This is a genomic window from Kitasatospora sp. NPDC127116 (assembly GCF_042677365.1).
Classification (GTDB): Bacteria; Actinomycetota; Actinomycetes; order Streptomycetales; family Streptomycetaceae; genus Kitasatospora; species Kitasatospora lactacystinica.
Map to the genome: position 1 here is coordinate 1 of NZ_JBHXTL010000011.1, position 54,934 is coordinate 54,934.

The 54,934-nt window shown below is 73.5% G+C and carries 53 protein-coding genes and 1 pseudogene (1 of these 54 cut by a window edge); 27 read left to right on the forward strand and 27 right to left on the reverse strand.

Annotated elements, in window-relative coordinates; genetic code table 11:
* On the reverse strand, window positions 1-431 hold a 431-nt coding region (locus tag ACFVHV_RS06990; RefSeq protein ID WP_380349375.1), incomplete at its 3' end, for an electron transfer flavoprotein subunit beta/FixA family protein.
* Between the two features lie 370 nt (window positions 432-801).
* Between ACFVHV_RS06990 and ACFVHV_RS06995 the strand changes: the two genes are divergently transcribed.
* Together ACFVHV_RS06995 and ACFVHV_RS07000 are read left to right on the forward strand one after the other, a co-directional pair.
* On the forward strand, window positions 802-2,073 hold the full coding sequence (locus ACFVHV_RS06995) for a hypothetical protein (protein ID WP_359912434.1): 1,272 nt from the start codon (window positions 802-804) through the stop codon (window positions 2,071-2,073).
* Window positions 2,070-2,639, forward strand: a complete 570-nt coding sequence (locus ACFVHV_RS07000) for a hypothetical protein (RefSeq protein WP_380349379.1) — start codon at window positions 2,070-2,072, stop codon at window positions 2,637-2,639. Before ACFVHV_RS06995 ends, ACFVHV_RS07000 begins: the two co-directional genes overlap by 4 nt.
* On the opposite strand, the gene ACFVHV_RS07005 is transcribed toward ACFVHV_RS07000, so the two are convergent.
* Entirely contained in the window at window positions 2,608-4,773 is a 2,166-nt protein-coding gene (locus ACFVHV_RS07005; protein ID WP_380349382.1) for a tetratricopeptide repeat protein, read from the reverse strand. The genes ACFVHV_RS07000 and ACFVHV_RS07005 overlap by 32 nt on opposite strands.
* A 214-nt stretch (window positions 4,774-4,987) precedes the next feature.
* Here ACFVHV_RS07005 and ACFVHV_RS07010 point away from each other — a divergent pair, with 214 nt between their 5' ends.
* Window positions 4,988-8,086 (forward strand): BTAD domain-containing putative transcriptional regulator, encoded by a 3,099-nt coding sequence (locus ACFVHV_RS07010; protein ID WP_380349548.1) that lies wholly within the window; start codon window positions 4,988-4,990, stop codon window positions 8,084-8,086.
* Window positions 8,087-8,494: 408 nt separating this feature from the next.
* On the opposite strand, the gene ACFVHV_RS07015 is transcribed toward ACFVHV_RS07010, so the two are convergent.
* The 9 genes from ACFVHV_RS07015 to ACFVHV_RS07055 all read right to left on the reverse strand — a co-directional run bounded on the left by ACFVHV_RS07015 (window position 8,495) and on the right by ACFVHV_RS07055 (window position 21,884).
* Window positions 8,495-9,301: a family 1 encapsulin nanocompartment shell protein gene (locus tag ACFVHV_RS07015; protein ID WP_359912422.1), complete on the reverse strand. Its 807-nt coding sequence runs from the start codon at window positions 9,299-9,301 to the stop codon at window positions 8,495-8,497.
* Between the two features lie 46 nt (window positions 9,302-9,347).
* Window positions 9,348-10,421, reverse strand: a complete 1,074-nt coding sequence (locus tag ACFVHV_RS07020; RefSeq protein ID WP_380349385.1) for a Dyp-type peroxidase — start codon at window positions 10,419-10,421, stop codon at window positions 9,348-9,350.
* Between the two features lie 14 nt (window positions 10,422-10,435).
* The gene (locus ACFVHV_RS07025) at window positions 10,436-12,091 is read right to left on the reverse strand and encodes a bifunctional aspartate transaminase/aspartate 4-decarboxylase (protein WP_359912416.1); all 1,656 of its coding nucleotides are present in this window, start codon (window positions 12,089-12,091) and stop codon (window positions 10,436-10,438) included.
* Between the two features lie 114 nt (window positions 12,092-12,205).
* Entirely contained in the window at window positions 12,206-13,879 is a 1,674-nt protein-coding gene (gene aspT / locus ACFVHV_RS07030) for an aspartate-alanine antiporter (protein ID WP_380349388.1), read from the reverse strand.
* A 282-nt stretch (window positions 13,880-14,161) separates the two neighbouring features.
* Complete coding sequence (locus tag ACFVHV_RS07035; RefSeq protein ID WP_359912410.1) at window positions 14,162-14,785, reverse strand: FMN reductase; 624 nt, start codon at window positions 14,783-14,785, stop codon at window positions 14,162-14,164.
* Window positions 14,782-15,888 carry an LLM class flavin-dependent oxidoreductase gene (locus tag ACFVHV_RS07040; protein WP_380349392.1) on the reverse strand — a complete coding sequence of 369 codons (1,107 nt, stop codon included), beginning with the start codon at window positions 15,886-15,888 and terminating at the stop codon, window positions 14,782-14,784. Before ACFVHV_RS07040 ends, ACFVHV_RS07035 begins: the two co-directional genes overlap by 4 nt.
* A 193-nt stretch (window positions 15,889-16,081) precedes the next feature.
* Window positions 16,082-18,385 carry a M9 family metallopeptidase gene (locus ACFVHV_RS07045; RefSeq protein ID WP_380349395.1) on the reverse strand — a complete coding sequence of 768 codons (2,304 nt, stop codon included), beginning with the start codon at window positions 18,383-18,385 and terminating at the stop codon, window positions 16,082-16,084.
* Between the two features lie 286 nt (window positions 18,386-18,671).
* On the reverse strand, window positions 18,672-20,975 hold the full coding sequence (locus ACFVHV_RS07050; RefSeq protein ID WP_380349398.1) for a M9 family metallopeptidase: 2,304 nt from the start codon (window positions 20,973-20,975) through the stop codon (window positions 18,672-18,674).
* 339 nt (window positions 20,976-21,314) lie between these two features.
* On the reverse strand, window positions 21,315-21,884 hold the full coding sequence (locus ACFVHV_RS07055; protein WP_359912401.1) for a DoxX family protein: 570 nt from the start codon (window positions 21,882-21,884) through the stop codon (window positions 21,315-21,317).
* Window positions 21,885-22,093: 209 nt separating this feature from the next.
* Between ACFVHV_RS07055 and ACFVHV_RS07060 the strand changes: the two genes are divergently transcribed.
* Complete coding sequence (locus tag ACFVHV_RS07060; protein ID WP_359912398.1) at window positions 22,094-22,705, forward strand: TIGR03086 family metal-binding protein; 612 nt, start codon at window positions 22,094-22,096, stop codon at window positions 22,703-22,705.
* A 213-nt stretch (window positions 22,706-22,918) separates the two neighbouring features.
* A complete protein-coding gene (locus ACFVHV_RS07065) occupies window positions 22,919-23,377 on the forward strand; it encodes a hemerythrin domain-containing protein (RefSeq protein WP_380349401.1) in 459 nt (152 codons plus the stop codon).
* A 51-nt stretch (window positions 23,378-23,428) separates the two neighbouring features.
* Here ACFVHV_RS07065 and ACFVHV_RS07070 read toward each other — a convergent pair whose 3' ends face one another.
* The gene (locus tag ACFVHV_RS07070) at window positions 23,429-24,217 is read right to left on the reverse strand and encodes a VOC family protein (protein ID WP_359912392.1); all 789 of its coding nucleotides are present in this window, start codon (window positions 24,215-24,217) and stop codon (window positions 23,429-23,431) included.
* A 122-nt stretch (window positions 24,218-24,339) separates the two neighbouring features.
* A complete protein-coding gene (locus ACFVHV_RS07075) occupies window positions 24,340-24,921 on the reverse strand; it encodes a Uma2 family endonuclease (RefSeq protein ID WP_380349404.1) in 582 nt (193 codons plus the stop codon).
* Window positions 24,922-25,135: 214 nt separating this feature from the next.
* Here ACFVHV_RS07075 and ACFVHV_RS07080 point away from each other — a divergent pair, with 214 nt between their 5' ends.
* The 4 genes from ACFVHV_RS07080 (at window position 25,136) to ACFVHV_RS07095 (ending at window position 29,846) form a co-directional block, all read left to right on the forward strand.
* Window positions 25,136-25,813, forward strand: coding sequence for a TetR/AcrR family transcriptional regulator (locus ACFVHV_RS07080; RefSeq protein ID WP_359912386.1), 678 nt, complete (start codon window positions 25,136-25,138; stop codon window positions 25,811-25,813).
* A gap of 147 nt (window positions 25,814-25,960) precedes the next feature.
* Window positions 25,961-27,487: an MFS transporter gene (locus tag ACFVHV_RS07085; RefSeq protein ID WP_359912383.1), complete on the forward strand. Its 1,527-nt coding sequence runs from the start codon at window positions 25,961-25,963 to the stop codon at window positions 27,485-27,487.
* A gap of 277 nt (window positions 27,488-27,764) precedes the next feature.
* Window positions 27,765-29,375: a cytochrome bc complex cytochrome b subunit gene (locus ACFVHV_RS07090; RefSeq protein ID WP_380349407.1), complete on the forward strand. Its 1,611-nt coding sequence runs from the start codon at window positions 27,765-27,767 to the stop codon at window positions 29,373-29,375.
* A 30-nt stretch (window positions 29,376-29,405) separates the two neighbouring features.
* Entirely contained in the window at window positions 29,406-29,846 is a 441-nt protein-coding gene (locus ACFVHV_RS07095) for a PPOX class F420-dependent oxidoreductase (RefSeq protein ID WP_359900187.1), read from the forward strand.
* Window positions 29,847-30,033: 187 nt separating this feature from the next.
* Here the strand turns inward: ACFVHV_RS07095 and ACFVHV_RS07100 are convergent, their stop codons facing one another.
* Window positions 30,034-30,303 carry a DUF1876 domain-containing protein gene (locus ACFVHV_RS07100; RefSeq protein ID WP_359900185.1) on the reverse strand — a complete coding sequence of 90 codons (270 nt, stop codon included), beginning with the start codon at window positions 30,301-30,303 and terminating at the stop codon, window positions 30,034-30,036.
* 167 nt (window positions 30,304-30,470) lie between these two features.
* Between ACFVHV_RS07100 and ACFVHV_RS07105 the strand changes: the two genes are divergently transcribed.
* From ACFVHV_RS07105 to ACFVHV_RS07120, 4 genes are all read left to right on the forward strand, one after another.
* Window positions 30,471-31,403: a YndJ family protein gene (locus tag ACFVHV_RS07105; RefSeq protein WP_359900183.1), complete on the forward strand. Its 933-nt coding sequence runs from the start codon at window positions 30,471-30,473 to the stop codon at window positions 31,401-31,403.
* Window positions 31,400-31,912, forward strand: a complete 513-nt coding sequence (locus tag ACFVHV_RS07110) for a DUF1990 domain-containing protein (RefSeq protein ID WP_359900181.1) — start codon at window positions 31,400-31,402, stop codon at window positions 31,910-31,912. The genes ACFVHV_RS07105 and ACFVHV_RS07110 overlap by 4 nt, the downstream gene beginning before the upstream one ends.
* Before the next feature lie 149 nt (window positions 31,913-32,061).
* Window positions 32,062-32,730 (forward strand): hypothetical protein, encoded by a 669-nt coding sequence (locus ACFVHV_RS07115; RefSeq protein WP_380349412.1) that lies wholly within the window; start codon window positions 32,062-32,064, stop codon window positions 32,728-32,730.
* Window positions 32,727-33,458, forward strand: a complete 732-nt coding sequence (locus ACFVHV_RS07120) for a hypothetical protein (RefSeq protein ID WP_380349415.1) — start codon at window positions 32,727-32,729, stop codon at window positions 33,456-33,458. Before ACFVHV_RS07115 ends, ACFVHV_RS07120 begins: the two co-directional genes overlap by 4 nt.
* Here the strand turns inward: ACFVHV_RS07120 and ACFVHV_RS07125 are convergent.
* From ACFVHV_RS07125 to ACFVHV_RS07135, 3 genes are read right to left on the reverse strand one after another with little or no spacing between them, the layout of a single operon-like run.
* Window positions 33,426-34,166, reverse strand: coding sequence for an anti-sigma factor family protein (locus ACFVHV_RS07125; protein ID WP_380349418.1), 741 nt, complete (start codon window positions 34,164-34,166; stop codon window positions 33,426-33,428). The genes ACFVHV_RS07120 and ACFVHV_RS07125 overlap by 33 nt on opposite strands.
* On the reverse strand, window positions 34,163-34,735 hold the full coding sequence (locus ACFVHV_RS07130; protein ID WP_380349420.1) for a sigma-70 family RNA polymerase sigma factor: 573 nt from the start codon (window positions 34,733-34,735) through the stop codon (window positions 34,163-34,165). Before ACFVHV_RS07130 ends, ACFVHV_RS07125 begins: the two co-directional genes overlap by 4 nt.
* 33 nt (window positions 34,736-34,768) lie before the next feature.
* Window positions 34,769-35,341 carry a hypothetical protein gene (locus tag ACFVHV_RS07135; RefSeq protein WP_380349423.1) on the reverse strand — a complete coding sequence of 191 codons (573 nt, stop codon included), beginning with the start codon at window positions 35,339-35,341 and terminating at the stop codon, window positions 34,769-34,771.
* A 194-nt stretch (window positions 35,342-35,535) separates the two neighbouring features.
* Between ACFVHV_RS07135 and ACFVHV_RS07140 the strand changes: the two genes are divergently transcribed.
* Window positions 35,536-35,925: a thioredoxin domain-containing protein gene (locus ACFVHV_RS07140; protein ID WP_359900171.1), complete on the forward strand. Its 390-nt coding sequence runs from the start codon at window positions 35,536-35,538 to the stop codon at window positions 35,923-35,925.
* An 87-nt stretch (window positions 35,926-36,012) separates the two neighbouring features.
* Here the strand turns inward: ACFVHV_RS07140 and ACFVHV_RS07145 are convergent, their stop codons facing one another.
* The gene (locus ACFVHV_RS07145; RefSeq protein WP_380349425.1) at window positions 36,013-36,975 is read right to left on the reverse strand and encodes a helix-turn-helix transcriptional regulator; all 963 of its coding nucleotides are present in this window, start codon (window positions 36,973-36,975) and stop codon (window positions 36,013-36,015) included.
* Between the two features lie 294 nt (window positions 36,976-37,269).
* Here ACFVHV_RS07145 and ACFVHV_RS07150 point away from each other — a divergent pair, with 294 nt between their 5' ends.
* From ACFVHV_RS07150 to ACFVHV_RS07165, 4 genes are all read left to right on the forward strand, one after another.
* Complete coding sequence (locus ACFVHV_RS07150; protein ID WP_380349426.1) at window positions 37,270-38,004, forward strand: alpha/beta fold hydrolase; 735 nt, start codon at window positions 37,270-37,272, stop codon at window positions 38,002-38,004.
* 221 nt (window positions 38,005-38,225) lie between these two features.
* On the forward strand, window positions 38,226-39,668 hold the full coding sequence (locus ACFVHV_RS07155; protein ID WP_380349429.1) for a dihydrolipoyl dehydrogenase family protein: 1,443 nt from the start codon (window positions 38,226-38,228) through the stop codon (window positions 39,666-39,668).
* Window positions 39,669-39,908: 240 nt separating this feature from the next.
* Window positions 39,909-41,003, forward strand: a complete 1,095-nt coding sequence (locus tag ACFVHV_RS07160; RefSeq protein WP_359900164.1) for an exo-alpha-sialidase — start codon at window positions 39,909-39,911, stop codon at window positions 41,001-41,003.
* 77 nt (window positions 41,004-41,080) lie between these two features.
* Window positions 41,081-41,833 carry a GNAT family N-acetyltransferase gene (locus ACFVHV_RS07165; protein ID WP_380349432.1) on the forward strand — a complete coding sequence of 251 codons (753 nt, stop codon included), beginning with the start codon at window positions 41,081-41,083 and terminating at the stop codon, window positions 41,831-41,833.
* Here the strand turns inward: ACFVHV_RS07165 and ACFVHV_RS07170 are convergent, their stop codons facing one another.
* Entirely contained in the window at window positions 41,834-42,097 is a 264-nt protein-coding gene (locus ACFVHV_RS07170) for a DUF4436 family protein (protein WP_380349435.1), read from the reverse strand.
* A gap of 80 nt (window positions 42,098-42,177) precedes the next feature.
* Between ACFVHV_RS07170 and ACFVHV_RS07175 the strand changes: the two genes are divergently transcribed.
* A complete protein-coding gene (locus ACFVHV_RS07175) occupies window positions 42,178-43,200 on the forward strand; it encodes a LacI family DNA-binding transcriptional regulator (protein ID WP_359900158.1) in 1,023 nt (340 codons plus the stop codon).
* 46 nt (window positions 43,201-43,246) lie between these two features.
* Here ACFVHV_RS07175 and ACFVHV_RS07180 read toward each other — a convergent pair whose 3' ends face one another.
* Together ACFVHV_RS07180 and ACFVHV_RS07185 are read right to left on the reverse strand one after the other, a co-directional pair.
* Window positions 43,247-43,765, reverse strand: coding sequence for a GNAT family protein (locus tag ACFVHV_RS07180; RefSeq protein WP_359900156.1), 519 nt, complete (start codon window positions 43,763-43,765; stop codon window positions 43,247-43,249).
* Window positions 43,766-43,884: 119 nt separating this feature from the next.
* The gene (locus tag ACFVHV_RS07185) at window positions 43,885-44,346 is read right to left on the reverse strand and encodes a molybdopterin-dependent oxidoreductase (RefSeq protein WP_359900154.1); all 462 of its coding nucleotides are present in this window, start codon (window positions 44,344-44,346) and stop codon (window positions 43,885-43,887) included.
* 308 nt (window positions 44,347-44,654) lie between these two features.
* Between ACFVHV_RS07185 and ACFVHV_RS07190 the strand changes: the two genes are divergently transcribed.
* A complete protein-coding gene (locus ACFVHV_RS07190) occupies window positions 44,655-45,026 on the forward strand; it encodes a YciI family protein (RefSeq protein ID WP_359900152.1) in 372 nt (123 codons plus the stop codon).
* Window positions 45,027-45,077: 51 nt separating this feature from the next.
* Window positions 45,078-46,394, forward strand: a complete 1,317-nt coding sequence (locus ACFVHV_RS07195; protein WP_380349440.1) for an RNA polymerase sigma factor — start codon at window positions 45,078-45,080, stop codon at window positions 46,392-46,394.
* Here the strand turns inward: ACFVHV_RS07195 and ACFVHV_RS07200 are convergent.
* Window positions 46,391-46,855 carry a MarR family transcriptional regulator gene (locus tag ACFVHV_RS07200; RefSeq protein WP_359900199.1) on the reverse strand — a complete coding sequence of 155 codons (465 nt, stop codon included), beginning with the start codon at window positions 46,853-46,855 and terminating at the stop codon, window positions 46,391-46,393. The genes ACFVHV_RS07195 and ACFVHV_RS07200 overlap by 4 nt on opposite strands.
* Before the next feature lie 117 nt (window positions 46,856-46,972).
* Here ACFVHV_RS07200 and ACFVHV_RS07205 point away from each other — a divergent pair.
* Together ACFVHV_RS07205 and ACFVHV_RS07210 are read left to right on the forward strand one after the other, a co-directional pair.
* Window positions 46,973-47,754 (forward strand): annotated as a pseudogene (locus ACFVHV_RS07205) (dioxygenase).
* 126 nt (window positions 47,755-47,880) lie between these two features.
* A complete protein-coding gene (locus ACFVHV_RS07210) occupies window positions 47,881-48,474 on the forward strand; it encodes a maleylpyruvate isomerase N-terminal domain-containing protein (RefSeq protein WP_359900147.1) in 594 nt (197 codons plus the stop codon).
* Window positions 48,475-48,489: 15 nt separating this feature from the next.
* Here the strand turns inward: ACFVHV_RS07210 and ACFVHV_RS07215 are convergent, their stop codons facing one another.
* Genes ACFVHV_RS07215 through ACFVHV_RS07225 form a run of 3 tightly spaced genes read right to left on the reverse strand, consistent with a single transcriptional unit; the run spans window position 48,490 to window position 49,887 of the window.
* On the reverse strand, window positions 48,490-48,876 hold the full coding sequence (locus ACFVHV_RS07215; protein ID WP_359900145.1) for a VOC family protein: 387 nt from the start codon (window positions 48,874-48,876) through the stop codon (window positions 48,490-48,492).
* Window positions 48,877-48,886: 10 nt separating this feature from the next.
* A complete protein-coding gene (locus tag ACFVHV_RS07220) occupies window positions 48,887-49,411 on the reverse strand; it encodes a GNAT family N-acetyltransferase (protein ID WP_359900197.1) in 525 nt (174 codons plus the stop codon).
* A gap of 17 nt (window positions 49,412-49,428) precedes the next feature.
* Complete coding sequence (locus ACFVHV_RS07225; protein WP_380349443.1) at window positions 49,429-49,887, reverse strand: group II truncated hemoglobin; 459 nt, start codon at window positions 49,885-49,887, stop codon at window positions 49,429-49,431.
* Window positions 49,888-50,102: 215 nt separating this feature from the next.
* On the opposite strand from ACFVHV_RS07225, the gene ACFVHV_RS07230 reads away from it, so the two are divergent.
* Genes ACFVHV_RS07230 through ACFVHV_RS07240 form a run of 3 tightly spaced genes read left to right on the forward strand, consistent with a single transcriptional unit; the run spans window position 50,103 to window position 52,891 of the window.
* Window positions 50,103-50,867, forward strand: coding sequence for an SDR family NAD(P)-dependent oxidoreductase (locus tag ACFVHV_RS07230; protein WP_380349446.1), 765 nt, complete (start codon window positions 50,103-50,105; stop codon window positions 50,865-50,867).
* Between the two features lie 20 nt (window positions 50,868-50,887).
* On the forward strand, window positions 50,888-51,304 hold the full coding sequence (locus ACFVHV_RS07235) for a MerR family transcriptional regulator (protein ID WP_380349552.1): 417 nt from the start codon (window positions 50,888-50,890) through the stop codon (window positions 51,302-51,304).
* A gap of 51 nt (window positions 51,305-51,355) precedes the next feature.
* Window positions 51,356-52,891: an AMP-binding protein gene (locus ACFVHV_RS07240; RefSeq protein WP_359900140.1), complete on the forward strand. Its 1,536-nt coding sequence runs from the start codon at window positions 51,356-51,358 to the stop codon at window positions 52,889-52,891.
* Here the strand turns inward: ACFVHV_RS07240 and ACFVHV_RS07245 are convergent.
* The gene (locus tag ACFVHV_RS07245; RefSeq protein WP_359900138.1) at window positions 52,884-53,660 is read right to left on the reverse strand and encodes a LuxR C-terminal-related transcriptional regulator; all 777 of its coding nucleotides are present in this window, start codon (window positions 53,658-53,660) and stop codon (window positions 52,884-52,886) included. The genes ACFVHV_RS07240 and ACFVHV_RS07245 overlap by 8 nt on opposite strands.
* A 161-nt stretch (window positions 53,661-53,821) precedes the next feature.
* On the opposite strand from ACFVHV_RS07245, the gene ACFVHV_RS07250 reads away from it, so the two are divergent.
* Window positions 53,822-54,646, forward strand: coding sequence for a TIGR03084 family metal-binding protein (locus ACFVHV_RS07250; protein ID WP_380349450.1), 825 nt, complete (start codon window positions 53,822-53,824; stop codon window positions 54,644-54,646).
* 12 nt (window positions 54,647-54,658) lie between these two features.
* Here the strand turns inward: ACFVHV_RS07250 and ACFVHV_RS07255 are convergent, their stop codons facing one another.
* Window positions 54,659-54,934, reverse strand: partial view of an error-prone DNA polymerase gene (locus tag ACFVHV_RS07255; RefSeq protein WP_359900134.1) — the 3' end only. It continues 2,994 nt past the right edge of the window; only the last 276 of its 3,270 coding nucleotides appear in the window; its start codon lies off the right edge, out of view; its stop codon occupies window positions 54,659-54,661.

Consider the following 54,934-nt stretch of genomic DNA (forward strand, 5'->3'; position numbering starts at 1 on the left):
GTCACCTGCGGCACACCCAGACGCTCCGCCAGCAGCGCCGGCAGCACACCCATCGTGCCGTCCGTCGACGCCATACCACCGATCACCAGATCGAAGCCGGTCTTCTCCAGCGCCTTCGCCAGGACCGCCGACGTCCCGATCACGTCCGTACCGTGAATGTCGTCGTCGTTCACGTGCACGGCCTTGTCCGCACCCATCGACAGCGCCTTGCGCAGCGCGTCCTTCGCGTCGTCCGGCCCCACCGTCAGCACCGTCACCTCGGCGCCCTCGTTCGCCTCCGCGATCCGCAGCGCCTGCTCCACGCCGTACTCGTCCAGCTCCGACAGCAGGCCGTCCACACCCTCCCGGTCGGTGGTGTGGTCGTCCGCGAAACGACGGTCACCCGTCGCGTCCGGGACGTGCTTCACACAGACGACGATCCTCAAGCTCATGAGCGGTTCTCCTGTCACGGGTGCACGGGTGCACTGGATCCATGGCCTCAGGCATGCCGAGGGTACTGAGTGCCAAGTCCGGCCCGGCGCGGCCCGCGCACCGCAAGCACCACCTGGACCGGCATACCGTGTCGGCTCTCTTCGACTGGCGTCAGAGGCTCCACGGAGAGAATACGGCACTCAGTACCCCTGGTAAAGGAACTCAGTACCCTTCCCGGCTCCGGGGGCCGGCCGGCGGCGCGGGAAGCGGACACAAGGTTTCCGCAAGCACCGACCAGATCGCGTCATGGAATCCGCCAGACACCCCGGGGACCATCGACCCCGGGGCCCGCGAACGGCCCCGAACCTGGGATCAAGGAGGGGGAGAAGGATGACCTTGGTGCACGGGGAACAGGACATCACCACGACGGACGGAACGCGCCGGACGCCGGCGCCCTGGAGCAACAACGGGCCATGGGAAACCCTGCGGGACCGCAAGGAGGTGCTCGTGGTCGCACAGACCATGGTGTACGCCAAGCGGCTGCACGACTTCTACTCGCTGCTCGCCCCGGACCTGCGGGTCCACGTGCAGTTCACGGTGGCACCGCACATGTTCAACGGGGGCGCCGCGGAGATCCTCCGGGCGCTGGGCGGCACCGTACTGCCGTGGGAGCAGGCGGTCCGGCGCGAGTTCGACCTGATCCTGGCCGCCGGCTCCCAGGGGATCGAGCAGCTGCACGGCCCGGTCGTCCGGCTGCCGCACGGGGCCGGCAACATCAAGCTGGCACGGCGCAGCGCCCCGGACGGCGAGCGGGCGGCCATCGGGCTCGGACGGGACTACCTCTACTGGGAGGGACGGCTCGTCCCCACCTCGTTCGCCCTGGCCCACGAGGAGGAACTGCTCGAACTCCGGCGCGGCTGCCCGGACGCCCTGCCGATCGCCGAAGTGGTCGGCGACCCGTGCTACGACCGCATCTCCGCGGCACTGCCGCACCGGGAGGACCACCGGAGCGCCCTGGGGCTGCGGCCGGACGAGAAGCTGGTGCTGGTCTCCTCCACCTGGGGCGACGGCTCGCTCTTCACCCGCCTCGACGCCGTGCTGCCCAGACTGACCTCGGAACTGCCCCGGCACGGCTACCGGGCCGTCCTGCTGCCCCACCCCAACATCGCGGCCCAGCACTCGGCCTACGCGGTGCGCTCCTGGGCGAAGGCCACCACCCGGGGAGCCGTCACGGTGATCCCGCCCGAGACGGACTGGCGGCCGCTGCTGGTCGCCGCCGACTTCGTCATCGGGGACCACGGCTCGGTCACCCTGTACGGCGCGATGACCGGCGTCCCCGTCCTGCTCGCCGAGTACCCGCACCGGCACGTCAACCCGCGCTCGCCGGCCGCGCAGCTCGCCCGGACCGCCCCCGCGCTCGCCCCCGGACACCCGCTCACCGATCAACTCGCCTACGCCGCCGAGCAGTACCGCCCGGAGGACTACGCGGCCATCGCCGACCGGATCAGCTCCGAACCGGGCCGATTCGACCGCAACGCCCGCCGGCTGCTGTACCGCGTCCTCGGGCTCGGCCAGCCGGCGCACACCCCGGATCCGGAACCGCTCCCGCTGCCCGAACCGCTGGACGCGATCGCGGCGGCCGACGCGCGGCGGGCCGGATGACCGCCGCGCTGCACACGGTGCGCCTGGCGCCGGTCCGCCCCGGCGCGCACGACGGCTCCGCGACCACGCTGTTCGAGGCCCGGGTGACGTCCACCGCCGGTGTCCGCCACGGACTGCTGGCCGCCGACCCGGCGGCCACGGCGGCGGCGGAGCGGCCGGGGCCCGGGTTCGTGGACGAGCACCTCGTGCTCGACCTCACCGAGCCCGGCGGCCTGCGCTGGCGCCGGCACGCCGACGTGCTGCACCTCGGTCCCGTTCCGGCGGCGGACGCCCACGCACGGCTCGCGGGACTGCTCTCCGCGCACCCCGGGTGTGCGGTGGCCACGGCCGAACACCGTCCGGGAGCGGTGCTGGTGCTCGCCCGGACCGGGGAACGGCTCGTCCTGCGGGCCTCCGGTCCGGGCGGCGGGCCCGTCCCGCCGCCGGCCCTCGGCTCGCTGGCGCACGCCTGGCTGGCGGCCGGACAGACGCTGGACGAACTCGACCGGGTCAGCGCCGCCGGGTGCCGCACCCCGGGCTCCGGGTGGAACCGGCTCACGCCTCCGGTTCGCCCGGACAGGGAGTGACGGCGCCGTCCACACCGTACGCGGCGAGGCGGCCGGCCAGTCTGGCCGCCTCGGCCGCGGCACCGACCTCCTGGTACCGGGCCCTGGACTGCTCGAACCGGGCCCGCGCCGCGTCCGGCCGGCCGCGCAGCTCCTCGACCTGCCCGGCGAACTCCAGCGTCCGCGCCTCCCAGTGCGCGGACAGCCGGGCCCGGAACCCCGCCAGAGCCTCCTCCAGATGGGCCTCGGCACGCTCGTACGCACCCAGCCGGCCGTGCGCCAGGCCCAGGAAGGCCGTCGCGCGGGCCGCCTCGTAGTCGTCCTCGATCGAGGCCAGCTCGCGGCCCGCCCGCTCGACCGGCTCCACCGCCTCGGCCGCCCGGCCGGCCAGCAGCAGCACCTCGCCGTACGCCAGCCGGGCCAGCGCCGAACCGCGCAGGTAGTCCTCGGCCTCGCGGAGCCGGACCACCTCGTGCAGGCACTCGGCGGCCGCGTCCAGCCGGCCGGCCATCCGGTGGGTCTGGCTGAGCCCGTACAGCGCGTCCGCCTGCACCAGCGGACGGCCCAGCTCCCGGGCGAGGACGAGGGCTTCGCTGAACCAGCGCGCCGCCTCCTCCCCCTCCCCCGCGTTCCGCAGTCCGTTCCCGCCGTCCGTCAGCATCCGCAGCTCGCCGCTGCGGGAACCGGCCGCCCGGGCCGCGTCCAGGCCGATCCGGGTCGCCTCGACCCACAGCCGGGCCGGGCGCAGCCGCAGGAACAACGGCCACATGGCGTCCGCGAGTTGCCACGCCGCCGCGGGGCGGTCCAGCTCCCCGCACCAGCGCAGGACGCCCGCCAGCCGGTCGCGTTCCGCGTCGTACCACTCCAGGGCCGGGACGTCGCCCCCGAACTCCCGCGCCGGATGGACCGGGCGGCTGCGGTAGTCGCGGGCGAGGGTGCGGTGGGTCGGCGAGACGACCGCCTCGGCGGCCGTGGCCGAGGCGAGGTACCAGTCGACGAGCCGGTCCAGCGCGGCCCCGGTGGACCCGGCCGCCCGGACCCGCGCCCCGTGCGCCCGGGCGTGCAGCCGCACCAGGTCGTGGAAGCGGAACCGCTCCGGCCCGGTCTCCTCCAGCAGGTGCACATCGATCAGACCGTCCAGCAGCCGATCGGCCCCGGCCACGTCCACGTCCGCCAGCACGGCGGCGTTCTCCAGGGTGAACTCGGCGAAGGGCAGCAGGCCCAGCAGCCCGTAGAGCCGGGCGGCCTCCGCTTCCAGCACGCCGTAGGACGCGTCCAGCAGGTCCCGCACCGTCTCCCCCTCCACGTTCAGCACCGCCAGCCGGTCGGTGCCGCGGCCGAGCATCTCGGCCGTCGCCGCGAGCGACTGGGCCGGGCGCGCCGCTATGCGGGCCGCCGCCAGGCAGATCGCCAGCGGCAGCCCGGCACAGGCCTCCACCACCTCGGCCGCGGCGGCGCGCTCGTCGACCACCCGGTGCCTGCCGACCCGCGCGGCGAGGATCTCGGTGGAGGCCTCCCGGGCGAGCGGGCCCAACGGCCGGAACACCGCACCGTCGATGCCCAGCCCGGTGAGCCGGCGGCGGCTCGTCACCACGACCACCGTGTGGTCCGAGCCGGGCAGCAGCGGCCGCACCTGGGCGGCCGTCGAGGCGTTGTCCAGCAGCACCGCGATCCGCCGCTCCGCCGCCAGCGAGCGCCAGAGCGCGGCCCCCTCCTCCAGGCTCCCGGGCACCGGGGAGATCCCGAAGGCCCGCAGGAAGCCGCCGAGGGCCTCGGCCGGGTCGGCGGGGCCACCGGGCGCGTAGCCGCGCAGGTCCGCGTACAGCTGGCCGTCCGGGAAGCGGCCGGCCTGGCCGCGCAGCCACTGCGCGGCCAGGGCCGTCTTGCCGACCCCGGCGGGGCCGGTCACCACGAGGGTGACGTCCGCCGCCCCGGCGTCGGGGGCCAGCGAGAGGTCCAGCGCCTCCAGGTCCGCCTCCCGCCCGATCAACCGCCGAGGACAGGGCGGGAGTTGCCTGGGCGTGGGCAGGGCGGACGCGCCGTGCAGGTGCAGCCCGCCATGGATCGTTCCGGCCTGCACCACCGGACCGGCGACCGTCGTGGCACCGGCCAGCGAGTTCCGCACCACTCCGTACGGCAGGTTGGCGTCGTTCACCGGCGCCCGCCGACCACGGTCGATCCTGTCACTGGGCCCCCCGGCCTCGGACGAATTAACCCTGCGGCGCTATCACATGACGCTTCGTCATGTCGAGACAATTCCCAAAAGCATGGGCACCGAACCCTGCGGTGGTATGGCCGATTACCTCACGTGCATGCGATGCTCACCCGCGACACGGCAAGCTGGTAGCCAACCGGCGGGGGGCGTCAAGATGCGGGTTCATCTCCTGGGTTCAGTTGAACTGTCGGTAAACACTGAGCAATTGGCGATCCCATCGGACAAGCGACGACAGTTACTGGCGGCCTTGGCCCTGGAGGTCGGAAGGCCGCTGTCCCACACGTCACTCGCGGACCGGCTGTGGGACGACGAACCGCCTCCCAGCGCGCTGGCCAGCCTGTACAGCCATATCTCCCACCTTCGTGCCCTGTTGAGACGGGCAACCCGGTTCGCCGGGGGGCAAAGCCCGTCGGACGCCCCCGCGATCGACACCCGATCGCACACGTACACCCTCAGGGCCGACCCCCAACTGATTGACTGGCATCAGTATCTGGACCTCACCCGACAGGCCAGACTCCTCGCCGAGAACGGGCAGGATCACCAGGCCAGAACCGTACTGAACCGAACCGAGGAGCTCTGGTGCGGTGAACCGCTCGCCGGGCTTCCGGGCACCTGGGCCCAGACCGCCCGCACCGCCATGGCCGACCAGCACTTCACCACCACGCTGCTGAGGGTCGAGGTCGACCTACGCCTCGGCCGGCACCACGAGTTGATCCCCGAGCTCACCGCGCTGCGCGAGGACCGTCCCACCGACGAACGCCTTGCCGGGCACCTGATGACCGCCCTTCACGCCGCCGGCCGACAAGCGGAGGCGCTGGCCGTCTACCCCGCCGTCGTCCGCCTGCTTCACGCCCACTTCGCCACCGAGCCCGGTGGCCCGCTCACCCGCCTGCATCAGCGCATGCTGCGTGGCGAACCGCTCCCCGGTGAACGGGGGCGAGCCGTGATCACTCCACCCCCCTCACTGGCTCCGGCCCCTCGCGCGACACCTCCGGCGCGGGTGCCCGGACGGCACCGCATGGTCGGCAGGGAGGAGGACCTGCGCCGGGTGCTGCCCCGCCCCCACGACCGGCTCGCCCACGGCGGCGTCGTCACCGTCTCCGCGATCCTCGGCATGCCGGGGGTCGGCAAGACCACCCTGGCCCTGCACGCCGCCGACCTGATGTGCGAGTACTTCCCGGACGGCTACGTCTACCTCAACCTGCGCGCCCACGTCGGCAACCAGCCGCCGCTCACCCCGCAGGCAGCGGGCGCCCTCCTGCTCAGACGCCTGGGTGTTCCGGCCACCACCATCCCGCTCGACGCGGAGGAGGTCTTCGCACTGTGCGTGGAGGCCCTGTCCTCGCGTCGGGCCGTCGTCATCCTCGACGACGCCTCGAATGCCACTCAAGTCCGCCCGCTGCTGCCGCCCGCACCGACCGCCCTGGTCATCATCACCAGCCGTCAGCGCCTCACCGACCTCCCGGACGCCAAGACGGTGTTCCTGGACGTCCTGACGGTGGATGACGCCGTCGCCCTGTTCCTGAACGTGGTCGGCCCGGAGCGCGCGGTGGAGCGGGAACACATCATCGAGATCGTGAAGCTCTGCGGCCTGCTTCCACTCGCCATCGCACTGGCCGCCAGCCGCTTCAAGGCACGCCCGTCCTGGACGCTCCCCCATCTCGCGCGGCGGCTGGCCCGCAAGAACGGACGCCTTGCCGAATTCCGCAATGGGTCGGAGAGCATCGCCCGGGTGTTCGAGCTCTCCTACCGCTATCTCCCGCCGAGCGAGCGCTCGGCCTTCCGGCTGCTCGGGCTCCATCCGGGCCCGGACTTCGGGCTCCACGCGGCAGCCGCGTTGCTCGGGCGGCCGGTCGACGTGACCGACCGCATTCTCGAGGCGCTGTTGAACTGCCATCTGATCCAGGAGATCTCACCGGAGCGCTACCAGTTCCATGACTTGATCAGGGAATTCGCCACCGCTCTGGACCCGGGCGAGGAGCAACGGGCGGCGGCCGTCAACCGGCTGTTCCGCTACGCTCTCCACGCAGCTGACGCCGCGGACCGCATCCTCTATCCGCGGCGTTCGAGACTGCCGGTTCCCGAGCCCGTCGGCGGGCCCGACCTGGCCGACCTGCTGACGGACCTCGCCCTGGACTCCCGCGAGTCGGTGAAGGCCTGGCTGACCGCGGAACGTCCGGGTCTGCTGGCCCTGGTGGCGAACTCCGGGGAGATCGGATTCCCCGAGAGCGGCGCCTGGATCTCCCATGTGCTGGCCGGCCACCTCGAAGCCGAGGCCTACTGGAGCGACGCCCATGACATGCACCGGACGGCCGCAGCCCACTGGCGATCCGTCGAGAACGACCGCTGCGAGGCGCGGGCACTGATCGACCTCGGCGCGACGCTCGCCAACGCGTCCCGCTATCCGTCCGCCGTCGAAGCCCTGTCGCACGGCCTGGACCTGGCCCGGGCGGAGGACGACCGGGATGCCGTCGCCAACGCACTCGGGATCCTCGGCCTCGCCCGATGGCACCAAGGGGCGCTGTCCGAGGCCCTGGCTCATCAGGAGGAGGCACTGGGCATCCGCCGGGAGACCGGCGACCACTGGAACGCCGCCCGCTGCCTCGCGAACGTCGGCATCGTGCACAGCTCTCTGGGCAACGCGGAATCCGCGCTGTCGGCCTACAGCAACGCCCTCCCGCTCGCCCGCGACTTCAACGACCGGCCGTTCGAGTTGCGCATCCTCAACAACATCGGCGACCTCCACCTCGGAGCCCGGAACCTCCTCGCGGCCCGATCGGCCTTCGAGCTGGTCCTCAGCCTCGGGAGTGGCCACCTGCCCCAGTTCGACCTCGCCATCGTGAAGATCAATCTGGCGGCCTCACTCTCGATCCCCGGAGAGCTCGACCGCGCCCTGGAGCTGTACGGGTCGGCCCTCACGACCTTCCGGGAGAGCGGTGGCGTGCGAACCGAGGTGAACGCCCTGATCGCCCTCGCGGACACCCTCCGCGCGGCCGGGCGCCACACGGACGCCCGCGACCAGTACACCACCGCACTGGGCCTCGCACGCTCCGTCGGAACCACCCGCGAGCAGGCCATCGCCCTCCGCGGGCTGGGTCTGTGCTCGGACGCGCTCGGCCTGCCCGACGAGGCTGCCGAGCACCTGGCGACGGCCGCCCACCTCGCCGAGCGGATCCACGCGGTCGAGGAGGCCACCCGAGCCAGGGAGGCACTCGCCGAGATCCGCGACCGCCAGGACCGATGCTCCTCGTGACGGAGTACCCCTCGCCCACAGCTGTCATACATATGACTACCAGTCAAGAGGCCTGCTGCGCAAGCGACTTGATTGACACAGGTGTCTCCTGATGCACTGGTGTTCCGAAGGGGAACGCCCCTTCGAGCACAGCCGAAGGAGAACGACAACCTTGCACCACGCAACATCACCCCGGGTACGTTCGACCTCTCGCACGAGGGCCTCGTTCGACCACAACCACAACCACAACCAGGACGGCTCGTCGTCGTGCGTGGAGTGGTTGCCCATCTGGTGTGCACTGCCCCGGGGCGCCAGCGGCACGCTCCCCAGCTGCTGATGTGAGCGAGCCTCCCGCCCTCGTGCCCGCGCACGAGGGCGGGAGGGCGCGGGAAAACCGGGTCGCGCGTACCGGACCGCACGAACCACCGGTCAGGGCCTGCTGCGGACCAACGTCACGGCCGCCTCTCCCGTGTACACCCGGAACGTCAGCGTCTCCTGAAGGTAGAGCTGAATCGTTTCGGCATCGTGGGAGAGGTAGCCCACAGAGGCGTCCTGGCCAAGGAACAGCTCGAAGTCCCCGCCGCGGGCGGAGAGCAGGTAGGCGCCTTCGATGGCCGGGGCCCAGATGATGTCCCCGTCGAGGAGGCGGGCGATGTGGTTGTGGACGGGGTAGCCGTGGTCGCTGGTCTCGTTGACCGCGGTGAAGGCGTCCGCGCCGAGCAGGAGTGAGTACGGGCCGCCGACGCCGGCGAGGCGGAGGGCGGTGAGCCCGCGACTGACGGCCTCCGGGTACTCCCTGACGTCCAGCGGGAGTTGGACCGCAGGGTTGGTGGAGGCGGCACGGATGCCGTCGATGCCGGCGGCACGGTAGCCCTCGAAGACGGCGCGGTCCTCGGCCAGGGCGAGCTTGCGACCGGCGTCCTTGACGGGCTGCCAGTCGGAGTCCCGGGAGCCGCGTTCGACGTCGTCCACGGCGTCGCGGCGGACGGTGAAGGGGACGCGCAGCTCGACCACCGGCTGGGCGGCGCGGGCGCGGGCCTGGATGCCGTCGGTCGGGGGGTCGATGGCGGTCAGGTGGCCGGTGCCGACGGCCGCGAGGGTGGCGCCCTCGGGGCCGTTGAGGTCGACCACCCGGCGGCCGGCGATGTGGAGCTTGAAGGTCTGGCGGGCCTCCTCCTCGATCTCCTCCCACGCGGCGGCGGAGATCGGGGCGAGGTCCCGGTGGAGGTTGTTCATGTGCGGGGTCCTGTTCAGGTGGTCCGTCAGGGCGTCAGGTGGTCCGTCAGGGGGTCTGCTTGAGGCTTCCGATGCCGAGCGAGCCGTCCCCGGAACCGGCCACGGGAACGGGGGCGGCTGCGGATACAGGGACTGCCACGGGAACGGCCGCAGGGACGGGGACGGACGCGGAAGCAGCCGGCGCCGGCGGCGGGGAGTCGAGGAAGTCGGCGGTCGGGACGAAGAACAGCCCGCCGGTGACGGCGGTGGAGAAGTCGAGCAGCCGGTCGGTGGTGCCGGGCGGGTTGCCGATGAACATGTTGCGCAGCATCTCCTCGGTCACCCCGGGGTCGGCCGCGTAGCCGATGAAGTAGGTGCCGACCTCGCCGGCGCGGCCGGCGGAGCCGAAGGTGCCGTACGGCATGTTGAAGCGGACGATCTGCCGTTCCTCGCCGTCCGGCCCGGTGATCACGGTGAGCGCCACGTGCGAGTCGGCGGGTTTGGCGTCGTCGGACAGCTCGATGTCGTCGAGCTTGGTGCGGCCGACCGCCCCCTCCTGCTGCTCGACGCCCAGCGCGTTCCAGGTGTCCATGTCGTGCACGTAGCGCTGCACGACGACGTAGCTGCCGCCGGTGAACTCCGGGTCCTCGGCGCCGATCAGGGCCGCGCGTTCGGCGGCCCGGCCCTCCGGGTTCTCGGTGCCGTCGACGAAGCCGAGCAGGTCCCGGTCCTCGAAGTACTTGAAGCCCTGGACGGAGTCGACGACGGCGGCCGCCCCGGCGAGCCGTTCGGTGAGTTTCGCGGCCAGTTCGAAGCAGAGGTCCATCCGTTCGGCCCGCAGGTGCAGCAGCAGGTCGCCGGGGGTGGCCGGGGCCCGGTGGCGGGGGCCGGCCACGTCCCGGAAGGGGTGCAGGGCGGACGGGCGGGGGCCGGCGAAGAGGCGGTCCCAGAGTTCGGAGCCGATGCCGGTGACGCAGGTGAGGGCGCCCTCGGGGGCGCGGAAGCCGACGGCGCGGCGCAGTCCGGCGAGCTCGGGCAGCAGGTCGCGGACGGCGTCCTCCCGGCCGGGTTCGACGGTGAGGACCAGGAAGACGGCCGCGCTGGTCAGTGGGGAGAGCACGGCTTGCGGTTCGGTCTGCATGGTCGTGACCTCTCTCAGGACGCCCGGGAGGCGTCCCACTCGGCGCGGTAGTCGGCGAAGATCCGCTGGAGGTGGTGTCCGATCTTCAGGTAGTCGAGGTCGTCCAGGTTCGCGAGCGAGACCCGCACGGACCACTCGGGCCCGTCGAAGCCGCCGCCGTTGAGCAGCACCACACCGGTCTGCTCGGCGAGCCGGAACAGCGGCTCGGTGGGCTCGTAGTTCTTCTCCAGGAAGGTCGCGAAGTCCTTGCCCGCGACCCGCTCGGCCTCGGCCAGCAGGTCGAGTTCGACGTAGTAGCCGGCCCGCCGCGGGTCGTCCGAGATCTTCATCCCGGACCCCTCCAGCAGCAGGCCGAGCCGTCGGCGGACGATGCCCTGCACCCGCGCCTTGTACGCCTTGCCCTCGGGCAGCAGCGCGAACAGCGAGAAGAGCACCATCTGGACCTGCTGCGGCAGGCTGAGACCGGCGGTGTGGTTGAGCGCGACCTGTCGGGAGTCGGCGACCAGCCGGTCGATGAAGCGGATCCGTTCGGGTTCCAGGCTCAGGCTGCCGTACCGCTTGGCGAGGCGCTCCTTCTGTTCCGCCGGGAGGGCGGCGATCATCTCGTCGATCACGTTGTCCCGGTCCAGGCCGATCACCCCGAGGCGGTGGCCGGTGGCGCCGTAGTGCTTGGAGTAGGAGTAGACGAGCAGGGTGTTGCGGGGCAGCTCGGCGGCCAGGCTGCGGAAGCCGTCGACGAAGGTGCCGTAGACGTCGTCGGTGACGATCACCAGGTTGGGGTTGGCGGTGGCCACGATCTCCTTGATCTGGTCGGTGACCTGCCGGGACAGCGCCAGGGAGGGCGGGTTGCTCGGGTTGACCAGGCAGACCAGCCTGATCCCGGGGTCGGCCAGCTTGGCGACCTCCTCGGCCGGGTAGCGCCATGCCCGCACCCCGGTCTCGACCAGCTTGTCGGCCTGGATCTCGACCACCTCGAAGTCGTAGGTGTCCAGCTCGGGGATCTCGATGTACGGGGTGAACACCGGCACCATCAGGGCGACCCTGTCGCCCCGGTGCAGCAGGCCGTTCTTCATCAGCGAGTCGAAGACGTAGCACATCGCGGCGGTGCCGCCCTCGGTGGCGAACAGCTCGGGCTGCAGCGGTGACGCGGGCCGGCGGTCCATCAGCTCCTCCTGGAGGTAGCCGCGGACGATCTGCTCGGCGTGCACCAGCATCCGGTCGGGCACGGGGTAGTTGTCGCCGATGCTCGCGTCGGCGAGCTCGTGGAGGAAGTCCTCGCGCTCGAACCCGAAGCGGTCCACGGCGAGTTCGACGCTGCGCCGGAGCAGTTCGATGCCGGGCAGCTCGGGGTGGCTGCGGACGAAGGCGTCGAAGCGGCCGGCGATGCCGGACCGCTCCGGCATGCCGCCGAGGTCGTCGGCGGTCCAGACCCGGCGGCTCTCCCCCAGCGCGAAGTGGCCGAGCGCGAGGCAGGCCTCGCGGGGGCCGGTGCAGATCCAGTTCGGGTTGCCGCGGCCGGCGTTGAGCATGTGGGCGGTGGACGTGTCCTTCTGCCCGGGCTCGTTGCGCTGGTAGGCCTCGGCGAGCCGGACGAACTCGGCCTTGAGCTCGAAGGGGCTGAGCCGGGCCAGTCGGCGGATCTCCTCGCGGCCGATGCTGGGCTTCGTCATGGCGTTCTCGACTCTCCTCGGGGAGGGCGGGCGGCTGGGGCGCGTCCTGCGGGTCCTGCCGGCACACCCGGCACAAGGTCCCGCAGGGCACACCTTTGCTGACGGATCGTCATGTCAGGCCCCCAGCATGCCGACCAGGATCGGTCCGGTGAGCGGGAGCAGGAAGTTGGAGATGGTGTAGGTGATCGTGTAGCCGAGCATCGGGATGCTGCTCCGGGCGACGTTGGTGACGGTGGTGATCGCCGGGGTGCTGCACTGCTGGCCGGCGATGGCGCCGACCAGGATCGGCGGCTCGATCTTCAGCAGCTTGCGGCCGACGAACAGCGAGAGCACCGCCGGGACGGTGACCATGAGGATGCCGGAGAGCGGCAGCAGCACCGGGTGGTCCTTGAGCAGTGCGGCCGCGTCGGGGCCGGCGGCCAGGCCGGTGACCGCGATGAAGACGGAGAGCCCGAGGTCCTTGGCGGTCTGCGCGGCGACCGGCGGGTAGGCGCCGAAGGTGGGCCGCTGGGCCCGGACCCAGCCGAAGACCAGGCCGGAGACGAGGCAGCCGCCACCGGTGCCGAGCGAGAGCGCGGCGTCCCCGGCGTGCACGGTGATCAGTCCGATCAGCACGCCGACGCAGATGCCGAGGCTGATGTAGATGTAGTCGATGGCGTCCTTGCTGATGCTGACGCCGGCCTTGGCGGCGAACCGGTCGACGGCCGAGCGGGCGCCGGTGACGGTCACGGTGTCGCCGCGGTGCAGTTCGGTGTCGGTGATCGCGGGCAGGTGCTGGTCGACCCGCTGGACGTCGGTCAGGTAGATCCCGGAGGTCGCGGACGGCTGGTCCGCGGCCAGTTCCCCCGCCGTCCGGCCGACGAAGTCCTTGTTGGTGAGGACGATGTCGCGGACCACCAGCGGGCTGTCCAGGCCGGGCACGCCGGGGGTCTCCGGTCCCAGCTCGTGGCCGGTGTCGATGACCGCTTCGCGGCGGCCGACGAGCAGCACCCGGTCGCCGCGGCGCAGCCGGAAGTCCTGCTCGGGGTGGAGGGTGCGGCCGTCCCGCCGGACGCCCTCGACGGTGACCAGGCTCGGCCGGACCTCCTCGACCCGGGCGATGGTGGAGCCCTCGCCCTGGGAGACCAGGTAGGTGCGGCCGACCAGTGGGGGCAGCGCGGGCTGCTCGTCGCCGGCCGGCGCGCCCTTGCCGCCGCGCAGCTTCTGCCACAGCTCGCGGGAGGCGTCGGGCAGCTTGATCCGCATGACCAGCGGGAAGATCTGGCTGGTCAGCAGCACGATGGAGACCAGGCCGAAGAGGTAGCAGACCGAGTAGGCGGCGGCCACGTGGTTCTGCAGTTGGGCGGACTGGTCGGCGCTGATGCCGGAGAGGTTGGAGATCGCCTCCTGCGCGGTGCCGACGACGGCCGACTCGGTGGCCGCTCCGGCGAGGATGCCGGCCGCGGTGCCGACGTCCAGGTCGAAGGCCGTGCCGATGCCGTAGGCCATCCCGACGACCAGCACCGCCTCCAGGACGCAGAGCACCGCGAAGCGCAGGCCCTTGGCGTTGAGGTTGGCGAAGAACTGGGGGCCGGCGATGTAGCCGAGCGAGAAGATGAACAGCGCGAAGGCGACGTTCTTGACGTCGGCGTTGACGCTGACGTGCCGGCTGCCGATCAGCATGGCGACGATCAGCGTGCCGCAGATGCCGCCGAGCCGGATCGGTCCGGCGCGCAGCCTGCCGAGCAGGTAGCCGAGCGCCAGGCAGGTGAACAGCGCGAGGACGGGGTTCTCCCGCAGCAGGCTCATGGCAGCCGCTCCCGGCGTGGCGCGGGGACGCCGGGCGGGGGATGGACCAGCACTGATCCGATCATGGGAATGATTACATCGCAAAGCGGATAATCCGGCACGGCCGGCGCACAGCCGAACGGCCCCACCGGGCGGACCGGACGGACCGGACGGCCCCGCCGGAAGCCGTTCCGACGGGGCCGTTCGATGCGGGCCGTTCAATGCGGGCCGTTCGACGCGGGCCGTTCGATGCGGGCCGTTCGACGCGGACGGGCGGCCCTCCCCCGCGGACGTCGGGCGGGTTCAGACCCGCAGCGCCGCCAGCTGCTCGGCGAACGGCACCACCTGTTCGGGCAGCTCCGGCGCCGCCGGGCCGCGCCCGGCCAGCAGCGCCGCCAGCTCCCCGGCCGCCCGGTCGATCCGGCGCGGCAGGCCGTCGGTGAGCCCGTCCCCCGCCGTGCCCCAGTCGTCGGTGGCCGCGTAGACGGCGGTCGGCAGCACCACCGCGCGCAGGTAGCTGAACAGCGGGCGGACGGCGTGCTCCAGGGCGAGCGAGTGCCGGGGCGTGCCGCCGGTGGCGGCGATCAGCACCGGCTTGCCGGTGAGCGCGTCGTTGTCGATCACGTCGAAGAAGGACTTGAACAGGCCGCTGTACGAGGCCGTGAAGATCGGCGTCACCGCGATCAGGGCGTCCGCCTCCGTCACCGCCTCGATCGCCGCGCGCAGCCCGGCGCCGGGGAAGCCGGTGACGAAGTTGTTGGCGATCTCCACCGCCAGGTCCCGCAGTTCGACCACGGTGACGTCCACCTCGCGGCCCTCCGGGGCGAGCCGGCGCACGGTCGAGTCGGTGAGCCGGTCCGCCAGCAGCCGCGTCGAGGACGGCTTGCTCAGTCCGGCGCTCACCACCACCAGCTTGTACGCGGTCACTTGGCCACCTCCGCCTTCTCGTTCTCCCGCGCGTCCCGGGCCGCGACCAGCGCGGCATGGGTCGGCCCCTGCGGCACTCCGGCCGGGCGGCCCTTGGCGAACTCCTCGCGCAGCACCGGCACGACCTCCTCGCCGAGCAGGTCCAGCTGCTCCAGCACCGTCTTCAGCGGCAGGCCGGCGTGGTCCATCAGGAACAGCTGGCGCTGGTAGTCGCCGAAGGTCTCGCGGAAGGTCAGGGTCTTCTCGATGACCTCCTGGGGGCTGCCCACGGTCAGCGGGGTCTGCTCGGTGAACTCCTCCAGCGAGGGCCCGTGCCCGTAGACCGGCGCGTTGTCGAAGTACGGACGGAACTCGCGCACCGCGTCCTGGGAGTTCTTCCGCATGAACACCTGCCCGCCGAGGCCGACGATCGCCTGCTCGGGCGTGCCGTGGCCGTAGTGGGCGAAGCGCTCGCGGTAGAGGCTGATCAGCTTCTTGAAGTGCTCCTTGGGCCAGAAGATGTTGTTCGCGAAGAAGCCGTCCCCGTAGTAGGCGGCCTGCTCGGCGATCTCCGGGCTGCGGATCGAGCCGTGCCAGACGAACGGCGGGACGTCGTCCAGCGGGCGCGGGGTGGAGGTGAAGCCCTGCAGCGGGGTGCGGAAGCGGCCCTGCCAGTCCACGACCTCCTCGCGCCACAGCTGGTGCAGCAGCGCGTAGTTCTCGACCGCGAGCGGGATGCCCTGGCGGATGTCCTGGCCGAACCAGGGGTAGACCGGGCCGGTGTTGCCGCGGCCCATCATGACGTCCACCCGGCCCTCGGCCAGGTGCTGGAGCATCGCGAAGTCCTCGGCGATCTTCACCGGGTCGTTGGTGGTGATCAGCGAGGTCGAGGTGGAGAGGATGATGCGGTCGGTCTGCGCGGCGATGTAGCCGAGCATGGTCGTCGGCGAGGACGGGACGAACGGCGGGTTGTGGTGCTCGCCGGTCGCGAAGACGTCCAGGCCGACCTCCTCGGCCTTGCGGGCGATGGCCACCATCGCCTTGATCCGCTCGTGCTCGGTGGGGGTGCGACCGGTGGTGGGGTCGGTCGTCACGTCGCCGACGGAGAAGATTCCGAACTGCATGCTGCTCACCCGTCCCAGGTAGTCCAACTTTCAACCACCTTAGCACCCTGGTGCGGCTCGTTGTTCCCGCCGGCCCCGTTCCCGTCGGCCGGCACAGACCGCCGACCCCCGGCCGCGGAACGCGGACCCGCCCCGGGCGGGGCGCCGTAGCGCTCCGCCCGGGGCGGTCACCTGTCCGTTTGCCGTTCTCGGCTCACATTTCGCTCGTGACGCTCACCCCGCTGAAGCCCTGCTGGGCGTAGAGGCTGAAGAAGACGTACCCACCGGCCGGCGGGTCCGTGACGGTCAGCGTCTCGGAGTTGTCCGGGCCGGCCGAGTGCGTGGTGCTGCTCTCGGTGTACGCCCAGCCGGTCGGGTTGTAGTAGAGGTCGCCGTTGCCGGTGCCCCCGCTGGTGGTGATCTTCACCTGCTTGGTGCCGGCCGGCACCAGCAGGTAGAAGTGCGCGTAGTTGCCCGTGGTGGCCGCGACGTTGCTGCGGGTGCAGTTGGCGGCCAGCAGGCGGGTGTCGGTGGCGGTGCACTCGGGCAGCGGGGTGCCCGGCGTGGTGGGCGTGCCGCCCCCGTCGGTGGCGCAGGCGCCCGCGGCGCACCTGGTCAGCCAGCTGTCGAAGTCGGCGTCGTAGCGGGTGCCGATGGTGGTCTTCAGGATGGTGCGGGCACCGTTCCAGTCACCGGCGCGGTACTTGGCGAGGACCGCGTCCATGTCGGAGCGGTGCTGCTCCAGCATGTAGCGCACGGCCAGGTACCCCCAGCGGTACACCCGGTCCTGGTCCCCGTAGGCGGTGTCGAAGAGGTCGCTCAGCCGGTAGGTGTGGCGGCCGGCCGCCGCGATGGCCGCGTCGTTGTTGACCTTGCGGTACGACCAGGAGACGTACTCGGCGAAGCCCTCCACCCACCAGACGGTCGGGGTGGTCATGCCGGCCTCGAAGTCGCCGTACATGTCGAACCGGCCGTCGAGGTAGTGGGTGTACTCGTGGTTGAGGTTCCAGATCTCGAAGGACGGGCGGGCCCACTCGGCCTCGTAGCAGAGGAAGCGCGGCTGGTTGCCGGCCGTCGCCGGCTCGCCCTCCAGGTACATGCCGCCGTTGTTGGTGTCGATGCCGTAGATCGCGGCGGCGAGCACCTGGTAGTCGAGCGAGGAGTGGAAGACCACGACCTCGATCGTGCTGTTGCCGTCGTCCTTGACCGGGCCGCTGTCCTTGGCCACCGTGTGGAAGAACGCGTCCTGGCCGTTCAGGCTGGTGCAGGCGGTGCCGACCTGGGTGCTGTCCAGCGCCTGGGCGAGGATCGTGATGCTCGGGCTGCAGGTGTGCTTCACGGTCAGCACGCCGGCCTTGAGCTGGTCGGCCTTGTTGCAGGTGCCGTAGTACGAGCAGTTGCCGGCGTCGTAGTAGTCGACGCCCTCGGCGACCGCGGCCCACTGGTAGACGGTGCGGCCCTTCGGCTCCGAGGTGCCGACCAGCCCCTTGGCGAGGGGGCGGACCTTGGCCTGGAGGGCCGTGTCCTTCAGGAAGCGGGTGAGCTCCTTGGTCGCGTTGTAGACCAGCACGCCGTAGGTGTCGCCGAGCAGGGCGTTGTTGCGGGTCGCGAAGTCGGACAGCGCGTCCAGCACGCTCGGGTCGGCCTCGACGGCGGCGTCGAAGCCGGGCACCTGGTGGCCGCGGAACAGCACGGTGAAGACCGGGTTGACCGCCCACGCCATGCCGGCCGGGTTCCAGGTGTCGGCCTTGTAGTCGCCCAGCAGCCGCTTGACGACCGGCAGGTAGCGGACGTTCTCCTGGGCGCTGTCGATCAGGGTGACGGCCTCACCCAGGATGGGCCCGTTGCCCGCCGCGACGTCGCGCGAGTGCGCGCTGTTGAAGAAGGCGTCCAGGCCGGACTGGATCGCGGTCTTGAGGCCGGCGCCGTACTCGCCGACGTCCTCCTTGTGGTACCACTGCGCGAAGTAGCCGGCGCGCAGGTAGAGCACCAGCTGCTCGACCGACGTGCTGTTGTCACCGGGGTAGTTGGCCGCCGCGTCGCGCAGCGCGTAGGCCACCGTGCTCATCTGCTCCTCGCGGAACGCGCCGCGCGCGTCGCCGCCGGTGAGCTGGAACAGGCTGTTGATGCACTGGATGTCGGCGTCCTTGATGTGCTGGACCAGGTCGCTGCCGGTCCGGCCGGAGAAGTCGCCGACGGTACAGGGCTTTTCGGCCGCCGCGCCGAGGCGCAGGGCCTTGGCGGTCGGCCGGACCTCGGCCGGCCGGGTGTCGACCGGGAGCGGGGCGCGCTGGTCGGCCGAGGCCAACTGCTGCCCGCTGTCGGCTCGTTCGGGGGCGCCGGTGGCGGGCTGCGGGGCCGGTCCGGTGGGGACGGGCGTGGGCGTGCCGCCGGGGGTGGGGGCGGCGGGAGCGGCCTGGGACTGCGGGGCGAACAGGCCGACCGCCAGGAACAGGGACAGGACGAGCGTCAGCAATCGTGCCAGCTGCGGGAGTCGCAGCAGACGTGAAGGACTCACGTGGGGGCCTCCGGGCCGTCGTCGGCCGCGATGTGGGGCGCGACCGGTGGGGGTGTCGAGGACCGCTGGTGACGGCGCCGCATGGGGGCGGTTCCGTCGGGCACGGTGGGGGATGTGACATGTACCATGGCACATCTCACATGGCCTTGGGAACCCGGGGCGTTGTGCGCAGTTTGCGGGGAATTCAGGTGGGACCGGTGATGACGGTCTGTCAACAGACCCGCCCCGGGCGGGGCGCCGTAGCGCTCCGCCCGGGGCGGTCACCTGTCTGGTTGCCGAGGTCGGCTCACATTTCGCTCGTGACACTCACCCCGCTGAAGCCCTGCTGGGCGTAGAGGCCGAAGAAGACGTAGCCGGCCGGCGGGTTGGTGACGGTCAGCGTCTCCGAGTTGTCCGGGTTGGCCGACCGGAGGACGTGGGAGTTGGTGTACGCCCAGCTGCCCGGGTTGTAGTAGAGGTCGCCGTTGCCGGTGCCCCCACTGGTGGTGATCTTCACCTGCTTGGTGCCGGCCGGCACCGTCAGGTAGAAGTGCGCGTAGTTGCCCGTGGTCGCCGCGACGTTGCTGCGCACGCAGTTGGCGCCCAGCTGCCGGACGTCACCTCCGGCGCACTCCGGCAGCTGCGACTGGCCCGGCGTGTTGGCGGCGCAGGCGCCGGCGGCGCACCTGGTCAGCCAGCTGTCGAAGTCGGCGTCGTAGCGGGTGCCGATGGTGGTCTTCAGGATGGTGCGGGCACCGTTCCAGTCACCGGCCCGGTACTTGGCGAGGACCGCGTCCACGTCGGAGCGGTGCTGCTCCAGCATGTAGCGCACGGCCAGGTACCCCCAGCGGTACACCCGGTCCTGGCTGCTCCTGGCGTAGACCGTGTCGAAGAGCTCGCTCAGCTTGTAGGTGTGCTGCGAAGCCACCGCGACGGCGTCGGTGTTGACGGCCTTGCGGTACGACCAGGAGACGTACTCCGCGAAGCCCTCGACCCACCAGTCGATCGGCTGGACCTGGCCGGCGTCGTAGTCGCCGTAGACGTTGAACCGGCCGTCGAGGTAGTGGGTGTACTCGTGGTTGAGGTTCCAGATCTCGAAGGACGGGCGGGCCCACTCGGCCTCGTAGCAGAGGAAGCGCGGCTGGTTGCCGGCCGTCGCCGGCTCGCCCTCCAGATACATGCCGCCGTTGTTGGTGTTGATGTCGTAGATGACCGCGGCGAGCACCTGGTAGTCGAGCGAGGAGTGGAAGACCACGACCTCGATCGTGCTGTTGCCGTCGTCCTTGACCGGGCCGCTGTCCTTGGCCACCGCGTGGAAGAACGCGTCCTGGCCGTTCAGGCTGGTGCAGGCGGTGCCGAGCTGGGTGCTGTCCAGCGCCTGGGCGAGGATCCTGATGCTCGGGCTGCAGGTGTGGTCGACCGTCAGGTTGGCGGCCTTGAACTTCGCCGGGTCCTCACAGGTGCCGTAGTACGAGCAGTCGGCCTTGTCCCACCAGTTCACCGCGAGCGCCACCGAGCCGCGCTGGTACATCGTGGGTCCGGTCGGGGCGGACTGCTGGGCCAGGGCCCGCGCGTAGGGGCGCACCCTGGGCAGCAGTTCCGGGTACTGCATGAAGCGGGTCAGCTCGTTGGTCGCCTCGTAGACCGTCCGCCCGTAGGTGCCGCCGTGCAGGCCCTGGTTGCGGGAGATGAAGGTGAACAGGGCGTCCAGCACGCTCGGGTCGGCCTTGACGGCGGGGAGGAAGTCGGCCTCCCAGTGTCCGGCGAACAGCACGGTGAGCACCGGGGTCAGCCCGTAGACCATGCCGGTCGGGTTCCAGGTGGCGCTGTCGTAGTCGGACAGCAGTCGCTTGACGACCGGCAGGTAGCGGGCGCTGTCCTTGGCGCTGTCGATCAGCGTGGTCGCCCGGGCCAGCGGGCCCGCGTTGTCCGCCGTGACGTCCCGCGAACGGGAGTTGGCGAAGAACGCGTCCAGCGCGGAACGGGTCGCGGTCTTCAGGCCGGCGCCGTAGGGGCCCACCACGTCGGGGTTGTAGAACTGCACGAAGTAGCCGGCCTGCAGGTAGAGCATCAGCTGCGAGATCGACGCGCTGTTGTTGCCCTGGTAGCCGTTCGCGGCGTCGCGCACCGCGTACGCCACGGTGGTCATCTGCGACTCGCGGAACGCGTTCGCGGCGTCGCCGCGGCCGATCTTGAACAGCGAGTTGACGCACTGGAGGTCGACGGACTTGATCTGCTGGACCAGCGCGCTGCCGGTCCGGCCGGTGAAGTCACCGACGTTGCAGGGCCGGTCGGCGGCCGCGCCCAGCCCGAAGGCCTTGGCCTGCGGCTGGTCGGCCGTCGGCAGGCCGGTGAGCGGAGCCGTCGGCGACTGGGGTACCAGGTCCTCCGGGCTGAGCCGCTTCCGGCCGTCCGGCCGCGCGGGGGCGGTGTCGGTGCGGTCCGCGCCGATCGCGGGCGGCGGCGCCAGGTGGGCGGGCGCCGTGCCGACGGGCGCACCGGTGGGGGTCGTCCCGCCGGGGGTGGGAGTGGCGGGGGTCGCCTGGCTGAGCGGGGCGAACACGCCGACCGCCAGGACGAGGGTCAGCACGAGCGTCAACAGTCTTGCCAACTGCGGGACTCGCAGTAAGCGTCGGCCATTCACGTGGGGGCCTCCGGGCCGTCAAAGGCCGCGAGTTGGGGCGCGGCCTACGGTGGAGCGAGGTCCGTCGACGGCGGCACCGCGTGGGGCGGTTCCGCCGTGGAGACGGTGGGGATGTGCCATGTACCATTGCACACATCACACAATATTGTGAAGGCCTTTACCCAAGGTCCACCCATCCACGACAGCGGAAAGGGCACGGCGACGAGTCGTCACCATGCCCTTTCCGCTTGCGAAGGAGGGATTCCGGGAATTCCCGGCCGCCCCCTCCCGGAGCGGCTCTTTGCGGAGCGGCTACTTGCGGAGCGGCTACTTGCGGAGCAGCAGGATCACGCCCGCCGTCACCAGGCCGACCACGACGGCGGCCACGCCGTACGCCAGGCGGTGCGCCCGCAGCACCGGCAGGAAGCGGTCCACGGCGTAGCGGCCGGGGCCGGTCAGGGCGAGTGCCGCGGCGCCCGCGGTCAGCAGCAGCTCGTACTCGCTGCCCTTCGGGGCGAAGAAGCCGCCGCCCCAGGTGACGGCTATCGCATTGACCATCGTGCCGACGATCGCGGCGCCCGCCAGCGGGGTCAGCAGGCCGACGGCGAGGGCGAGTCCGCCCAGCGTCTCGGTGAGGCCGGCCACCACGGCCATGGCGTCGCCGGCCGGGTAGCCGCTCATGGTGAAGAACTGACCGGTGCCGTCGATCCCGCCGCCGCCGAACCAGCCGAACAGCTTCTGGCTGCCGTGCGCGGCCATGGTCAGGCCGAGGGCCAGGCGCAGGAGCAGGAGTCCGGCGTCGTAGGCGTGCGGGGAGGTCGTCGCGGACCCGGTGGTGGCCCGGGCCGGGCTGACGGTGGTGGTGGCGGCGGTCGTGCTCGGGCTGCTGCTCGGCATGCGCGTCTCCATCGATCGGGGTTCGGTCGTCGTCCGGCGCGGCCGGACGTGGTCACGGGTTGTGGTGGTGCGGCGGGCAGGGGTCGTCACCCCCACCGTTGTTCAAATTTGAACCGCCGCTCTTCGACCGTACCGCGAAGTTCGAATTTGAACAACTGACGGATCGTCGGCGACTCGCGGAGCCCGTCCGGGCCGGAGAGGGTGGAGGCATGGCTCAACACAGGCACCACCGACGGGAGGCGCGGACCGGCACCCCGTACCCCGAGGCGCTGGACGCCTTCGGCGAGCGCGTCCGGCTCATCACCCCCGGCCAGTGGGACTCCCCCACACCGTGCAGCGACTGGTCCGTCCGCGACCTGGTCAACCACCTCACCGGCGAGCAGCTCTGGGTACCCGAACTGCTGATGGGCGCCACCGTCGGCGAGGTCGGCGGACGCTTCGACGGCGACGTGCTCGGCGACGACCCGGTCACCGCCTGGACCGACGCCGCCGAGGCCGCCCGGGAGGCCTGGGCCGTCCCCGGCGCCACCGAGCTGACCGTCCACCTCTCCTTCGGCGACACCTCCGGCCAGTACTACCTGGACCAGCTCACCACCGACCTGGTGATCCACTCCTGGGACCTCGCCGAGGGCATCGGACGGCTCACCCGGCTCCCGGACGGGCTCGTCGGGTTCGCGCTCGGCGAGTTCGCCGGGTACGGGGACCTCTCCGGCAGCGGGCTCTTCGACCCGCCGGTGCCGGTGCCCGAGGACGCCGGACCGCAGACCCGGCTGCTCGCCCTCGCCGGACGGCAGGACGGCGGGTGGCAGGACGCCGGGTGACCGGGCGGCGGCACGGAGGGTGACCGGATCGCGCGACGGAGGGTGACCGGGCTGCGGCGCGCAGGGCGGACGGCGGCATCCCCGGGCGGGCGGGCGCGACGGAGGGTGGCCGGCCGCGCCCGCGCGTGAACGGGCGCGCCTCCGGGTGAACGGGCCGGCGCCGGATACTGGAAGGCGACGGGGGAAGTCTTCCGTGCGAGAGGCGGGCGGGCCATGAGCCGCAGGCCTGACATCCTCGGCGAGTTCACCGCCGACCACCGGGCGGCGATCGAGCTGCTCGACCGGATCGAGGCCGCACCGGCCGACGACCCCGGGCGCGGCGAGCTGCTCGCCCGGCTGACCGACCTGCTGTTCACCCACTGCGCCGCCGAGGAGGAGCACCTCTTCCCCGTGGTGCAGCACGACGTGCCCGACGGCGGGGCGCTGGTGTTCCGCAGCATCCACGACCACCTGGCGATCGGGCAGTACCTCGCCGACCTCCAGGGGCTCGGACCCGCCGACCCGGCCCTCGGCACCCTGCTGCGCGGCCTCGCCGAAACCCTGCGCCGGCATCTGCGCGACGAGGAGGAGCAACTCTTCCCGGCCGCCCGCAAGGCCCTGCCGGCGGCGGCCCGCACCGCCCTGGGCGACCGGCTGCGGGCGGACCGGGCCGAGCTGGACGCCCCCGGCTGATCGGGCCCCGGGCCGATCAGTCCTTCGGGACGATCGGCTCCCCGGCTCCGGTCAGTCCTTCGGGCCGATCACCGCGAACCGGGCGCCCTCGCGGTCCCGCAGCCGGGCCACCCGCCCGTACGGGGAGTCGAAGACCGGCCCGAGCGCGCCGCCGCCCAGCTCCACGGCCCGGGCCAGCGCCCGGTCGGTGTCCGGGACGGCGAAGGACACCTCCCAGTGCGGCGGCATCCCGGCCGGGCCGCCCGCCTGCTCCTTGGCCAGCGCCGCGACGCTGTGGCCCTCGGCGCGCAGCACCACCCGGTCGTGCTCCCAGCGGACGTCGAAGCGCTCCGGGTCCCGGCCGTCCCAGCGGAACACCTCGCCGTAGAACAGTGCCGCCGCGAACGGGTCCGGGGTGCGCAGCTCGATCCAGACCGGCGCGCCGGGCACGTCCAGCTTCCGGGCCCGGCCCGGCGGGCCCTCCCAGATGCCGAACACCGCGCCCGCCGGGTCCGCCGCGAAGGCCACCCGTCCGGCGTCGAAGGTCAGCGGGCCGACCGCCAGCGTCGCGCCGCGCTCGCGCACCGCGTCGGCGGCGGCGTCGGCGCTCTCCGTCCCGAAGTAGCTGGTCCACGCGACCGGGATCGCCCCGAAGCCGGCGACGCCCAGCCCTGCCACCGCCTCCCCGCCGGTCACCGCGTGCACGTACGGACCGAAGCGGTCCGGCCCGGGCTCGAACTCCCAGCCGAGCAGGGGCCCGTAGAACTCCTCGGCGTCGTCCAGGTCCCGGGCCATCAGGCTCACCCAGCACGGTACGGCCGCCACACAGCGCACCCTGGCGGCCGTCTCACCGCTGCCCATCGCGAACCTCCTCTGCCCACCCGACCGCCGGGCCCCTCCCGGCTCCGACGACCCACCGGCCGCCCGGGACGCCCACAGCCTAGGCCGCCACCCGCACCGCCCCGGGGACGCCATGCCCGGGATCAGCGCACCCAGTTCTTGAGGGGCTCGGTGTCCAGGGAGATGCCCACCGGGTCGGGCAGCTGGACGGCCTTGCCGAAGGGGAGGGTGTGGACCGTCTCGTAGCGGACGCCGTCGGACCGGCTGTGGACGACGACCTCGGCGGAGTCCCGGTCGATCAGGAGGTAGACCGGAATGCCGGCCTCGGCATAGGCCCGGGGCTTCTCCACGCGAGCACGACGGTCGGCGTCGGAGTCGTAGGAGGTGACCTCCGCGACCATCAGGACTGCGCCGGTCGGCGCCCAGTCCCCGTACCCGACGAATGCGTCGGCGTCGGCGAGCGTGCCGTCGGGGCGAGCACGCCCGTCCCGGTAGCCGTCGAGCCTCAGGCCTTGATCATGCAGATAGAGCTCCGGCCGGGCCTGGATGCAGATCCGCAGAAGCCACTGGATGATGCGGCCGCGGTCGCCGTCCGGCGCGGGTTTGATCCCCAACTTCCCGTTGATGAGCTCCAACTGGATGCCCTCGACCGTCCGACCCAGGTGACGGGCGAACTCCTCGAACTGCTCGGGCAGAATCTGCGGGCGCTCGGAGATCGCAGCCACGGGCCCCTCCTCCTGGACACCATCCGGGGCAACGAGGTCCCCGGCGGGTGGTTACGGGCCGCTCGGCTCCGATCACGGCCCAGCCGGCCGAGGCGCCCCTCGTATGACGCAGGTCACATGGGGGGCGGAAATTCCGGGGACGGATTCCCCGTTTGCGAGTACGTTGGAAGAAGCGGGGAGAATTTCCCCGGTATCCTGATGAGGAGCAGTCGTCGTGACCACCACCGCCGAGTCGGTCCGTCCCGCCGGGAGCGCGCGTACGCCGAAGTTGCGTGCGGACGCGAGCCGGAACCGGGAGCGGATCGTGCTGGCGGCCCGGGACGCGTTCGTCGAGCACGGTGCGGACGCACCGCTGGACGAGATCGCGAAGCGGGCGGGGGTCGGCAATGCCACGCTGTACCGGAACTTCCCGGACCGGGTGGCGCTGATCCACGAGGTGGCGGTGCTCGTCAAGAACCGCATCCTGGCCCTCGCCGAGACGGCGACGGCCGAGGCGGACGCTCCTGACGGCGGCGGCCCGTTCGACGCCCTCCAGCGGTTCGCGCACGCGTCCGTCGGGGAGAAGGTCGGCGGTCTCTGCACCCTGTTCAGCAACCATGTCGACCCGTTCGACCCGGAGTTGACCGAGATCCGGGAGCGCCTGCAGGCCGCCGTGGGCGGGCTGATGGAGCGCGCCCGGGCCGCGGGCGAGCTACGGTCGGACGTCGACCACGGTGACCTGTTCATCGCGATGAGCCAGCTGACCCGGCCACTGCCGAACACCGCCTGCCGACTGCTCGACGACTTCGTCCACCGGCACCTGCAGATCTTCCTGGACGGTCTGCGCGCGCCGGCCGCTTCGGTGCTGCCCGGCCGGGCCGCGACCTTCGAGGACTTCCAGCCCCAGAACTGACCCGACCACCAGTACCGACCGCCCGACGGCGCCCTGTCGCGCCCCGGCACACCCTTTCACCGCACCTTCCCCGTGCGGCAACCCGCCGTTCCCGTACGGCATTCGACCGTTCACGCACACCACACGCACCGTGAAGTGAGTACCCCCATGCCTCAAACCGACGCCCGACCGGCGACGCTGCCCGATCCCCGGCGCTGGAAGGCCCTGATATTCATCGGGCTCGCCCAGCTGATGGTCGTCCTCGACGCCACCATCGTGAACATCGCCCTGCCGTCCGCGCAGCGCGACCTGGGCATCTCCGACGGAAACCGCCAGTGGGTGATCACCGCCTACGCGCTGGCCTTCGGCGGCCTGCTGCTGTTCGGCGGCCGGATCGCGGACCTCTGGGGCCGCAAGCGGACCTTCATCGTCGGCCTGACCGGCTTCGCCCTCGCCTCCGCGCTCGGCGGCGCCGCGGCCAACACCGCGATGCTGCTCGGCGCCCGCGCGCTCCAGGGCGTGTTCGGCGCGCTGCTCGCGCCGGCCGCGCTGTCGCTGCTCGCGGTGAGCTTCACCGAGGCGCGTGAGCGCGCCAAGGCCTTCGGCATCTACGGCGCGATCGCCGGTGGCGGCGGCGCCATCGGTCTGATCCTCGGCGGCCTGCTCACCGAGTACATGAACTGGCGCTGGACCTTCTTCGTCAACATCCCGTTCGCCATCGTGGCCGCCGCGGGCGCCGTGCTGGTGATCCGCGAGCCCGCCGAGGGCCGCAACCGCAACCGGCTGGACGTCCCCGGCGTGCTGCTGGTGACCACCGGTCTGGTCGCGCTGGTCTACGGCTTCACCCGCGCCGAGTCCGACGGCTGGTCGTCCGGCAGCACCATCGGGCTGTTCATCGCGGCCGCCGTGCTGCTGACCGCCTTCGTGCTGGTGGAGCGCCGGGTCAAGGCCCCGCTGCTGCCGCTGCGCGTGGTGCTCGACCGCAACCGCGGCGGGGTGTACCTGTCGCTGGGCATGGCCGTGATCGGCATGTTCGGTCTGTTCCTCTTCCTGACCTACTACCTGCAGATCGTGCTCGGCTACAGCCCGGTTCTGACCGGCGTCGCCTTCCTGCCGATGGTGGCGGGCATGATCACCGGCTCGACCCAGATCGGCGCCCGGCTGATGACCAGGGTCCCCGCGCGCTACCTGATGGCGCCCGGCTTCCTGGTCGCCTCGGTCGGCATGTTCCTGCTGGCCCACATCGGCGTGGACACCTCGTACCCGGCGCTGATCCTGCCCGGCCTGGTCCTGATGGGCCTCGGCATGGGCACCGCGTTCATGCCGGCCATGAGCCTCGCCACCCACGGCGTCCAGCCGCGCGACGCGGGCGTGGCCTCGGCCATGGTCAACACCTCGCAGCAGGTCGGCGGCGCCATCGGCACCGCGCTGCTGAACACCATCGCGGCCAGCGCGACCACCGGGTGGCTCGCCGCGCACGCCACCGCGGCGGCCACCTCGCCGGAGGCCGCCAAGGCGTTCCAGTTCCAGGGCATGGTGCACGGCTTCTCGACCGCGATCTGGGTGTCCTTCGGGATCCTGGTGGCGGCCGCCGCGGTCGCCTTCACCTTCGTCAACGCCGGCCGGCCGGGTGCCGCGGCGGGCTCGGACACGGGCGCGGCGAAGGAGAACGAGGTGCCGGTGCTGGTGCACTGACGGCCGGGGGTTTGCTCGGGTGCGTACGCGGCCCGTCCGGTGTCCTCCAGGACACCGGGCGGGCCGCTCGCCGTTCGGGGCCGCGGAGCCAGGTGGCCGGAGGGCCGGGTGACCGGGGGCCGCGGAGCCGGGTGACCGGGGGGGCCGAAGCCCCGAAGGGCTCCGGGGAGCCGCCAAGGACCCCCGGGGTGGAAGTGGGGATCACTCCCCGATTATGGTGGCCCCCAGTGCGAATCGGGGACTCCTCCCCGTTTCCTTCGGACCGAGGTGCGTGCACATGACCCGGAATCAGAGCCCTGGGCGGGGGCAGCGGGCCGCCGACTGGGCGGACGGCCGGCTGGGGATCCACACCCTGGCCAGGGCGAACCTGCGGAAGATCTTCCCGGACCACTGGTCCTTCATGCTGGGCGAGATCTGCCTCTACACCTTCCTGATCATCATCCTGACCGGTGTCTGGCTGACGCTGTTCTTCAAGCCCAGCATGGGCGAGGTGGTCTACGCGGGCTCGTACGTCCCGCTCAAGGGCGTCCCGATGTCGGAGGCCTACGCCTCCACGGTGGACATCAGCTTCGAGGTCCGCGGCGGACTGCTGATCCGCCAGATCCACCACTGGGCGGCGATCGTCTTCGTCGCCGCCATGTTCGTCCACATGATGCGGGTGTTCTTCACCGGCGCGTTCCGCAAGCCGCGCGAGATCAACTGGGTCTTCGGCTTCCTGCTGCTCTTCCTCGGCATGCTGGACGGCTTCTTCGGCTACTCGCTCCCGGACGACCTGCTCTCCGGCACCGGCATCCGGTTCATCGAGGGCTCGATCCTCGCCGTCCCGCTGGTCGGCACGTACATCCAGATGTTCCTGTTCGGGGGCGAGTTCCCCGGCCACGACATCGTGCCGCGCTTCTTCACGATCCACGTGCTGCTGGTCCCGGGCATCATGCTCGGCCTGCTGGTGGCGCACCTGATCCTGGTCTTCTACCACAAGCACACCCAGTGGGCGGGCCCCGGCAGGACCGAGAAGAACGTCGTCGGCATGCCGCTGATGCCGGTCTACCTGGCCAAGGCCGGTGGCTTCTTCTTCCTGGTCTTCGGCATCATCGCGCTGGTGGCCGCGATCGCGACCGTCAACCCGATCTGGGCGTACGGCCCGTACCGGCCGGACCAGGTCTCCACCGACGCCCAGCCCGACTGGTACATGGGCTTCGCCGAAGGCCTGATCCGGATCATGCCCGGCTGGGAGGTCGGGCTGTGGGGGCACACCCTCAACCTCGGGGTGCTCATCCCGTTCGCGCTGTTCCCGCTGGTCCTGGGCGCCATCGCCGCCTACCCGTTCCTGGAGGGCTGGGTGACCGACGACGAGCGGGAGCACCACCTGCTCGACCGGCCGCGCAACGCGCCCGTCCGCACCGCGCTCGGCGCCGCCTGGATCAGCCTCTACCTGGTGGCGCTGGTGGCCGGCGGCAACGACCTGATCGCCACCCACCTGCACGTGTCGCTCAACTCCATCACCTACGCCGCCCGCGTCGGCTTCTTCGCCGTCCCGGTCGCCGTCTTCGTCATCACCAAGCGCTGGTGCCTGGGCCTCCAGCGCCGGGACCGCGACAAGGTGCTGCACGGGCGCGAGACCGGCGTCGTCAAGCGCCTGCCGCACGGCGAGTTCACCGAGGTGCACGCCCGGCTCTCGCCGCGGGAACTGCACCGGCTCACGGCGCACGAACAGCCCCGCCCCCTCGAACCGCCCGCCCCGGTGGACGAGAATGGAGTGGCCCGCCCGGCCGGTGTGCTCACCCGCACCCGGACCCGGCTCTCCCGCGGGTTCCACGGCGAGGGCAGCCGGATCCCCAAGCCCACCGCCGAGGAGTTCCGCGAGATCACCGAGGGCCACGGGCACTGACCCGCACCCCCGATGGCACAGGGAGGACAGGTGCACCACCGAACCGACCGGCTCGCCGACAGCAAGTACCTCCTGCTCACCACCTTCGACGAGGACGGCAGCCGGATGGAATCGCAGCTCTGGGTGGTGCCCGACGGCACGGCCCTCGGGGTCTGGGCCCCGGCCCACTCCGGCGAGGCCGACCGGATCCGCCGCCACCCCCGGGTGCTGATCGGCCCCTGCGACGCCCACGGGCGCCCCACCGGCCGCCCGGTCCCCGCCCGGGCGCGGCTCTGCGACGCCGACGACACCGCCCGCTACCGCACCTCGCTGATCAACAAGTACGGCCTGACGGCGCTGGTCGTGCTGGCCCGCAGCCGGTTCCGGGTGGGGCTGGCCGGGACGGTCGGCATCCGGATCACGCTGAACGAACTGGAACAGCGGCTGGTCGGTCCGGACTGGCAGCCGCCGAGCGGCTACTGCGTCAACTGACGGACCGCGTCGACCGACGGGCCGCCGATCCCCATCGAGTGCCGGGGCCCCGGAAAGGGGCGGCCCCGGCGCTCGGCGCTTCCGAAGCCGTTCACGACGGCGGGTGGGAGGTCACGGCGGTAGGCAGGGCGTCGGGGGACGCCGGGACGGGCCCGGGGCCTGCGAGCCGGGGCCTGCGGGCCGGAAGTCAGGACAGCGGGTGCGTCGGGACCGGGCTGACCTCCTGGATCTCGCCGTGGGCCTTGGTGAGCAGCTGCGAGGCGAGCTCGTTGAGCGCGCGGGCCCCCGCGATCTCCTCACCGACCCTCAGCTGTTCCGGGTCGGAGGGGTGGCGGCTGCTGTAGCCGTGGGCGCGCAGTTCGCTCCCGTCGCCGAGCCGCAGCAGTGCGGCGGCGCTGGTCCGCGGCCCCTCTTCGCGGAACTCCATCTCGATGTGCCAACCGACCAGAGTCTGCATGGCGGATCACCTCCATCGGTTACTCCTCCAGAGTGCGCCGCACCCACCGTGAACACCAGGCCAGCCCGACGGGGGCGACATCCGGAGTCGAGTTGAACGCGTTCAACTCGACCGCGTAGAGTCGGCGGGGCAAGTCATTTGAACGCGTTCAAGGGGGTGTGCCCGCGATGGGAAAGGGCACCACGGAGCTGGTCGACCTGCTGATCCTGCTCGGCATGGGCGCCGTCGTCCCGCTCGGCCTCGCCCTCGTCGACGAGCCCGGGCTCACCCGGATCCGCCGGCTCTGGCCGCTCGCCGCCGTACCCGGCGCGCTCTCGCTCTGGCTGCCCCGCGGCGGTCCGGCCACCGGCTGCGCCCTGCTCTACGCGCTCGGCACCCTGGCCGTCGCCCTGCACGCGCCGCTGCGGCTGGCCCGCACCCGCTCGCTCGCGCCCGCCGAGATCGCGGTGCTCACCGCGCTCGCCGCACCCTCGGTGGCCGGGGTCGCCCTCGTCGCCGAACGCTCCGGGTACCCGCTGTTCGGCTTCGAACCGCACATCCTGGCGCTCACCGTGCCGCACTTCCACTACGCCGGGTTCACCGCCGCCCTGGTCGCCGGACTGGTCTGCCGCGCCGCCCGCCCGGGCTCGGCCGCGGCCCGCTGCGCGGCGCTCAGCGTCCCGGCGGGCACCCTGCTGGTGCTGGCCGGATACTTCCTCGGCAACTGGTGGCAGTTCGCCGGGGCCGCCGTACTGACCACCGGAATGTGGCTGGTCGGCCTGGTCACCTGGCGCGAACTGCGGCCCCGCAGCGGCGATCCCGTCACCGCCCGGCTGCTCGCCGCCTCCTCGGCCGTCCTCGCGCTCACCATGCTGCTCGCCCTCTGGTGGGCACTCGGCCGGGCGGCCGGACTCCCCCACCCGACCCTGACCTGGATGGCCGCCACCCACGGCGTCGGAAACGCGCTCGGCTTCGCGCTCTGCGCCCTGCTCGCCTGGCGCCGGATCGCGGCCGATCGGACCGCCGCGGGCCGCACCGCCATGGACCGCACTGCCGCGGAACGGACCGCCATGGACCGGGCCGCAGCGGCCGGGACCGCCGTCACGGAGACCGCTCGATGAACGACTACAGCTACCCCGAGCAGGGCGCCAGCCGCACCGGCGAGCTGCCCGCCGGCTACAACCACCTGCGGCACAGCGCCCTCATCGGCCACGGCCGCCCCGCGCTGGAGGCCGCCGGCGCCGCCCTGCTCGACTGGCGGATGCACCGGCTCGCGGGCGTCCGGATCGACGCGGCGGCCGACCGGGCCGCCCCCGGCGTCGCCGTGCGGTGCGCCATCGGCCTCGGCCCGCTGCGGGCCGGCGCCCCCAACCGGGTGCTGGCCGCGGTCGACGGCCCGGACCGGTACGGCTTCACCTACGGGACCAGGACCGGGCACCTGGCCCGGGGCGAGGAGACCTTCCTGGTCGAGCTGACCCCGGACGGCGGGGTCCGGTTCTCCGTCACCGCCTTCAGCCGACCGGTCGCCCGGTACGCCCGGCTCGCCGGCCCCCTGCTCCCCCTCGCCCAACGCGCCTTCGCCCGCCACTGCGGCCGCGTCCTGGCCCGGATCGCGGCCCGGGCCGGCTGAGCACCGGCCGCCCCCGCTCACCCGACGCGCCTTCACCCACCACTGCGCACGCCCACCGACCCGGAGCACGGCGCGGGCCGGCCCGACGGCGGGCGGCCCGCAGGTAAATCCGCTCGTCGGGGCGGTGGTCCGTTCGGGATGATCGGCGGATGATGTCGATACGACCGGTCCTGGAGATCTTCGCCCCCGACGGCTTCGCGCTCTGGCCGACGGGCAGCCATGAGCCGTACGGGAGCCTCACGCTGAACGGGCGGCTCACGGCGGCCGAGGTCGGTACGGCGGTGTGGCTGCTGGCCGACTGCAACGACGTCGAGCCCGAGTCCGAGCCGGCCGAGGAGCGCGGGCCGCGCCCGGCGGACCCGCTGGGCGGCTTCCTGCACGGGCTGCTCACCGAGTCGCACCCGTACGCCCCCGGCGGCCTGGTGGTGACCGACTCCGCCACCGGCGCCGTCTTCGAACCGGGCTGCTGCAACGGCCTGGAGGACTGGCGCGAGTGGCTGAACGTCACGGACGGCTCCGGCACGGCCTGGTTCGGGCACGACCCCGACGCCCGGGCCGAGTGCGTCGGCCGGGTCGTCCGGCTGACCCGGAACGCCGAGAACGCCGAGAACGGCGAGGGCCCGGTGATCGAGCTGCCGGTGGACGAACTGCGCCGGCTGCTCGCCGGAGTCGAGCGGGACCTGCGGGACTTCCTCGCCCTGGCCGCGCGCTGGGCCGGGCAGCAGCTGCCCGAGCACGCCGCCGCCGTCACCGCCGCGCTCGCCCGGGCACTGGACCTGGAACCGGCCCCGGAGCCGGCCCCGGAGCTTCCGTCATGACCAGCTTCCACACCCACCGGGCCCGGGTGCACGACGCCGCGCTCCCGCCGTACCGGCGGCACAGCGCGCTGCGCACCTGTCTGACCCGCTTCGCGCCGTACGGCCTGCGGGCGACGTACCACCACCTCACCGTCAGCGCCCGGATGCCGCGCTTCCTGGAGGCCGACCCGGAGTCGCTGGTCCGCGCGGTGGACGAGCTGCACGAGGCGCGCGAGCTGTGGCGGGCCCGGGCCGAGGAGTACGCGGCGCGGCGCCGGGTGCAGAAGCGGGCCGGGCGGCGGCGGGCGCCGGAGACGGCGTGGTGGCACCAACGCTGGTGGGGATCGCCGAACGCGGCCTGGGAGCACGACCCGTTCCTGCACCCGCCGCTGCGGCTGCCCGACTACGTCCGGCGGCAGCACGCGCTGCTGGACGGCGTCGAACTGCCCGGCTGTCCGGCCTGCGGGGAGCAGGGCCCGCCGGTGGGGATCCCGACCGGGCACGGCCGCGCCGAACTCTGCCGCGGCTGCGCCCGGGTGCTGACCCCCTGCGGCTGCGAGCGGTGGCACAGCTTCGAGCCCTCGCTGCGGGTCGGCTGGAGCCGGACCTGGCGGCGGGAGCACATGACCGGCACCGGCGAGCCGAGCCCGCACTGGCCGGGCGTGCGGGGCACGGCCCGGGTGGAGCGGCTGGAGTCGTACACGGTCGACCTGGAGTCAGGTGTGGTGCGCCGGGACCGCGACCAGTAGCGCGCCGCTGTCCTGGACCCGGACCTCGAAGTGGTCGATGTCCCCGGGCTGGAGGGCCGCCCCGCCGGTGGTGCGCACGGTGCCGTCCCCGCCCCCGTAGCCGCTCGCGGGGACGGACCAGCTGGTGACCGTCTGCTGCTCGCCGGTGCGCGAGACAGCGACCAGCCGGCACGTCAACGGGCCTTGGACGCCGGAGAGTTGCAGGCTCACCCGGGTGCCCCAGGTGGCGCCGTCCAGGCCGACGGTGGCGTGCGCGCCGGTACTCGGGTCGGTGGCGCTGAACTGCTCGGCCACCGCGACCACGGCGGGCGCGTGCTCGGCGGTGAGCACCGCGGCGGTGACGGCGGGGCCGGCCGCGACCATCGCGGTCGCGGCCAGGGCCAGCACCAGTCGCCGGGTCCGGCCCCGCCGCCGGGTGGCGCCGACCTCGGCGACCAGGCGGTCCAGCAGCTGCGGGCCCGGTTGCGGGGCGGGGCCGGCCGGGTCCGTTCCGGCCGCCCGCACGGTGGCCGAGTACTCGGCCAACAGCGGTTCCACGGGGCCGAGTTCGGCCACCTGTTCGGCGCACTGCGGGCAGTCGGCGAGGTGCCGTTCGAAGGCGGTGCGCTCGGCGGGCTCCAGCAGGCCGAGGACGTACGCGCCGACGTCCGCGTGCTCCGGGCCGCCGCCGGGCGTCCGGTCGGGGTCCGGGTCGGGGTGTCCGGTCACGATGTCACTCCCCGTTCCTCCAGCGCGAGCCTGAGCGAGCGCAGCGCGTAGAACACCCGCGAGCGCACCGTCCCGGCCGGGATGCCGAGTTCGGCGGCCGCCTCGACGGCCGTACGGCCCTTCAGGTAGGTCTCGACGATGATCTCCCGGTGCGCGGGCGAGAGGTCGGCCAGTGCGTCCGCGACGGTCATCATCCGCAGGGCCCGGTCGGTCTCGTCCTCGGCGGGCAGCTGCTCCAGCACCGCGGCGTCCACCTCCCGCGGCCGGGCCATGGCGCTGCGGTGACCGTCGATCACGATCCGCCGGGCGACCGTGACCAGCCAGGGCCGCAGCGAGCCGGCCTCCGGGTCGAGCCGGTGGATGTTGCGCCAGGCACGGACCAGCGTCTCCTGCACCACGTCCTCGGCCCGCTGCCGGTCCCCGGCGACCAGGTGGAGCACGAACCCGAACAGCGGACCGGCGTGCTCCCGGTAGAGGGCGCGCATCAGCTCCTCGTCCGGCGCCCCCGTACCGCGGCCGCCGGCGCGTCCGACGGGGTGCTCCTCGGTCACCACTTCATCGTTGCGCACCCGGGCCTCCCGGTCGAGGGCGGTCGGGACCGGTCAGTAGCCCGGGGTGCTGGGCATCGGGTTGCTGGGCGCCGGCGTGCTGGGCGCCGGGGTGGCGGGCATCTGCGGGGAACCGGCCGCGGTGCCCGCCCTGCCGCCGCTCGGGGTCAGCGCGAACCAGGTGCCGCCGACGCCCTGGCCCTTGGTGTCGCCGGGCTTGGTGTCCGGCGAGTAGCGGTAGGCCGGCCAGCCGTTCAGGGTGACCTGCTCGGTGCCGTCGGCGCGGGTGACCGTGCCGACCAGCTTGCTGTCGATGCCCTTCACCGTGACGTTGCCGTTGGCGTGCTCGGGCGGCCAGATGACGGCGCAGCTGCCGTTGCAGGAGGACTCCGGCGGGCTGTTCCGGTCCTGGTCGAAGCGGTAGAGCGTGAAGCCGGCGCTGTCGGTGACGATCGTGCCCAGCTTCGGGTCCTGGGCGGTCCGCACGGTGACGCTCGCCGGGGCGCTCGGGCTGCTCGACGGGTGCGACGAGCCGCCGGACGACCCGCAGCCGGCGATCAGGGCGGCGGCCGCGATGCCGGAGGCGGTCAGGGCCAGGGTCCGGCGGGTGCGGAGTGTGGTGGGCATGGGGTGCCTCCCGCGGGGGAAGGGGTCGGGACGGACCGGACACCCTTCTGTACGGGTGGTGGCCGCCGAGTGCTCAACCCCGGCGCCGGGAGTTCCCCGAGCCCCCGCGACTCCCCCGGAATACGCCGCCGACCGGCACCGTTGTGCCGGGCGACGGTCTGAGCCGCCACCTCCGGAAGGGAAGGAATCACGAGATGAGCAGCACGGTCGAGCTGACCAAGGAGAACTTCGACGACATCGTCCCGGGCCCGGAGGGCAAGGACTTCGTCTTCATCGACTTCTGGGCCGGGTGGTGCGGGCCGTGCCGCCAGTTCGCCCCGGTGTTCGAGAAGGCGGCCGAGCGCCACCCCGACCTGGTCTTCGCCAAGGTGGACACCGAGGCGCAGCACGAGCTGGCCGCCGCGTTCGAGGTCCAGTCGATCCCGACGCTGGCGATCGTCCGCGAGGGCGTACTCGTCTTCTCGCAGCCCGGCGCCCTGCCGGAGACGGTGTTCGAGGACCTGATCAACCAGGCCCGCAACCTGGACATGGCCGATGTGAAGCGCAAGGTCGCCGAGGAGCGGGCGGCCGGCGGCCAGGCCTGATCCGGACGCGGCCGGGCCCGGTCCGGACGCCCGAGGGCCCGGGGAGCACCGTCTCCCGGGGCCCTCGCCCTACCCGGCCGCGGCCGCTCAGGCCGGTTCGGCGCCCCAGGCGGCGAGCCGGGCCGCGAGCGCCCGCACCTCGGCGCGCAGCGCGGCGGGCTCCCGGACGGTGAACGGCCACCCCAGGCCGGCCAGCAGCACCGCGACGCCGTCGAGGTTCTGCGCCCGGGCCCGCAGCAGCACGCGGTCCTCGGCGAGTTCGGTGAGCGTGCCGACGGCGGGCGGAAGCCGGCGGCGGGCCTCGGCGAGGCCGACCGCCAGCTCCACCTCCACCCGGTGCCGCCAGGGCGCACCGGCCAGTGACTCCACCACCTGCTGGACCGGGTCGAAGTCCTCGGGCGGCTCGAAGCCCGCCTCGCCCTGCTCGACCCGGGTGATCCGGTCCAGCCGGAAGGTGCGCGGCTCGCCGCTCCGGTGGTCGAGGCCGGTGGTGTACCAGCGCCCGGAGTGGAAGACCAGCCCGTACGGGTCGAACTCGCGCTCACTGGGCCGGTCCTCGCGGTCCCGGTAGGCGAGCCGCACCCGGCGCCGCCGGCGGGCCGCCTCGGCCAGGGTGAACAGCGCTGCGGCGGCCGGGCCCGGGCCGGTGGCCGGGACGGCGGTGAGGCCCAGGGTCTGCTCGACGGCGGAGACCCGGTCGCGCAGCGAGGGCGGGAGCACCCGCTGGATCTTGGCGAGGGCGGTCCCGGTGGCCTCCTCCCCCACCGACAGGCCGGAGCTGCGGCCGGCCAGCAGGCCGAGCACGACGGAGACGGCCTCCTCCGGGTTGAGCATCAGCGGCGGCAGCCGGTAGCCGGGCCGCAGGCGGTAGCCCCCGTAGCGGCCCCGGTCGGCCTGGACGGGGATGCCGAGCTCGGCCAGCCGGGAAACGTAGCGGCGGACGGTGCGCTCGTCCACGTCGAGCCGGGCGGCCAGTTCGGCGCCGGTCAGGCCGGGGCGGTCCTGGAGCAGTTCCAGCAGGGCGAGGACACGGCTGACCGGGTGCTCCACCGTGCGTTCCTCCCGTCTCCTCGTCGTCTCCCGCCGGCTCCGAACCGGCTCCGCGCCGCCTCCGTGCCGCCCTTGCGGACGGCTCTTCCGCCGGCCCCTTCCGGACGCCGTCCGGACACCCTCCGGACGCGCGGGGACGACGCGGAGGAAATGCGGGCGACTTCTGTCCGGATCCGATCCTAGAGTCGGCGGTGGAGGAGGCCCCAGCGGGGCGAAGCCCTCCCACGGGCCCCTCGACGCCTCCGGCCCGTCGAGGCCTCCCCCGGCATCCCCACCGACGAAGGAGTGATCCCCATGAGCACGTTCGTACTGGTCCCCGGATTCTGGATCGGCGCCTGGGCCTGGGACGAGGTGGCCGAGCCGCTGCGCGCGGCCGGGCACCGCGTGTACGCCGTCAGCCTGCCCGGGGTGGCCGAACGCGCCGTCGAGACGGGCGAGTTCGGGCTGGAGGACCACATCGCCGACCTCGCCGCACTGCTGGTCCGGGAGGACCTGTCGGACGTCGTCCTGGTCGCGCACAGCGGCGCCTGCGCCCCGGTCGGCGGGCTCGCGGACCGGATGCCGGAGCGGATCCGCCGGGTGGTCTACCTGGACAGCGGCCCGCTGATCGACGGCTCCGCGGTCCAGGACCTCTGGGAGCCCGACTACCGGCGGACGGCCGAGGCCTCGCTGATCGACGGCCGTCTCCCGATGCCGTCCTGGGAGTACCTGGCCGAGCACGGCGCCAGCGTGGCGGGGCTGGACGGGGCCGCCCTCGCGCGCATCCGCTCCCGGGCCACCGCGCAGCCGGCCGGGGCGTTCCGGGACCGGCTGCGGCTGACCGGCGCCGGGGCCGCGCTGCCGCAGGCGCTGGTCTCCTGCTCCTTCCCGCTCTCCCAGGTGCGCGAGCTGATCGCCGCCGGGCACCCGTACTTCGCCGGGATGTCCGGGCCGAACTGGGAGCTGCGCGAACTGCCCACCGGGCACTGGCCGATGTTCTCCCGTCCGGCCGACACGGCGGCCCTGCTGGCGGAGCTGGCCGCGCTCTGAGCCCGTCGGCCCGGCCCGTTCCGTCCGGCGCCGGGCCGACGGGCTGTCCCGTCCGCGCCCAACGGTGTGCCCCACGGCGCCCTCGGCGTGTCCGACCGTCGCGCAACCGCGCCCGGAGCGGCAGGATGGGGCCCACGCCGTACCCGAGCGAGGAGCGAGCACCCGCCCGTCATCCCCGCTGTGCGGGCCGGGGTGGCCATCGAGACGACGGAGGACAGGGCATGACCAGCACCGCCGAGGAGTACGACGTCATCGTCCTGGGGGCCGGCCCGACCGGCGAGAACGTGGCCGACCGGACGGTCGCCGCCGGGCTGAGCACCGTGATCGTGGAGGCCGAGCTGGTCGGCGGCGAGTGCTCGTACTGGGCCTGCATGCCCAGCAAGGCGCTGCTGCGGCCGGTGGCCGCGCTGGCCGACGCCCGCGCGGTGGCCGGCTCCCGGGAGGCGGTCGACGGCCGGCGGCTGGACCCGGCCGCGGTGCTGGCCCGGCGGAACTCCTTCGCCTCCGACTGGAAGGACGACGGCCAGGTGCGGTGGCTGCGGGACACCGGCATCGAGCTGGTCCGCGGCCACGGCCGGCTGGCCGGGGAGCGGACGGTGACGGTGGAGGCCGAGGACGGCAGCGAGCGGGTGCTCACCGCCCGGCACGCCGTCGTGGTGTGCACCGGCAGCCGCCCGGTGCTGCCCGCGCACGTGCCGGGGCTCGCCGAGGCCCACCCGTGGACCAACCGGGAGGCCACCGGCTCGCAGACCGTCCCCGGGCGGCTCGCCGTGGTCGGCGGCGGGGTGGTCGGGGTGGAGATGGCCGCCGCCTGGCGGGCGCTCGGCTCCGAGGTGACGCTGCTGGTGCGCGGTGACGGGCTGCTGCCGAGGATGGAGCCGTTCGCGGGCGAGCTGGTCGCGGAGGGCCTGCGGGGCGCCGGGGTGGACCTCCGCTTCGGCACCGAGGTCACCGCGCTGGAGCGGGCGGACGGCTCCGGGCCGGTGACCCTCGCCCTCGACGGCGGCGGGACGCTGACCGTCGACGAGGTGCTGTACGCGACCGGCCGGGCCCCGCGCACCGCCGACGTCGGGCTGGAGCAGGTCGGCCTGAAGCCGGGCGACTGGCTGGAGGTGGACGACAGCTGCACGGTGCTCGGTGTGGACGGCGAGTGGCTCTACGCCGCCGGGGACGTCAACCACCGGGCGCTGCTCACCCACCAGGGCAAGTACCAGGCCCGGATCACCGGCGCGGCGATCGCCGCCCGCGCCCAGGGGCTCCCGCTGGACACCTCGCGCTGGGGCGCGCACGCCGCATCCGCCGACCTCGCGGGCGCGCCCCAGGTGGTGTTCACCCAGCCCGAGGTCGCCGCCGTCGGTCTGACCCGGGCCGCCGCCGAGGCGGCCGGGCTGCGGGTGAAGACCGTCGACCACGAGATCGGCTCCGTCGCCGGGGCCTCGCTCTACGGCGACGACTACCGCGGCCGGGCCCGGGTGGTCTTCGACCTGGACCGGAAGGTGCTCGTCGGCGCCTGCCTGGTCGGCCCCGGGGTGGCCGAACTGCTGCACTCGGCCACCGTCGCGGTGGTCGGCGAGGTGCCGATCGACCGGCTCTGGCACGCGGTGCCCTCCTACCCGACGATCAGCGAGGTCTGGCTGCGGCTGCTGGAGGACTGCCGGGGGTAGCGACGCACGGTCCGCGGGCGGGCGGGCGGCGCTCCCGCGGGCGGGCGGGCGGCGCTCCCGCGGGCCGGCACCCGGGCGGCCGGCGCTCCCGCGGGCCCTCGTTCGTCCCCCGGACGGCCCTCGTTCGTGTCGGCCTCCCGGGTGACCGGCGCGGCGAGAGGTGGCCGCCGGTGGTCGGCGGGACACTGGCAGTCGGGGGCCGTCCCGGGGGGCCGTGCACATGACCAGGTGGTGTGAGGCATGACCGAGGTGCTGTTGGCCGTCGGAACCGAGAAGGGCCTCTTTCTCGGCCGCAGCCGCGACCGGCTGACGTGGGAGTTCAGCGGGCCGCACTTCCCGATGAACGCGATCTACTCGGTCTCCATCGACCGCCGCGACGGCCGGACCAGAGTGCTGGTCGGCGCCGACAGCAGCCACTGGGGCCCCTCGGTCTGGCGCTCCGACGACCTCGGCGCCGGCTGGTACGAGCCGCCGCGGCCGGCCATCCGCTTCCCCGAGTCCACCGGCGCCTCGCTCACCCGGGTCTGGCAGCTCCAGCCCGCCGGGGCGGAGGCCCCCGGCGTCGTCTACGCGGGCACCGAACCGGCCGCGCTGTTCCGCTCCACCGACGGCGGCGAGAGCTTCGCGCTGGTCGAGCCGCTCTGGAACCACCCGCAGCGGTCGCAGTGGGGCGCCGGGTACGGCGGCCAGGGCCTGCACACCATCCTGACCGACCCGCGCGACCCGCAGCGGCTGCTGGTCGCCGTCTCCAGCGGCGGCGTCTACCGCAGCAAGGACGGCGGCGACAGCTGGCAGCCCTCCAACACCGGCCTGCGCGCCGAGTTCCTCCCGGAGGAGGGCCAGTACCCCGAGTTCGGCCAGTGCGTGCACAAGATCGCCCAGGACCCCGTCCACCCGGACCGGCTCTACCTCCAGAACCACGGCGGCGTCTACCGCAGCGACGACTGGGGCGCCGGCTGGCACTCGATCGTGGACGGGCTGCCCGCCGAGTTCGGCTTCGCCGTGGCCGCCCACCCGCGCCGGGCCGGCACCGCCTACCTCTTCCCGCTCGGCGGCTCGGACGACCGCATCCCGCCCGGCCGCCGCTGCCGGGTCTTCCGCACCACCGACGGCGGCACCAGCTGGCAGCAGCTCGCCCAGGGCCTGCCCGGCGAGGACCACTACGGCATCGTGCTGCGCGACGCCCTGCGCACCGACGACGCCGACCCGGCGGGCATCTACTTCGGCAACCGGACCGGCGACGTGTACGGCAGCCGGGACGAGGGCGAGAGCTGGTCGCTGCTGCTCTCCCACCTGCCGGACGTGCTCTGCGTCCGGGCCGCGGTGGTGGCCTGAAATAACCGGTTGCCGGACGGCAGAGCCTCGGTGAGCATGGGCCGCCGACGAACGATCGCACGATTGTGGGGTGGGCCATGGCCGAGGACTGGGTGGTCAGGCGCGGTGCCGACGGCGAGCCGGTGCTGCGCTACCTGCTGGACGAGCGGGAGGGACGGCCCTGGGCCGACCTGCTGGAGGTCCTGGACGGATCGGTGGACGCCGCCGGGTTCATCCGGGCCGAGCTGCCCGGCTGGGTGGTCTCCGGCCCTCCCGCGCTCGGGCAGGAGCTGGTGACGCACGGCGCGCGGGTGCTGCGGCACGCCCACACCTTCCGCCGCGACCTGCGCGCCGATCCCCCGCCCGCCGACTGGGCCGGGACGCCGCTGCGCGAGGGCCTGCGGACGGTGCCCTGCGACCGCGCGCCCGAGGAGCTGTACGAGGCCTGGCGGGGCGCGTTCCACCCCGGCCACGTCGACTTCTACCCGGGTGAGAAGGCCCAGGTGCTGGCCGAGCGGCTCGGCCTGCTGCTCGAAGGGAAGGTCATCGGCCCGGTGCTGCCGTCCAGCCTGCTGGCGGTGGACGCCGAGGACCGCGTGGTCGCCGGGCTGATCCTCACCGACCGCGACGGCCGGCCGTGGATCGCCGACGTCTTCCGCCACCCGGAGCGCGGCTACCGCGGTCTCGGCGCCGACATGCTGCGCCGCACCGTCGGGGACGCCGCCGCGCGCGGGCTCGCCGACGTGACCCTCGTGGTGTCCGAGGGCAACCCGGCCCGCCGGCTCTACGAGTCGCTGGGCTTCCTGCTCCAGGAGACCTCGCTCACGGTGGTCGTGCCCGACGCCGCCTAGCTAGCCCTTGTCCTTGTGCCCGCCCTCGACGCGGGCGCCGCGCACCACGACCATGGTCAGGCCGACCGCGACCAGCAGCTCCGCCCAGAAGAACGCCGCGTAGTCCAGCAGCGAACCGATCGGCGGGTTGCCGGGCGCGTGCTCCGGACGGCCCGCCGGTGCGGCGGCGCGCTCATCGGCCTGCTCCCACGGTCGGCGGTGGCGGTTCCGGGTGCCGCCTGTCCCGCCACCCTCCGGGCGGCCGCGGCCGGGGCGCAACCGCACGGGGCCGATCGGGGCGGCCGGCGCCGGCCGAAGACTCGGCAAAACAGGCTGGTCGCAGGGGCTGTGTAGGCTCAACGGTCATGGCGAGGGTGACACGGGACGATGTGGCGCGGGTGGCGGGGACGTCCACGGCGGTCGTGAGTTATGTGATCAACGACGGGCCGCGGCCGGTGGCGGCGGCGACCCGGGCGCGCGTGCTCGCGGCGGTCGAGGAGCTCGGCTACCGGCCGAACCGGGTCGCCCAGGCGATGGCCCGGCGGCGGACCGACCTGCTCGGGATGGTCGTGCCGGACGCCCGCCAGCCGTTCTTCGCCGGGCTCGCGCACGCCGTCGAGCAGGCCGCCGCCGAGCACGGCCGGCTGCTGCTGATCGGCAACTCCGACTACGCCGACGAACGCGAGGCCCACTACATCCGCGCCTTCCTCGGGATGCAGGTGGACGGTCTGATCCTGGTCACCCAGGACCCGGCCACCCCCGGGCTGACCGGCTTCGACGTGGCCGACGGCACCCCCGTCGTACTGCTGCACCACCGGGCGGAGAGCACCGGCGGCGTAGCCGTGGTCGCGGACGACCAGGGCGGCGCCCGCGAGGTGGTCCGCCACCTGCTCGGGCACGGCCACGCCGAGGTGCACTGCTTCGGCGGCACCCTCGCGCTCAGCCCGCACGACCCGGTCACCGGGCGGACGGCCGGCTGGGCCGCCGCGCTGGAGGAGGCCGGGCTGCCCGTCGAGGGGCGGCTCGTCCCGGCCCCGTTCGACCGGGTCCGGGCGCACGCCGAGGCGCTCGCCCTGCTCGCCCGGCCCGACCGGCCGTCCGCCGTGTTCTGCACGACGGACGACCAGGCGATCGGCCTGCTGCGGGCCGCCGACGACCTCGGCATCCGGGTGCCGGAGGACCTCGCGGTGGCCGGCTTCGACGACATCGCCGAGGCGGTGATCGCCGGGCCCGCCCTGACCACCGTCGCCACGGCGCAGGACGAGATGGCCCGCGCCGCGCTGGAACTCGTCCTCGGCGGGCCGGAGCGCCGTGCCCGGGGCGCCCGCACCTTCCCGGCCCAGCTGGTGGTCCGGCGCTCCTGCGGCTGCCCGCCGGCCGCGGCCTGACCCCCGGGGTGCCCGGGGGCGCCGGGGCGAGAGGATCCGGGGCCGCTCAGTCTTCGAGCAGTTCGTCCGCGAGCAGGTCCATCAGCAGGTTGTCGTGCCAGGTGCCGTCCGGGCCGCGCTCGTACTGGCGCATGGTGCCGACGGTGCGGAAGCCGACCTTGGCGTAGCAGCGGATCGCGGCGAGGTTGTCCTCCGCAGGGTCGATCACCAGCCGGTGGTAGTGGTGGTCGTGCACCAGGTGCCTGGCCATCGTGCGCACGGCGTCGGTGCCCAGGCCCAGGCCGTGCACCGTCGGATCGAGGTAGAGGTCCATCCCGGCGTGCCGGTACTCGTCGTCGTTGTTGGCGTACCACTGGATGGCACCGACCACCTTGCCGCCGAGGTCGATCGCGAAGGTCTCGGTGCCGGGAGACTCCAGGTCGTTGGCGACCTCGCCGGCCAGGTCGTCGCCGCCCCGCCAGCGGGAGAACACCTCGGGCGTGCCGCGGATGGCCGCCAACGCCGGGATGTCCTCGCCGGTGGCCGGGCGGAGCGTGACCAAGGTGCCGTGAAGAATCGTCCCCATATGGGGCATGTTGGCACGGAAACCCGGCTCCGGCGAGTGTTTTCGGACCGCCGTCCGGCCCTTCCGGCGTGCGGCCGCCGGGCCGGGGCGGCAGGGCCCGTGGGATGGGCGGCCGGGCGTCAGGCCGCGGGGGGCGCCGGGTCGCCGAGGGGGCCGAGCCAGACGGCGGTGACGGAGCTGACGTAGCGGGCGCCGCAGCGGTCGTCGGGGACGACGAGCTGCGGGCCGGCCGCGTCCAGCGGGGCGCCGTCCATGCTGGTGGCGAGCAGGATCTGCTGACCGCCGAAGTCCGGGTCGATCTCGGCCCAGGAGACCACCGCCCGGTGGCCGTCGGCGCCGGCCACCGAGAGCAGGAAGCGCAGCCGCTGCTTGCGGCCGGAGAAGTCGATCCGCGGGCGGGCGGCGCGCAGCACGTCCAGCAGTGTCGGGCCCTCGTAGCCGTGGCGCTGTTCGCCCGCGCTCCGGCAGTCGAAACCGACCTCGACCCGGCGGGCGGGGAGGGCGCGCAGTTGCGCCACCGTCAGCTCGGCGGGGCGGTCGAGGTGGCCGTGGAGTCGGACGGTGGGTCTCGCCGGGGTCATGGGTGCTCCCTCCTCGCGGGCCACGGCGCCGCGGCCCGCGAGGAGGACTACCCGAGGGGGCGCTCGGGCATTCGCAAGTGCCAGGGCGAATGCCGCCATTCATCCGCAATTGCGATTGCTAAACCCCTGCGCGGCCGGTATCTGCGATCAGCCGCCGTCGAACTGCGGCGCCCGGCGGACGGGGCGCAGCCGTCGCGGAGCGGGAGGAACCGGAAAGATTCTCCGCGACGTGTCGATCTGGCACCATCCGGTTCGACGCAGGGGTGAGAGGCGGGGAGAGACCCCGCCCGCACGACCGAGGAGTCACCATGCCGCGCTTCATGACGCTGATCCGCATCGACGAGCAGGCCCGCGAGGGATGGGAGCCGGACCCGGACTTCGAGCAGCGGATGGGGGCCCTGTTCGAGGAGATCACCAAGGCCGGCGTGATGCTGGAGACGGCCGGCCTCACCCCGAGCTCCCAGGGCACCCGGCTGACCTGGACCGGCGGAAAGATCGGCTTCACCGACGGGCCGTTCACCGAGACCAAGGAGGTCGTCGGCGGCTACGCCCTCCTCCAGTGCAAGGACCACGCCGAGGCCCTGGAGTGGACCCGCCGCTTCCTGCGGGCCCACCCGGTGCACTGGCAGGTCGAGGCGGAGGTCCGGCAGATCGACGAGATGCCCGAGCCGCGGAATTGACGTCGTGGCCGTGCTTGCCCCCCTCTCCGGCGGCTGCTCTGATGGGTGGCCGTGACGGAGAGGGTTGTTACCCGAGGAACCACGGCGGCGGCCGTCGAGACGGCGTTCCGGATCGAGTCCGCCCGGATCATCGCCGGGGTCGCCCGGATCGTACGGGACGTGGGCATCGCCGAGGAACTGGCGCAGGACGCACTGGTGGCCGCGCTGGAGCAGTGGCCGCAGGAGGGTGTCCCGGACAATCCGGGCGCCTGGCTGACGGCGACCGCCCGGCACCGGGCGATCGACCTGGTCCGCCGCCGGGAGGTCTACGCCCGCAAGCTCGCCGAGGTGGGACGGACGGCGCAGGACACGCCGCCCCCGGAGCCGGCCGGGCCGGAGGACATCGACGACGACCTGCTGCGGCTGATCTTCACCGCCTGCCACCCGGCGCTGTCGGCGGAGTCCCGGATCGCCCTCACCCTCCGGCTGCTCGGCGGGCTGGCCACGCCGGAGATCGCCCGCGCCTTCCTGGTGCCCGAGTCGACGGTGGCGCAGCGGATCGTCCGGGCCAAGCGGACGCTGGCGAAGGCGGGGGTGCCGTTCGAGGTGCCGTACGGGGAGGACCGGGCGCAGCGGCTCTCCTCGGTGCTGGAGGTCATCTACCTGATCTTCAACGAGGGCTACTCGGCGACCGCCGGGGACGACCTGATCCGCCCCCAGCTGTGCGAGGACGCGCTGCGGCTGGCTCGGGTGCTGGCCGCGCTGATCCCGGCGGAACCGGAGGCCCACGGGCTGGCCGCGCTGCTGGAGTTCCAGGCCTCGCGCACGGCCACCCGGACGGGCCCGGACGGTCGGCCGCTGCTGCTGGCCGAGCAGAACCGGGCCCGCTGGGACGGGCTGCTGATCCGGCGCGGCTTCGACGCCCTGCGGCGGGCGGGAACCGGGCCGTACTCGGTCCAGGCCGCGATCGCCGCCTGCCACGCCAAGGCGCGGCGGTACGAGGACACCGACTGGGCGACCATCGCCGCGCTGTACGAGCGGCTACTGGCGCTGTCGCCGTCCCCGGTGGTGGCGCTGAACCGGGCGGTGGCGGTCTCGATGGCCCGGGGCCCGGCCGCGGCACTGGAGCTGGTGGACGAGCTGGCGGCGGAGCCGGCGCTGCGCGGCTACCACCTGCTGCCGAGCGTGCGGGGCGATCTGCTGGCCCGGCTGGGGCGGGTGGCGGAGGCCCGGGCGGAGTTCGAGCGGGCGGCGGGGCTGACCCGCAACGAGCGGGAGCGGCAGCTGCTGCTGGAGCGGGCGACGGCGCCCGACCAGGCCGGGCCAGGACGCCGGGGCAGGTCGCAGGGGCCGGGGCCAGGGCCGGGGCCGGGGCCCGCAGCAGACTAGGCGTCCTCCAGGCGCAGCCGGGCGCTGACCGTGCCGAGGCCCTCGGCGAGCACGGCGAGCTGCTCGCGGGTGAGCACGTCGATCAGCAGCTCGCGCACCAGGGCGACGTGTCCGGGCGCGGCCTGGCGCAGCGCCTCCCGCCCCTGGTCGGTCAGTTCGGCGATGACGCCGCGCACGTCGCTGGGACAGGAGCGGCGGGCGACCAGGCCGGCCCGCTCCAGCTGGGTGACCTGGTAGGTCAGGCCGCTCTTGGAGGTGACCAGCTTGTCGGCGAGTTCGGTCATCCGCAGCGAGCCGCCGGGGGCCGCGGACAGGTGCACCAGGATCTCGTACTGCTGGTGGGAGAGCCCGGAGTCCTCCTTGAGCTGGCGTTCCAGCCGCCGGTTCAGCAGGTTGCTCGCGACGACGAAGCCCCGCCAGGCGGCCGCCTCGTCCGGGTCCAGCCAGCGGGGTTCGTTCAGTGAGGGCATGGGGTGAAGCCTACTCCTGTTGTTCAAATTCGAACGAAGGTGTACCGTCGATCCCATAGACGGTTCAAATTTGAACTATCCCTGTCGAACGGTCCCGAGGAGGACGCCATGAGCACCGCGGCCCCCGAGCGCATGCCCGCCCTGTACCTGTCGCACGGCGCGCCGCCGCTGGCCGACGACCCGGTCTGGCCGGGCGAACTGGCCGCCTGGTCCGCCGACCTGCCCCGACCCAGGGCGGTCCTCATGGTCTCCGCCCACTGGGAGGAGGCCCCGCTCGCCCTCGGCGCCGTCACCACCGTCCCGCTGGTGTACGACTTCTGGGGCTTCCCCGAGCACTACTACCGGGTCCAGTACGCCGCCCCCGGCGCACCGGAACTCGCCGAACGCGTGCGCAAGCTGCTGCGCGCCCCCGGCACGCCCGTCCAGGACATCCCCGAGCGCGGACTCGACCACGGCGCGTACGTCCCGCTGGTGGAGATGTACCCGGACGCCGACGTCCCGGTGCTCCAGGTCTCGCTGCCCACCTCGACCCGCAGCGGCTGATGGAGATCGGCCGCAAGCTCGCCCCGCTCCGCGACGAGGGCGTGCTGATCGTCGGCAGCGGCTTCTTCACCCACAACCTCCGGGCGCTCAGCAACGACGGCCGGATCACCTCGGTGATGGCCGAGTTCGACGACTGGGGCCGGCGCGCCCTGGAGGCCCACGACCTGGACGCGCTGCTCGACTTCGAGCACAAGGCCCCGGCCGGACGCCTCGCCCACCCCCGCACCGAGCACTTCGCCCCGCTGTTCGTCACCCTCGGCGCCGGCGAGGGCGACCTGGACAGCCAGCGCAGCGTCATCGACGGGTTCTGGATGGGCCTGGCCAAGCGCTCGATCCAGCTGGGCTGAACCCCTCGTGCGGAACCTCCCGGGGTTCCGCGCGAGGAACGGCGGTCGGGGCGCCCGCCGGTGCACCCGGGCTACCCCGACCCCGCCGTCCGGCCTATCGTGTGACGCTCCGTCGAAGGAGTGATCATGCGCAACGGCGACGCCGTACGAACCGCCCTGGAAGCCTCACTGGCGGTCCTCGCCCCGCACACCGCGGACCGCGACTGGGACCTGCCCGCCGGACTCCTGGAATGGAGCTGCCGCGACACCGCCGCCCACATCGCCCACGACCTGCTCGCCTACGCCGGCCAGCTCGCCGCCCGCCCCCGGGACCGCTACCTGCCGCTGGACCTCACCGTCCGGCCCGAGGCCGACCCGGCCCAGGTGCTCACCGTGGTCACCGCCGCCGGACAGCTCCTCGCCACCGCCCTGGACGCCGCCCCGCCCGAGCTGCGCGCCTACCACCACGGGCCCTGCGATCCGTCCGGCTTCGCCGCCATGGGCGTCGCCGAGACCCTGCTGCACACCCACGACATCACCAGCGGCCTCGGCCTGCCCTGGCGGCCGCCCGCCGAGCTGTGCCGCCTCGTGCTCGACCGGCTCTTCCCGCACGCGCCGCAGGAGCCGGCCGCCCACCCGGCGGAGGTCCTGCTCTGGTGCACCGGGCGCGGGGAACTGAACGGCCGCCCGCGCGAGTCCTCGTGGATCTGGCGGGCGGCCGTGGGCGAGTGGCCGGAGTGAGGCCGGCCCGACCGGTCAGGCGGCCCCGGTCGCGACCCGCTCGGCCTGGCTGCGCTCGACGCAGAACTCGTTGCCCTCGGGGTCGGCCAGGGTGACCCAGCCCTTGCCGTCCGGGGTGCGGTGGTCGGCCAGCACGGTGGCGCCCAGGGCGACCAGGCGCTCCACCTCCTCGTCCCGGCCGCGGTCCTGCGGCTGGAGGTCGAGGTGGGTCCGGTTCTTCACCGACTTGCCCTCGGGCACCCGGATGAAGAGCAGCGAGGCGCCGGCGGAGTCCACCAGCGCCTCGTCGTCACCGGGGTTGTCGTCCTCCCCCAGGGTGCCCTCCAGCGCCCGGGCCCAGAAGGCGGCCAGGGCGTGCGGGTCGGCGCAGTCGATCGTCACATGTCGTACCAGAGAAGCCATGCGTCCACTCTCACCTGCACCGTTCGATTTCGTCCAGCCTTTTCCGGGAGTGCCGGTGCCCGTCCAGCGGGTACGGCGGGAAGGCCGGGACGATCTCCGTGAAGGCGTAGCCGCTCTTCTCCGCGACCCGGCAGGAGGCGTGGTTGTCGCCCGCATGGAGCAGGTCGATCCGGCGCAGGCCGTCCTCGGCGAAGGTGGCGAAGGCCCAGGTGGTGAGGGCCTCCACCGCGCGCGGGGCCACCCCCCGGCCGCGGGCCGGGGCGGTCGTCCAGTACCCCACCTCCGCCGTCCCCCCGCCGGGGGCGGGGTACTTGAGCGCGACGTTGCCGACCAGCTCGCCGCCGTCCAGGACGGCGAAGCTGTACCGGGTGCCGGCCGCCCGGCCCTCCTCCTGGGCGCGCAGCCAGTGCGCGGCCTGGTCGGCGTCGTCCACCAGGGTACGGAGGAAGCGGCGCAGGGTCTCGTCCCGGTAGGCCTCGATCAGGGCCGGCGCGTCGGCGTCCTCGAACGGGCGCAGCAGCAGGCCGTCGGCCATCGGCAGTGCGGCGACGGTCACTTGAGGCCCTCCCAGCCCCAGCGCGGGGTCGGGCCGGGATCGCCGAGGTCGGTGCCGACCGGGGAGGCGGAGACGTCCTCGGCGATCCTGGTGCCCCAGTCGAAGTACTCCAGCACCCGGCGGCGCAGCAGCTCGTCCTCGGGCAGCTCGGCGCGGACGGCCTCGGCCATCAGCTCCATCCAGCGCAGCCGCTGCTCCTCGGTGATGGCCAGGCCCAGGTGGGCGCGGAGCAGCGCCTGGTGACCGCCCAGTTCACCGGTGTAGCCCGCCGGGCCGCCGAAGACCTCGGCCAGCCAGACCGCGACGCGCTCGATGTGGGTGGGGGTGAAGTCGGCGAAGACCGGGGCGAGCAGGGGGTCGGCGAGGACGTCCCGGTAGAAGGTGCGGCTGAGCCGGCGCAGGGCGTCGATGCCGCCGACGGCCTCGTAGAGCGGGCCGGACCGTTGATCGTTCATGGGTGTGCTCCCCGTGGTTGGACCGTGCGTTGCGACCTTCCTAGCAGGCTGGGGCGCGAACAGCTGGCCGGGGCCCGCTGTTCGCGCCGGGTTCGGCGAGCGCCGGGTTCGGCGAGCGGCGGGTACGGCGAGCGGCGGGTACGGCGGGTTCGGCGAGCGCCGGGCGGGGCTCCCGCTTGACCCTGACGTTGGCGGCAGGGTCGCAGGGTGGGGCCATGGACGACGAGAGCGGGACGCGGGGCAGGGTCGTGGTGGTCACCGGGGCCGGGACGGGGATCGGGCGGGAGACGGCGCGGGCCTTCGCGGCCGAGGGGGCGCGGGTGCTGGCGGTGGGACGGCGGCTCGAACCGCTGGCCGGGACGGCGGCCGCGCACCCGGCGCTGATCGAGCCGCTGACCGCGGACGTGACCGGGCCGGACGCGCCGGAGGAGATCGTCCGGGTGGCCGTGGAGCGGTTCGGGCGGCTGGACGTGCTGGTCAACAATGCCGCGATCGTGCAGAGCCGGCAGGGCCTCGACGGTTTCGACCGGGCGGGCGTCGAGGCGCTGCTGGCCACCAACCTGGTCGCCCCGGTGCTGCTCGGGCAGGCCGCGCTGCCCGAGCTGGAGCGGAGCCGGGGCGTGGTGGTCAACGTCAGCACGGCCGTCGGGCAGCGGGGCTGGCCGGGCAACTCGGTGTACGCGGCGAGCAAGGCGGCGCTGGAGACGGTCACCCGCAGCTGGGCGGTGGAGCTGGCGCCGCGCGGGGTCCGGGTGGTGGCGGTGGCGCCCGGGGCGATCGACACACCGATCGGCGAGCACTCCGGGTACGGCCCCGAGCAGCGGGCGGCGATCCGGCGGTGGCAGATCGAGCACACCCCGCTGGGCCGGATCGGCCGCCCGGCGGAGGTGGCCTGGGCGATCACCCAACTGGCCTCGCCGCAGGCCTCGTTCGTGACCGGCGTAGTGTTCTCGGTGGACGGCGGCGCGCTGGTGGGCTGACCGGGAGGGGACGGGTGGCGGTGCGGATCGGCGAGCTGGCGGCCCGGACGGGCAGTACCGCGCGCGCTCTGCGGCACTACGAGCAGGCCGGGCTGATCGAGTCCGGGCGGGCGCCGAACGGCTACCGCGAGTACGGCGGGTCGGCGGTCGTCCGGGTGCGCAACATCCGCGCGCTGGTCGCCGCCGGGCTCACCCTGGAGGACCTCCGGCCGCTGCTGGGGTGCCTGGACGGGGACGTGCTGGCGGGCCGGCCGTCCGCACGGGTGCTGGGGATCGCCCGGGAGCGGCTGGCGGTGCTGGAGCGCCGGATCGCCGCCCAGACGGAGGCCCGCGACCGGCTGGTGGCGGCGCTGACGGCGGCCGGGGAGGCGGATCCGGTGCCCGCGGGCACCGACCCGGCGCCCGCTGACGCCAGCCCGGCGCCCACCGGCGGGTGACACCCCCGTTCGGGGGTGTGCAGGGCGCGGACGGGGGAGGACAGTGGGCGCATGCAGATTCCACTCTCCGTGATGGACTTCCTCGACCGGGCCGAGCTGGTCTACGGCGACCGGGTCGGCATCGTCGACGAGCCGGTGCAGCCGGCCGAATCCTGGGGCGAGCTGAGCTACCGCAGGGTCGCCGAGCTGGCCCGGGCCCAGGCCGCCGGGCTGGACCGGCTCGGCGTCGGGCCGGGCGAGCGGGTCGCGGTCGTCTCGCACAACTCGGCCCGGCTGCTGACCTCCTTCTTCGGGGTGAGCGGGCACGGCCGGGTGCTGGTGCCGGTGAACTTCCGGCTGAAGGCCGAGGAGGTGTCGTACATCGTCGAGCAGAGCGGCGCCTCGGTGCTGCTGGTCGACCCCGAGGTCGCCGACTCCCTGCACGGGGTGGTGGCCAAGCACAAGTTCGTGCTGGGCGCGGACAGCGACGCCGTGCTGTACGACTTCGACGGCACCCCGCGGCGGTACGCGGTCGACGAGAACGACACCGCCACCATCAACTACACCAGCGGAACCACCGCCCGCCCCAAGGGCGTTCAGCTCACCCACCGCAACATCTGGCTGAACGCGACGCTGATGGGCCTGCACTACGGCGCGAACGACCGGGACGTCTACCTGCACACCCTGCCGATGTTCCACGCCAACGGCTGGGGCCTGCCGTTCTCGCTCACCGGCCTGGGCGCCCGGCACATCGTGCTGCGCAAGGTGGACGGCGCGGAGATCCTGCGCCGGGTCGAGCGGCACGGGGTGACCTTCCTGTCCGGCGCGCCGGCCGTGGTCCAGATGGTGCTGGACGCGGCCGCCGACCTGGACGGCCCGGTGCCCGGCCGGGACCGGGTGCGGATGATCGTGGCCGGCGCCCCGCCGCCGACCTCGGTGGTGCAGCAGGTCGAGGAGCAGCTGGGCTGGGAGTTCATGCAGTTGTACGGCCTGACCGAGACCTCCCCCGCGGTCACGGTCAACCGCACCCGGGCCGAGTGGGACGCGCTGCCGGCCGCCGAGCGGGCCGAGAAGCTGGTGCAGGCGGGCGCCCCGGCGCTCGGCACCCAGCTGCGGGTGGATCCGTCCGGGGAGGTGCTGGTGCGCTCCAACACCGTCCTGGACGGCTACTGGCAGCAGCCGGAGGCCTCGGCCGAGGCACTGCGGGACGGCTGGTTCCACACCGGCGACGGCGGCACCCTCACGGACGGGCAGCTGACCATCTCCGACCGCAAGAAGGACGTCATCATCAGCGGCGGGGAGAACGTCTCCTCGATCGAGGTGGAGGACTGCCTGTACGACCACCCGGCGGTCGCCGAGACGGCGGTGATCGGCGTGCCGCACGAGAAGTGGGGCGAGACGGTGAAGGCGCTGGTGGTGCTCAGGGAGGGCCACGAGGCGGTCACCGAGGCCGAGTTGATCGCGCACTGCAAGCAGCGGCTGGCCGGCTACAAGTCGCCCACCACGGTGGAGTTCCGGGACGCCCTGCCGCGCACCGCCACCGGGAAGCTGCAGAAGTTCCGGCTGCGCGAGCCGTACTGGACCGGGCGGGAGCGCCAGGTCAACTGACGAGCCCCGACTCCCGCGCCGCGAGGGCGAGTTCGGTCCGGTTGCGGACGCCGAGCTTGTGCATCGCGGACTTGAGGTAGCCCGTCACCGTGTTGCAGGTCAGGCCCAGCCGGGCGGCGATCTCCGGGTTGGTCCGGCCGGTCGCCGCCCAGCGCAGCACCTCGTGCTCGCGCGGGGTCAACGGCGGTACGGGGGCGGCCTTCCGGGGCCGCTCGCGACTCCAGGCGGCGGCCCCGGCGAGCGCCCGGGCCGCCGCCCTCGCCAGCGTGCCGACCGCGGAGATCCGCACGTCCCCGAACGGGACGACGGTGCGCAGCGAGGCGTACACCACGCCGTGCACGGTGCCGCCGTCCAGCAGCGGGACGGTGAGCATCGCGTACAGGTCCTCGGCGGCCACGGCCGCGTCGTAGTGGTGCGAAATCGTCGTCGCCGCACGGTAGTCGGGCACCCAGGTCGGCGCGCGTTCGGCGAGCGCCCGGCCGCCGAGGCCGAGTCCGGCCGGGACGGGGACGTCGTGCAGCAGGTCGGCCCGGGTGCCGGCCCAGTGCCGCAGCACCATGCCCTCGCTGTCGGGGCGGCTGCCGGGCAGCGGCTCGGGCACGCCGACCAGGCCGACGTCGACACCGCACTCGGCCACCACCCGGCGGGCGAGGTCACCGAGCACGGCGTCCCGCACCAGCTCGGCGGCGCGCGCGGCCAGTTCGGGGTCGTCGGGTCGCGCAGCGTCGGCGACGGGTTGCGCAAGGTGGGGGTCCGCAGCCCTGGTCATCGCGGAATTGTCACACGCGGTGGGGCCGGTGGCGAGAGTCCTGACATGCGTGTTTCGTGGAGTCGCGGACACCGGCGGCCGGGCGGGCATAGGGTGCGCCCGTACGCTACCGGCGGGTAGCAACTGCCGGACGGCAACCGCCTTCGACCGGAGGGAAACCGATGACCGACCCGAACACCCCGGGCGACGTCCTGGGCGGACTGCTGGCGGACCTGCGGGACGAGAGCGCGGTGCTGGACGACCTGGTCGCCGGACTGCCCGCCGGGGGCTGGGCCCGCCCGACGCCCGCCGAGGGCTGGACGGTGGCGCACCAGATCGCCCACCTGGCCTGGACCGACGACTGGACGGCCCTGGCCGCGCGCGACCCGGAGGGCTTCGGCGCCTCGCTCGGCGGACGCTTCACCGAGCTGGTGGCGGCCGGCGCCGACCCGGTCGAGGAGGGCGCCCGCACGGGTGCGGCCGCCGAGCCCGCGGCACTGCTCGCCCGCTGGCGGGCCGGTCGGGCGCAGGTGCTGGCCGCACTCGCCGCCGCCCCGGCCGACGTCCGGCTGCCCTGGTTCGGCCCGCCGATGAAGCCCGCCTCGATGGCCACCGCCCGGCTGATGGAGACCTGGGCGCACGGCCAGGACGTCGCGGACGCACTCGGCGCCACCCGTGAGCCCACCGACCGGCTGCGGCACATCGCCCACCTGGGGCTGCGCACCCTGGGCTTCGCCTTCGCCCTGCACGGACTGCCCGCGCCCGAGCGGCCGGTCCGGCTCGACCTGACCGCGCCGGACGGCGGGACCTGGTCCATCGGCCCGGCCGGGGCCGAGGACGTGGTGTCCGGCCCCGCCCTGGACTTCTGCCTGCTGGTGACCCAGCGCCGCCACCGGGACGACCTCGCCCTCACCGCCACCGGGCCGGTCGCCACCGCCTGGCTCCCGATCGCCCAGGCCTTCGCCGGGGCACCGGGCAAGGGGCGGCAGCCGGAGGCGCGGGCGTAGGGACCGCCCCGCTCAGAGGCCGATCCGGAGCGGGGCGAGCCGGGTGGCGATCAGGTTGGTGGCGCCCCGGTCGCGCTCGATGTGCCCGTGCACCAGCAACCCGGCCCGGTCCAGGGCGGTGCGGCGCTGGGACTCCCAGACCGGGCGGTTGCAGATCACGTTGATCAGCCCGGTCTCGTCCTCCAGGCTGAGGAAGAGCACCCCGCCGGCCGTCGGCGGCCGCTGCCGGTGGGTGACCAGGCCGCCGACCACCACCGCCGTTCCCGGCGGTACGTCCGGGAGCCGGTC

Excerpts from the sequence above, each read along its gene's own strand:
- ACFVHV_RS07150 (WP_380349426.1), top strand. The coding sequence starts at position 37,270 with ATGAGCACGTTCGTACTGGTCCCCGGATTCTGGATCGGCGCCTGGGCC.
- ACFVHV_RS07215 (WP_359900145.1), bottom strand. The coding sequence starts at position 48,876 with ATGGCTTCTCTGGTACGACATGTGACGATCGACTGCGCCGACCCGCAC.
- ACFVHV_RS07165 (WP_380349432.1), top strand. The coding sequence starts at position 41,081 with ATGGCCGAGGACTGGGTGGTCAGGCGCGGTGCCGACGGCGAGCCGGTG.
- ACFVHV_RS07000 (WP_380349379.1), top strand. The coding sequence starts at position 2,070 with ATGACCGCCGCGCTGCACACGGTGCGCCTGGCGCCGGTCCGCCCCGGC.
- ACFVHV_RS07100 (WP_359900185.1), bottom strand. The coding sequence starts at position 30,303 with ATGCAGACTCTGGTCGGTTGGCACATCGAGATGGAGTTCCGCGAAGAG.
- ACFVHV_RS07020 (WP_380349385.1), bottom strand. The coding sequence starts at position 10,421 with ATGCAGACCGAACCGCAAGCCGTGCTCTCCCCACTGACCAGCGCGGCC.
- ACFVHV_RS07230 (WP_380349446.1), top strand. The coding sequence starts at position 50,103 with ATGGACGACGAGAGCGGGACGCGGGGCAGGGTCGTGGTGGTCACCGGG.
- ACFVHV_RS07060 (WP_359912398.1), top strand. The coding sequence starts at position 22,094 with ATGGCTCAACACAGGCACCACCGACGGGAGGCGCGGACCGGCACCCCG.
- ACFVHV_RS07115 (WP_380349412.1), top strand. The coding sequence starts at position 32,062 with ATGATGTCGATACGACCGGTCCTGGAGATCTTCGCCCCCGACGGCTTC.
- ACFVHV_RS07140 (WP_359900171.1), top strand. The coding sequence starts at position 35,536 with ATGAGCAGCACGGTCGAGCTGACCAAGGAGAACTTCGACGACATCGTC.
- ACFVHV_RS07210 (WP_359900147.1), top strand. The coding sequence starts at position 47,881 with ATGCGCAACGGCGACGCCGTACGAACCGCCCTGGAAGCCTCACTGGCG.
- ACFVHV_RS07155 (WP_380349429.1), top strand. The coding sequence starts at position 38,226 with ATGACCAGCACCGCCGAGGAGTACGACGTCATCGTCCTGGGGGCCGGC.
- ACFVHV_RS07240 (WP_359900140.1), top strand. The coding sequence starts at position 51,356 with ATGCAGATTCCACTCTCCGTGATGGACTTCCTCGACCGGGCCGAGCTG.
- ACFVHV_RS07065 (WP_380349401.1), top strand. The coding sequence starts at position 22,919 with ATGAGCCGCAGGCCTGACATCCTCGGCGAGTTCACCGCCGACCACCGG.
- ACFVHV_RS07010 (WP_380349548.1), top strand. The coding sequence starts at position 4,988 with ATGCGGGTTCATCTCCTGGGTTCAGTTGAACTGTCGGTAAACACTGAG.
- ACFVHV_RS07180 (WP_359900156.1), bottom strand. The coding sequence starts at position 43,765 with ATGGGGACGATTCTTCACGGCACCTTGGTCACGCTCCGCCCGGCCACC.
- ACFVHV_RS07025 (WP_359912416.1), bottom strand. The coding sequence starts at position 12,091 with ATGACGAAGCCCAGCATCGGCCGCGAGGAGATCCGCCGACTGGCCCGG.
- ACFVHV_RS07190 (WP_359900152.1), top strand. The coding sequence starts at position 44,655 with ATGCCGCGCTTCATGACGCTGATCCGCATCGACGAGCAGGCCCGCGAG.
- ACFVHV_RS07245 (WP_359900138.1), bottom strand. The coding sequence starts at position 53,660 with ATGACCAGGGCTGCGGACCCCCACCTTGCGCAACCCGTCGCCGACGCT.
- ACFVHV_RS07185 (WP_359900154.1), bottom strand. The coding sequence starts at position 44,346 with ATGACCCCGGCGAGACCCACCGTCCGACTCCACGGCCACCTCGACCGC.
- ACFVHV_RS07120 (WP_380349415.1), top strand. The coding sequence starts at position 32,727 with ATGACCAGCTTCCACACCCACCGGGCCCGGGTGCACGACGCCGCGCTC.
- ACFVHV_RS07175 (WP_359900158.1), top strand. The coding sequence starts at position 42,178 with ATGGCGAGGGTGACACGGGACGATGTGGCGCGGGTGGCGGGGACGTCC.
- ACFVHV_RS07105 (WP_359900183.1), top strand. The coding sequence starts at position 30,471 with ATGGGAAAGGGCACCACGGAGCTGGTCGACCTGCTGATCCTGCTCGGC.
- ACFVHV_RS07225 (WP_380349443.1), bottom strand. The coding sequence starts at position 49,887 with ATGAACGATCAACGGTCCGGCCCGCTCTACGAGGCCGTCGGCGGCATC.
- ACFVHV_RS07055 (WP_359912401.1), bottom strand. The coding sequence starts at position 21,884 with ATGCCGAGCAGCAGCCCGAGCACGACCGCCGCCACCACCACCGTCAGC.
- ACFVHV_RS07110 (WP_359900181.1), top strand. The coding sequence starts at position 31,400 with ATGAACGACTACAGCTACCCCGAGCAGGGCGCCAGCCGCACCGGCGAG.
- ACFVHV_RS07070 (WP_359912392.1), bottom strand. The coding sequence starts at position 24,217 with ATGGGCAGCGGTGAGACGGCCGCCAGGGTGCGCTGTGTGGCGGCCGTA.
- ACFVHV_RS06995 (WP_359912434.1), top strand. The coding sequence starts at position 802 with ATGACCTTGGTGCACGGGGAACAGGACATCACCACGACGGACGGAACG.
- ACFVHV_RS07220 (WP_359900197.1), bottom strand. The coding sequence starts at position 49,411 with ATGGCCGACGGCCTGCTGCTGCGCCCGTTCGAGGACGCCGACGCGCCG.
- ACFVHV_RS07135 (WP_380349423.1), bottom strand. The coding sequence starts at position 35,341 with ATGCCCACCACACTCCGCACCCGCCGGACCCTGGCCCTGACCGCCTCC.
- ACFVHV_RS07085 (WP_359912383.1), top strand. The coding sequence starts at position 25,961 with ATGCCTCAAACCGACGCCCGACCGGCGACGCTGCCCGATCCCCGGCGC.
- ACFVHV_RS07090 (WP_380349407.1), top strand. The coding sequence starts at position 27,765 with ATGACCCGGAATCAGAGCCCTGGGCGGGGGCAGCGGGCCGCCGACTGG.
- ACFVHV_RS07040 (WP_380349392.1), bottom strand. The coding sequence starts at position 15,888 with ATGCAGTTCGGAATCTTCTCCGTCGGCGACGTGACGACCGACCCCACC.
- aspT (WP_380349388.1), bottom strand. The coding sequence starts at position 13,879 with ATGAGCCTGCTGCGGGAGAACCCCGTCCTCGCGCTGTTCACCTGCCTG.
- ACFVHV_RS07015 (WP_359912422.1), bottom strand. The coding sequence starts at position 9,301 with ATGAACAACCTCCACCGGGACCTCGCCCCGATCTCCGCCGCCGCGTGG.
- ACFVHV_RS07160 (WP_359900164.1), top strand. The coding sequence starts at position 39,909 with ATGACCGAGGTGCTGTTGGCCGTCGGAACCGAGAAGGGCCTCTTTCTC.
- ACFVHV_RS07250 (WP_380349450.1), top strand. The coding sequence starts at position 53,822 with ATGACCGACCCGAACACCCCGGGCGACGTCCTGGGCGGACTGCTGGCG.